Origin of the sequence: Sinorhizobium sp. 8-89, from assembly GCF_030124325.1 — a bacterium.
Classification (GTDB): domain Bacteria; phylum Pseudomonadota; class Alphaproteobacteria; order Rhizobiales; family Rhizobiaceae; genus Sinorhizobium.
Genome location: NZ_JASKLR010000035.1, coordinates 1 through 42,584 on the forward strand (window position 1 = coordinate 1; position 42,584 = coordinate 42,584).

The 42,584-nt window shown below is 60.7% G+C and carries 38 protein-coding genes and 2 pseudogenes; 15 read left to right on the top strand and 25 right to left on the bottom strand.

Features of this window, described 5'->3' with window-relative positions; all coding sequences use genetic code 11:
• Positions 1-157 (top strand): annotated as a pseudogene (locus QN219_RS30770) (ABC transporter permease); the annotation flags it as partial.
• Between the two features lie 3 nt (positions 158-160).
• Here QN219_RS30770 and QN219_RS30775 read toward each other — a convergent pair.
• Positions 161-1,405, bottom strand: a complete 1,245-nt coding sequence (locus QN219_RS30775; RefSeq protein ID WP_284004231.1) for a S41 family peptidase — start codon at positions 1,403-1,405, stop codon at positions 161-163.
• Between the two features lie 218 nt (positions 1,406-1,623).
• Here QN219_RS30775 and QN219_RS30780 point away from each other — a divergent pair, with 218 nt between their 5' ends.
• The gene (locus QN219_RS30780) at positions 1,624-2,109 is read left to right on the top strand and encodes a DUF1772 domain-containing protein (protein ID WP_284004232.1); all 486 of its coding nucleotides are present in this window, start codon (positions 1,624-1,626) and stop codon (positions 2,107-2,109) included.
• 10 nt (positions 2,110-2,119) lie between these two features.
• Here the strand turns inward: QN219_RS30780 and QN219_RS30785 are convergent, their stop codons facing one another.
• The 4 genes from QN219_RS30785 to QN219_RS30800 all read right to left on the bottom strand — a co-directional run bounded on the left by QN219_RS30785 (position 2,120) and on the right by QN219_RS30800 (position 5,511).
• Positions 2,120-2,620: a DUF1772 domain-containing protein gene (locus tag QN219_RS30785; protein WP_284004233.1), complete on the bottom strand. Its 501-nt coding sequence runs from the start codon at positions 2,618-2,620 to the stop codon at positions 2,120-2,122.
• 76 nt (positions 2,621-2,696) lie between these two features.
• Entirely contained in the window at positions 2,697-3,827 is a 1,131-nt protein-coding gene (locus tag QN219_RS30790; RefSeq protein WP_284004234.1) for a site-2 protease family protein, read from the bottom strand.
• A gap of 164 nt (positions 3,828-3,991) precedes the next feature.
• Positions 3,992-4,294, bottom strand: a complete 303-nt coding sequence (locus QN219_RS30795) for a hypothetical protein (RefSeq protein WP_284004235.1) — start codon at positions 4,292-4,294, stop codon at positions 3,992-3,994.
• A gap of 179 nt (positions 4,295-4,473) precedes the next feature.
• Complete coding sequence (locus tag QN219_RS30800; RefSeq protein WP_284004236.1) at positions 4,474-5,511, bottom strand: substrate-binding domain-containing protein; 1,038 nt, start codon at positions 5,509-5,511, stop codon at positions 4,474-4,476.
• 136 nt (positions 5,512-5,647) lie between these two features.
• Here QN219_RS30800 and QN219_RS30805 point away from each other — a divergent pair, with 136 nt between their 5' ends.
• From QN219_RS30805 to QN219_RS30830, 6 genes are all read left to right on the top strand, one after another.
• Positions 5,648-6,676 (top strand): Gfo/Idh/MocA family protein, encoded by a 1,029-nt coding sequence (locus tag QN219_RS30805; protein ID WP_284004237.1) that lies wholly within the window; start codon positions 5,648-5,650, stop codon positions 6,674-6,676.
• Positions 6,677-6,688: 12 nt separating this feature from the next.
• The gene (locus QN219_RS30810; RefSeq protein WP_284004238.1) at positions 6,689-7,591 is read left to right on the top strand and encodes a sugar phosphate isomerase/epimerase; all 903 of its coding nucleotides are present in this window, start codon (positions 6,689-6,691) and stop codon (positions 7,589-7,591) included.
• Between the two features lie 59 nt (positions 7,592-7,650).
• Positions 7,651-8,880 carry a sugar ABC transporter substrate-binding protein gene (locus QN219_RS30815; protein ID WP_284004239.1) on the top strand — a complete coding sequence of 410 codons (1,230 nt, stop codon included), beginning with the start codon at positions 7,651-7,653 and terminating at the stop codon, positions 8,878-8,880.
• Positions 8,881-9,011: 131 nt separating this feature from the next.
• Entirely contained in the window at positions 9,012-9,914 is a 903-nt protein-coding gene (locus QN219_RS30820; protein WP_284004240.1) for a sugar ABC transporter permease, read from the top strand.
• The gene (locus QN219_RS30825) at positions 9,911-10,738 is read left to right on the top strand and encodes a carbohydrate ABC transporter permease (protein ID WP_173513536.1); all 828 of its coding nucleotides are present in this window, start codon (positions 9,911-9,913) and stop codon (positions 10,736-10,738) included. Before QN219_RS30820 ends, QN219_RS30825 begins: the two co-directional genes overlap by 4 nt.
• Positions 10,735-11,871, top strand: a complete 1,137-nt coding sequence (locus QN219_RS30830) for an ABC transporter ATP-binding protein (protein ID WP_284004241.1) — start codon at positions 10,735-10,737, stop codon at positions 11,869-11,871. Before QN219_RS30825 ends, QN219_RS30830 begins: the two co-directional genes overlap by 4 nt.
• An 82-nt stretch (positions 11,872-11,953) precedes the next feature.
• Here QN219_RS30830 and QN219_RS30835 read toward each other — a convergent pair whose 3' ends face one another.
• The 10 genes from QN219_RS30835 to QN219_RS30880 form a co-directional block, all read right to left on the bottom strand.
• Positions 11,954-12,709: a FadR/GntR family transcriptional regulator gene (locus QN219_RS30835; protein WP_284004273.1), complete on the bottom strand. Its 756-nt coding sequence runs from the start codon at positions 12,707-12,709 to the stop codon at positions 11,954-11,956.
• A 20-nt stretch (positions 12,710-12,729) separates the two neighbouring features.
• Positions 12,730-13,698 carry a galactofuranose ABC transporter, permease protein YjfF gene (gene yjfF / locus QN219_RS30840; RefSeq protein ID WP_284004242.1) on the bottom strand — a complete coding sequence of 323 codons (969 nt, stop codon included), beginning with the start codon at positions 13,696-13,698 and terminating at the stop codon, positions 12,730-12,732.
• A complete protein-coding gene (locus QN219_RS30845; protein ID WP_284004243.1) occupies positions 13,695-14,720 on the bottom strand; it encodes an ABC transporter permease in 1,026 nt (341 codons plus the stop codon). Before QN219_RS30845 ends, yjfF begins: the two co-directional genes overlap by 4 nt.
• Positions 14,717-16,234 (bottom strand): galactofuranose ABC transporter, ATP-binding protein YtfR, encoded by a 1,518-nt coding sequence (ytfR, locus tag QN219_RS30850; protein ID WP_284004244.1) that lies wholly within the window; start codon positions 16,232-16,234, stop codon positions 14,717-14,719. The genes QN219_RS30845 and ytfR overlap by 4 nt, the downstream gene beginning before the upstream one ends.
• Before the next feature lie 151 nt (positions 16,235-16,385).
• Entirely contained in the window at positions 16,386-17,348 is a 963-nt protein-coding gene (gene ytfQ / locus QN219_RS30855; protein WP_284004245.1) for a galactofuranose ABC transporter, galactofuranose-binding protein YtfQ, read from the bottom strand.
• Between the two features lie 135 nt (positions 17,349-17,483).
• Positions 17,484-18,530 (bottom strand): glutathione synthase, encoded by a 1,047-nt coding sequence (locus QN219_RS30860; RefSeq protein WP_284004247.1) that lies wholly within the window; start codon positions 18,528-18,530, stop codon positions 17,484-17,486.
• 9 nt (positions 18,531-18,539) lie between these two features.
• Positions 18,540-20,417 carry a flavohemoglobin expression-modulating QEGLA motif protein gene (locus QN219_RS30865; RefSeq protein WP_284004248.1) on the bottom strand — a complete coding sequence of 626 codons (1,878 nt, stop codon included), beginning with the start codon at positions 20,415-20,417 and terminating at the stop codon, positions 18,540-18,542.
• Positions 20,414-21,244 (bottom strand): N-formylglutamate amidohydrolase, encoded by an 831-nt coding sequence (locus QN219_RS30870; RefSeq protein WP_284004249.1) that lies wholly within the window; start codon positions 21,242-21,244, stop codon positions 20,414-20,416. Before QN219_RS30870 ends, QN219_RS30865 begins: the two co-directional genes overlap by 4 nt.
• Before the next feature lie 143 nt (positions 21,245-21,387).
• A complete protein-coding gene (locus QN219_RS30875; protein ID WP_173513546.1) occupies positions 21,388-21,600 on the bottom strand; it encodes a hypothetical protein in 213 nt (70 codons plus the stop codon).
• Between the two features lie 545 nt (positions 21,601-22,145).
• Positions 22,146-23,372: an MFS transporter gene (locus QN219_RS30880; RefSeq protein WP_284004251.1), complete on the bottom strand. Its 1,227-nt coding sequence runs from the start codon at positions 23,370-23,372 to the stop codon at positions 22,146-22,148.
• A 139-nt stretch (positions 23,373-23,511) separates the two neighbouring features.
• On the opposite strand from QN219_RS30880, the gene QN219_RS30885 reads away from it, so the two are divergent.
• The 4 genes from QN219_RS30885 (at position 23,512) to QN219_RS30900 (ending at position 27,747) form a co-directional block, all read left to right on the top strand.
• Positions 23,512-24,102: a TetR/AcrR family transcriptional regulator gene (locus QN219_RS30885; RefSeq protein WP_284004252.1), complete on the top strand. Its 591-nt coding sequence runs from the start codon at positions 23,512-23,514 to the stop codon at positions 24,100-24,102.
• 702 nt (positions 24,103-24,804) lie between these two features.
• Entirely contained in the window at positions 24,805-26,247 is a 1,443-nt protein-coding gene (locus tag QN219_RS30890; protein WP_284004253.1) for a GMC family oxidoreductase, read from the top strand.
• An 11-nt stretch (positions 26,248-26,258) separates the two neighbouring features.
• Positions 26,259-26,702, top strand: coding sequence for a hypothetical protein (locus tag QN219_RS30895; RefSeq protein WP_284004256.1), 444 nt, complete (start codon positions 26,259-26,261; stop codon positions 26,700-26,702).
• Between the two features lie 37 nt (positions 26,703-26,739).
• A complete protein-coding gene (locus QN219_RS30900) occupies positions 26,740-27,747 on the top strand; it encodes a phosphoribosyltransferase family protein (RefSeq protein WP_284004257.1) in 1,008 nt (335 codons plus the stop codon).
• Between the two features lie 136 nt (positions 27,748-27,883).
• Here QN219_RS30900 and QN219_RS30905 read toward each other — a convergent pair whose 3' ends face one another.
• The gene (locus QN219_RS30905; protein ID WP_284004258.1) at positions 27,884-29,386 is read right to left on the bottom strand and encodes a lipopolysaccharide biosynthesis protein; all 1,503 of its coding nucleotides are present in this window, start codon (positions 29,384-29,386) and stop codon (positions 27,884-27,886) included.
• A gap of 558 nt (positions 29,387-29,944) precedes the next feature.
• On the opposite strand from QN219_RS30905, the gene QN219_RS30910 reads away from it, so the two are divergent.
• Positions 29,945-31,423, top strand: a complete 1,479-nt coding sequence (locus tag QN219_RS30910) for a thiol-disulfide oxidoreductase (RefSeq protein ID WP_284004259.1) — start codon at positions 29,945-29,947, stop codon at positions 31,421-31,423.
• A gap of 111 nt (positions 31,424-31,534) precedes the next feature.
• On the opposite strand, the gene QN219_RS30915 is transcribed toward QN219_RS30910, so the two are convergent.
• The 3 genes from QN219_RS30915 to QN219_RS30925 form a co-directional block, all read right to left on the bottom strand.
• Positions 31,535-31,957 (bottom strand): DCC1-like thiol-disulfide oxidoreductase family protein, encoded by a 423-nt coding sequence (locus tag QN219_RS30915; RefSeq protein WP_284004260.1) that lies wholly within the window; start codon positions 31,955-31,957, stop codon positions 31,535-31,537.
• Complete coding sequence (locus QN219_RS30920; protein WP_284004261.1) at positions 31,954-32,130, bottom strand: hypothetical protein; 177 nt, start codon at positions 32,128-32,130, stop codon at positions 31,954-31,956. The genes QN219_RS30915 and QN219_RS30920 overlap by 4 nt, the downstream gene beginning before the upstream one ends.
• 235 nt (positions 32,131-32,365) lie before the next feature.
• On the bottom strand, positions 32,366-33,406 hold the full coding sequence (locus QN219_RS30925) for an acyltransferase family protein (RefSeq protein ID WP_284004263.1): 1,041 nt from the start codon (positions 33,404-33,406) through the stop codon (positions 32,366-32,368).
• 448 nt (positions 33,407-33,854) lie between these two features.
• On the opposite strand from QN219_RS30925, the gene QN219_RS30930 reads away from it, so the two are divergent.
• A complete protein-coding gene (locus tag QN219_RS30930) occupies positions 33,855-34,631 on the top strand; it encodes a sulfite exporter TauE/SafE family protein (protein WP_284004265.1) in 777 nt (258 codons plus the stop codon).
• A gap of 160 nt (positions 34,632-34,791) precedes the next feature.
• Here the strand turns inward: QN219_RS30930 and QN219_RS30935 are convergent, their stop codons facing one another.
• From QN219_RS30935 to QN219_RS30960, 6 genes are all read right to left on the bottom strand, one after another.
• Complete coding sequence (locus QN219_RS30935) at positions 34,792-35,871, bottom strand: sn-glycerol-3-phosphate ABC transporter ATP-binding protein UgpC (RefSeq protein WP_284004266.1); 1,080 nt, start codon at positions 35,869-35,871, stop codon at positions 34,792-34,794.
• A gap of 1 nt (position 35,872) precedes the next feature.
• Positions 35,873-37,069 (bottom strand): DUF2961 domain-containing protein, encoded by a 1,197-nt coding sequence (locus tag QN219_RS30940; protein WP_284004267.1) that lies wholly within the window; start codon positions 37,067-37,069, stop codon positions 35,873-35,875.
• Between the two features lie 31 nt (positions 37,070-37,100).
• Positions 37,101-37,949 (bottom strand): carbohydrate ABC transporter permease, encoded by an 849-nt coding sequence (locus QN219_RS30945; protein ID WP_284004268.1) that lies wholly within the window; start codon positions 37,947-37,949, stop codon positions 37,101-37,103.
• The gene (locus tag QN219_RS30950) at positions 37,939-38,883 is read right to left on the bottom strand and encodes a sugar ABC transporter permease (RefSeq protein WP_284004269.1); all 945 of its coding nucleotides are present in this window, start codon (positions 38,881-38,883) and stop codon (positions 37,939-37,941) included. Before QN219_RS30950 ends, QN219_RS30945 begins: the two co-directional genes overlap by 11 nt.
• Positions 38,884-38,940: 57 nt before the next feature.
• Positions 38,941-40,296 carry a sugar ABC transporter substrate-binding protein gene (locus QN219_RS30955; RefSeq protein WP_284004271.1) on the bottom strand — a complete coding sequence of 452 codons (1,356 nt, stop codon included), beginning with the start codon at positions 40,294-40,296 and terminating at the stop codon, positions 38,941-38,943.
• A gap of 61 nt (positions 40,297-40,357) precedes the next feature.
• Positions 40,358-41,362, bottom strand: a complete 1,005-nt coding sequence (locus QN219_RS30960) for a LacI family DNA-binding transcriptional regulator (protein ID WP_284004272.1) — start codon at positions 41,360-41,362, stop codon at positions 40,358-40,360.
• Positions 41,363-41,499: 137 nt separating this feature from the next.
• Between QN219_RS30960 and mscL the strand changes: the two are divergent.
• Positions 41,500-41,952: pseudogene (gene mscL, locus QN219_RS30965) on the top strand (large conductance mechanosensitive channel protein MscL).
• Positions 41,953-42,584 lie beyond the last annotated feature (632 nt).

Sequence of the window (42,584 nt, forward strand, 5' to 3'; positions counted from 1 at the left end):
GTCCGGGGCATTGATCGGTGCGGCGCTCATCGAAGTGCTCCGACACAGACACGGAAAGATAGGAAAAAATAATTTCTGGCAGGGCACCTTTATCGGCGGGGCCACGGTGCTTGCCGTCCTGTTCGATCGGATCCGCAATTTCCGGCAGAGCGAGTAAGCCTCAGCCCTTGAGCAGGATGCGCCGCATCTCCTCCATGGCAGCGTCGAACTGAGCATCCCGTCCTGCCGCATAGGGCAGGCTGAATATCACCGGAATATCAGGATCGATGCCGCGCCCTTCGAGCCGCAGACCATCGTCGATGACGGCATCCGAGACTGCCAGTTCCAACAGGCTGTCGTCGGGCAGCAGATAGGCGCGGCCGGCGAGCAAAGCGCCGGCCGTTCGCGTTCCGACCAGCGGGATCCCGTTCGCCTTCAAGGCATAGGCGAAGAGTTCCAACCCGCTTCTGGCACCCTCGTCGATAATCGCGACCACCGGCCGGCGCCAGCGCACATTGGCCGGCGTCTCCTTGCCATTCCGGTTGATCAGCCGGAACGTTGGTGTGTCGCCGACGAAAAGCTCCGCCGCGTCCGGGGGACCGCCGCCCCAACGGCCGCGCAGGTCGACGATCACGCCATCGGCATCCTTGAGGCGTCCGTTGGAAAGCTCGCGGGCGACAATGTCCAATCCGTCGGGAGCAGAGAGCGTCCATAGTCGAACGTAACCGATGCGCCTTCCATCATGCTCCGTCACCGTCACGCTGTTCTCGATCGCCTTCTCGAATGTCCGCAGCGGCCTCAGGCGTTCGACCATTACCTTGACGGTGATCGGCGCAGCGTCGGCATGCCGCCGCAGCCGCACCTCGACGTTTCGGCCGATCCTGCCTTTAAAGGATCCGATTTCATCATAGGGCGCGCCATCGACCGACAGGACCTCGTCGCCGACGAGAATTGCGGCGCGGTCGGCCGGCGAGCCATCGTAGACGTCACTGACGAACCGCTGGTCATCGCCTCGTGCGATCATGCCGATGCCCGCGTAGTTCGCGTCGCCCTCCGGGGGGAACAATCGCCGCATGTCGTTGCGGACTGCAAAGCGGAATATGTCGATGAGCTCGTAATAGTCGATGCTATCGCGTTTGAAGCGGGCCGTATGCGAGGCATCGAGGCTGGCGAGGATCGCGTCGACTGCCCTGTCGATCTGCGCCTGCGAACTCTTGGCGGTCACGGGCATCTCTTCTATCGCGCGGCGTACCGTTGCAGTGAACCGGTCAAGCGCTGTCGGGTCGTGAAAATTGTCGACCACGAGTTGGACGGCGCGGTCGAAGACCGGATGTCCTGACCGCGGCGGGTCAACGCCGAAGGCTTGCCCTGATGTAAGTAGGAGCAAAAATATGAGAGGGAGGGAGCCGACCGTCCTTGCGCGCATGGGCCGATTTCCGTTTCTGTTTCGGCCAGTATCGGCGAAACCGCGGCCGGATTGCGACGTCCGCCAACAACATTCCGTGAGCGTCGTGCCTACGCCACGACACTTTCGCTGACCGCGAAGCATTGCCCGTCCAGTGCCTTCGCGCGAAACAATCTGCGGCGGAACAACGCGCGGATCGGCGCTGTTTCGGTAGCCTGTCGCAATTGGAAGGACGAATCATGATCCTGTATCTGACAGCCCTTGCTTCGCTTTTGCTGACAGCGCTTAGTCTCGCTCCGTCCTTTGCCCATGTGTTGGAGGCGCCACCGCGGCTGACCGTCTGGTCGCCCGAACTCTGGCGTGAGGCGACGGTCTTCAACGGTCAATTCGAACTGTTTGCCAGAATTGGCGGCCCGCTCGATGTGGCGGCAATATTGATGGCGGGTTTGCTGACTTGTCTCCTTGCGAGGGAGCGGCCTGCCTTCTGGTTTGCCTTGGCGGGCACCTGCCTGCTGGCGCTCGGCCTCATGGCTTGGTTTACGGTCGTTGCGCCGGCCAATGCCGTATTGGCTTCCTGGACGCCGGGTCCTATCCCGACCGACTTCGCGTCCATCCGATTCCGATGGGAGACGGGACACATGGTGGTTGCGGCAGCAAAACTCTTGGCCTTCGCATCGATAAGCCTGGCAGTGTTGGCGCCGCGGTTGCCCGCTCGGCACACCTGATCCCGATCAGCTAGAGCGCGACCGCCATTGCAAGGAGGACCAGGCTGATCAAGCCGAACGCCGCCCGCGCGACATGAGAGAATTCCCACCGGTCACGCAGATACGTCCAATCCAGGGTTCCGGAATCAGCAACAACATGTGAAGTGCCCAGCGAGAAGAAGTCGGCGCTCATACCCCTCAATTTGACGTCCTTAAGCCAAAAATTGTTCACCGGATGCGTCAGGATCCAATAGATCGCCTGCATGGCCAACAGTCCGATGAAGGCGGCGGCAATCAGCCAGAAAGCCAGCGTGCGGGGAGGCGTCAGGAACAGGAGAACGGCACTGAGCACGAGGCCCGCAGGCTCGGCAGCGCCACCGATGGTGAACCCGGGATAGTAGATCGGCTGAACGGCGAAATACTGTTCCTTGCCCAATCTGAGCTTGCCTGGCAATTCAAGCGCGTGCGCGAGCGCGAGCGCCATGGCAATCGCCACTACGGTGATCGTCAGAACCTGTAAGATGAGGAGCATCGCCGAAACCCGATTCCATTTCGAGGTCGAACGTTTCAGCCCATGTTCGGTTCCGGCGCCAAGATACCTGAACATTTCAGAGACGGGTGTAATCAGGCTTGTCCCGGCGCAGGTGGCCAAACCGGAAGCTGCCTGAGGCCGCGGCGCGTACCATCATCATTTCGCCGATTGTCTCATGCGTCATGAGGCCGACGAGATGGTCCGAGCCGTCGACAACTGCAACGGCAGGGGAACTCGCCTGCTGCATCAGCTGCAGGCTCTCCTCGAGGCGCTTGCGATAGTGGATTCTGGGAACGTCATCGCGCATCGCGCTGACAACCGGCGTCTCGGCCCCTCTTTCCTTCAGCGTCCGGATCATGTCGTCGCGCGTCAGCAGCCCCTCGAAACGGCCGGTGGCATCGACCACCGGAAACTCGCGCTGCGTCGTTGCAAGCAGCATCTCGATCGCCTCGTCGATGGTTGCCGACCGGTCAAGCCTTGCGAATTCGGTGACCATGACGTCGGCGATGAGAACGCTGCCGGAAACCGCGCGGATGTGCGCGTTCTGTGCTTCGGCCGTCGCCGCAAGATAGACGAAGATGGCGATGAAGATCAGCAGCGGGTTGTAGAACAGCCCTATGAAACCGAAAACAAAGGCGAGACCCTGGCCGATTGCCGCGGCGATCTCGGTCGCCCGCGCCCAAGTGAGGCGCGAGGCGAGGGCAGCGCGCAGGACGCGGCCCCCGTCCATCGGAAAGGCAGGGATCATATTGAAAAGCACGAGAAAGACGTTGACGCCGGCAAGCCTAGCGAGAAAGCTCCTTCCGGGATCTTCGACACCTGCCATCTGCTCCATGCCGACCGATCCGCCGAGCGCAAGAAAGATCAGCGCCGCGATCACGACGTTGACGAGGGGGCCGGCGATGGCAATCACAAATTCTTCGCGAGGTTCCTCGGGCATGCGTTCGAGACGGGCCACGCCGCCGATCGGCAGCAGCGTGATATCCGGCGTCTTGATTCCGTAGTAACGCGCCGCGGCGATGTGCCCGAACTCGTGCAGCACGACGCAGACGAAGACGGCAATAATGAAGAAGATGCCTTCCCAGGCGGCTGGTGCGCCGCCGATCCGGTAGTGCATCAGCCATATCCAGACGAGCAGGAGCGCGAAGGTGACATGCAGCCGTATGGCGGTGCCGCCGATCGTTCCAATCCTAAGAGACCAACCCATGCGCGTTCCGCTCCTGCGAGCTGCTGCCGGTAAGCGGCCGTCCTCTTCGATGAACTCGCACGTCGGGCCGAGGTTCCGACCATCGCTATGATATTCGATCACCTCGGCATCGCCATGGTGAAAAGGCCAAATGCGGCTGACGGATGGGCGGGTTCAGAGAGTTTTCAATAGGCTCGCGGCGGCACGAACAGGCAAATTGTTTTGCTGCGCTCTTCACCCGCGGCGGAGCACCAGTGGTAATAACCGTCCGGCGAGAGGCGCACTCTTCCGTCGGTGTAGGGAAGCACTTCTCCAGTGGCATTGATGATATAGCCTTGAGGGCGTTCGCTTATCGCCGTCTGAGTGATCTGCCGGCAGTCGATATTTGAGCAGCAGGAGTTCGGATATTTCCATCCGCTGGGGGCGTCATGGGCAAAGGCGGTCGTTGACAGTCCGAGAAGGGCAGGGGCAAGGAAAATTCCGCGCATTGAAATCTCCTTTCAGGAGGGCGGCCGCCAAACCTCCGACGAGGAGACTGGCCGAAGCCGATGATTGACTTACGTCTTCAAACGCCGGAGTTGCGGAAATGATCCGTTACGGCCGTCGGCCGCTCTAAGGCCGGTGATACCACGCCAGCCGACCGCCTGCCGCAGGAGCGCCCGGACGCTCAGCGCCGAGAGACGCGGAACGTGTCGCTCTCGCCTTCGACAAGTTCCATGGGCCAGACCTTGTTTGCAGGTGCGTCCGGATAGTGGTCCTTGAAGGCGGGCATGGCGGAAAGCAGGGTTTCCGCCAGCGCGATGCCGAGGTCGCGCAGCGACAGGCGGAAGCAGGTGAGCGGCGGTGAGAGAAAATGCGCGTGCGGGCTGTAGCGCCCGATCACTGCGATGTCGCGCCCCGGCTTGACGCCCGCCTCGGAGAGCGCCTGATAGAAGCCGATCGCGATCGTCTCGTTGATCAGCACGATCGCCGTTGGCGGCTTGTCGAGGGCGAGCAGATCGCGAGCGATCTGGTAGCCACCCGCCTCGTTCGGCGTAGAGCGGAAGATCAGGTTCTCTTCGAGAGGCAGGCCGTGTGCTGCCAGCGCTTCGCGGCAGCGATCGACGAAGATATAACCGAGGTTGACGTCGTCGTGCGGTCGGGTGACGGCGATGCGGCGATGCCCGCGGGCCACCAGACGATCGATAGCCGCCTGCGCCATGCCCTCGAAATCAAGATCGAGCCAGGGCTGGCCGGCATCCGTAAGGCTTCGGCCAAGCGTGACGAAGGGAATATTGCGCTCCGCCAGGAACTCGATACGGGAATCGTTGCGCTGGGTTGCCGACAGGATCAGCCCGTCGGCGAAGCCGCGCGCCACGACGCGGCGGAGGTAGTCGCTCGGATCTTCCTGCGACGAGCAGAGCAGGGCGACGAGATCGAGTTTGTGTCTGGCGAATACGGCTTGCACGCCATCGAAAACGCTCATGAAGAATATGTCGCCCTGGCCGGTGATCTCCGTTCCGGTCTGTATCATGAAGCCGATGATATTGGTCGTGCCCTGCCGGAGGCTGCGGCCCGACTGGTTCGGGACATAACCCAGTTCGGCGGCTGCCTCGAGCACGCGCTTACGGGTCTCTTCATTGACGTCAGGCTTGCCGTTCAGCGCCCGCGAGACCGTGCCGATGGAAATATCGAGATGTTGCGCAAGACGCCGAATTCCCTTCATCCCGACCGTGATCCTCTGTCATTCGTCTGCTGGTTCTCCGAATCCCTATTGACATGTTTCGGAAACTCCGCATAGTTCCGTAAACGTTTACGGTAGCCAGAACAAGGCGATTTCGTAGACTTTCGGGAGGAGAAACGTGATTTTGCGCGCTGTTCTGTGCGGGTGCGGAGCTATGGCCAACGGTTGGCTCAAGGCGATCGCCGCAAACCGTGAACTTCAATCATCGATCCGCATCGTCGGGCTTGTCGACGTCAACGCCGATGCAGCCCGCGGGCTCGCTGCGGAGTTCGACATCGCGGATGCGGTCACCGGCTCAGATCTCGACGCGGTCTTGAGCGAAACCAAACCGGATGTACTTTTCGACGTCGTCGTACCGGCCGCCCGCCATGAGGTGGTCTCCATCGGGCTCCGGCACGGGTGCCATGTACTGAGCGAAAAGCCGATGGCCATCTCGCTCGCCGCCGGCCGGGAACTGATCCGCATTGCGGGCGAGGCTGGCAAGATCCATGCCGTCGTTCAGAACCGACGGTTCATCTCCGGCGTCCGCCGCATCCGGCGCTTCGTCGAAAGCGGCGCGATCGGCGAGCTGACCGGTCTTCACTGCGACTTCTTCATCGGTGCGCATTTCGGCGGTTTCCGCGAAGAGATGGACAACGTTCTGCTTCTGGACATGGCGATCCATACCTTCGATGCGGCGCGCTTCATCGCCAACAAGACGCCGCTTGCAGTCTATTGCCACGAAAGCAATCCCCGTGGGTCCTGGTATGCGCATGGCGCGGCCGCGAACGCCATCTTCGAACTGTCCGACGACGTGACCTTCACCTATCGGGGCTCGTGGTGCGCGGAGGGGGCGAATACGAGCTGGGAAAGCCAGTGGCGGATCATCGGCACCGAGGGCACGCTGCTCTGGGACGGCGCAGAAAGCTTCCGGGCGAACCGGGTCGCCGGCAGCGAAGGGTTCCTGCGCGAACTTGTGCCGATCGAGGTTCCCGAGCCGGTCGATCAGGCGGAAACGCATGGCCACGCCAGCGTGATCGCCGATTTCCTTGCGGCCATCCGATCCGACGGAACGCCGGAGACGGCAAGCGACGACAATATCAACAGCCTTGCCATGGTCTTCGCGGCGATCGAGAGCGCCCGCACCCGGCAGCGCGTGACAATCTGAACGAGGTATCTGATGAGCAATCCAGCCAAATCCATCCGCATCGGCACGATGGTCAGCGCCACCAAAGGCGACGCGGCCAGACGCATCGGCCAGATCGCCGACATGGGCTTCGAAAGCTTCGAGCCGTTCTTCTGGCAGACCACGAACGGCCAGGACCTCGCTGAACTCGGCAAGCATTGCAAGGATGCTATCGGCGATCGCGACATCACGATCTCGACGCTCGGCATGTTCGGCAATCCGCTCGAGGAGACCGATATCGACCTGCAGACGCTGCAAGGCTGGAAGGATTGCATCGACAATGCGCATCACTTCGGCGCGACCTGCGTTGCAGGATTTACCGGCCGCATCCGCAACCGGCCGCTTACCGACAGCCTGCCGCGCTACCGGAAGATCTGGCGGGAGCTCGCCGCTCGCGCCGCCGACAAGGGCGTAAAGATCGCCTTCGAAAATTGCGCCATGGACGGCAACTGGGCGACCGGCGACTGGAACATCGCCCACAATCCGGATGCCTGGGAACTCATCTTCAACGAGACCCCGGACGAGCATATCGGTCTCGAATGGGAACCTTGCCACCAGATGGTCTATCTGATCGACCCTCTGCCGCAGATCCGCAAATGGGCACCGAAGATCTTCCACGTTCATGGAAAGGACGCGACGATCCGTTGGGATGTAATCCGCGAGCACGGCATCTTCGGCAAGGAGAAATTCGTCTTCATGCGCACGCCCGGCTTCGGCGACAGCAACTGGACCGACATCATCTCGGAACTGCGCCTTGCCGGCTGGTCCGGTTCGATCGACATCGAAGGTTGGCACGATCCGGTCTATCGCGATGCGCTCGAAATGACCGGCCAGGTCCACGCGCTCAACCACCTGAAAACATGCCGGGGCGGCGATTTCGTCACCGATCCGGTCTGAGGCATGCCTGACCGCCGGCATGGAGGATGCCGGTCGCGGGACAAACAAAGGAGGAAATTATGGGCTTCCGCAGATATGCAATTCTGGGCACCGTCGCCCTCGGCACTTCCCTGGCGGCGTTCTCTGCCAGCGCGGAGGATGTGACGATCAGTGTTTGGTCGCTGGACCGGGATATTCAGCCGGCGCCAAATCTGATCAATGATTTCAACAAGCTCAACAGCGGAATTAAAGTCGAATATCGCCAGATCCAGTTCGACGACGTGGTCAGCGAGGCGATGCGCGCCTATTCGACGGGGCAGGCACCTGACATCATCGCGGTCGACAATCCGGAGCACGCGCTCTTTTCGTCGCGTGGCGCCTTTCTCGACCTCACTGACATGATAGCGAAATCGTCGGTCGTCAAAACCGAGAATTACTTTCCGGGGCCGCTCGCCTCGGTGACCTGGGACGGAAAATATTACGGGATTCCCAAGGCGACCAACACGATCGCGCTCTATTACAACAAGGACATGTTCAAGGCCAAAGGCCTTGACCCGAACAAGCCGCCACAGACCTGGGACGAACTGGTAGAGACGGCGCGCAAACTGACCGACCCGGCCGCGAATGTCTACGGCCTGACCTTCTCGGCCAAGGCGAATGAAGAGGGGACATTCCAGTTCCTTCCCTGGGCGCAGATGGCCGGCGGCAGCTATGATGCGATCAACTCCGACGGAGTGGTCAAGGCGCTCGACGTCTGGAAGAAGATCATCGACGAGAAGCTGGCATCGCCGGATACGCTGACACGAAGCCAATGGGATTCGACCGGTACCTTCAATTCGGGCAATGCGGCGATGGCGATCTCCGGGCCATGGGAACTCGACCGGATGATTGAGGAGGCCAAGTTCGACTGGGGCGTGGCACTCCTGCCCGTGCCCGAACCGGGTGCCGAACGCTCCTCGGCTATGGGCGACTTCAACTGGGCGATCTTCGCCAACACCGAGCATCCGGCGGAAGCCTTCAAGGTTCTCGAATATTTCGTGTCGCAGGACAACAGGATGTTCAAGGACTTCGGGCAATTGCCGGCACGCTCTGACATCACCATTCCGCCGACCGGCGTACCGTTGAAGGATACGGCGCTCAAGGTCTTCGTCGAGCAGCTGAAATACGCCAAGCCCCGCGGTCCGCATCCGGCATGGCCGAAAATCTCCAAAGCGATCCAGGACGCGATCCAGGCGGCTTTGACCGGCCAGATGACTTCCAAGGAAGCGCTTGACCAAGCGGCCGAGAAGATCAAGGCGGTTCAGGGTTGAGACGATGCCGCCGCCCTGGCGTGCGGAGCGGCGGCAGGCATTCACCGGCGGATCGTAATGTCCGCCCGAGTTTCCTCCCGAAAGGCGATCTCCGGCTTCGGCCGGGATCGCCGGCGGGAGAGGGGATCGCCATGAAGAGAATTCTATCCAGTGTCACGGACGGCAAGGGCTTCGACATCGGCCTCGTCGCGCTGCCGCTTGCTTTCCTGTTCGTCATGTCCGGGTTGCCGCTCGTCTACAACGTGGTGATGAGTTTCCAGGAAGTGGACATGTTCAGCCTCGGCAGCTTCGCGCGGCCCTTTGTCGGCTTCCGCAACTATGTCGATCTGTTTTCGCAGCCCGAAACCCGGCCGATTCTCTTCAACACGGCGCTCTTCGTGGCGGCCTCGATCGCCGGACAATTTGCGATCGGCTTCGGCCTCGCACTGTTCTTCTGGACCAATTTTCCAGGCGCCTCGTGGCTGCGCGGCCTCTTTCTCGTCTCCTGGGTAATGCCGGGGCTCGTCGTTGGCGCCATCTGGAACTGGATCCTTTCGGGCGACTTCGGTGTTCTTAATTTCCTCCTGAGGGAAACGGGTGTCATCGACGGCAATATCTTCTGGCGCTCCGATCCGAATTATTCGCTCTGGGCCGTCATCATCGCCAATATCTGGCTCGGCACGTCCTTCAACATGATCCTGCTCTCCGTCGGGCTCTCGGGCATACCGAAGGATCTCTACGAGGCCGCCGAGCTCGACGGCGCCAATGCGCTTCAGCGCTTCTGGACGATCACGCTGCCGATGATGCGTTCGACGATCGGCGCGATCATCGCGCTCGGACTGATCTTCACGCTGCAGCAGTTCGACCTCTTCGCTGCGATCACATCGGGAGGGCCGAACAACACCTCGAACGTCACCCAGTACTGGGCCTGGGATCTTTCCTTCCGCCAATACGACTTCGCCAAGGGCGCGACGATTTCGGTGATCATGATCGTCTTCGTGATGTTCGCGTCGGTCGTCTACGTGCGATCCACCCGTCATGAGGTCAGGGGATGAGCGAACAATTCCGCAATCGACTGATGCTAGCCGTGGCACTGGTGCTCGCCGCCATCTATCTCTTTCCGCTCTACTGGATGTACATCACGGCGTTGAAGTCCGGCTCGGCGATGTTTGCGACACCGCCGAAATTCTGGCCGAGCGAGCCGCAATGGGGCATCTACGGGGATGTTTGGCAAAGCCGCAACATGGGGCGCTATCTCTGGAACTCGCTGGTCATCGCCTTTGGCGCCGTGGCGCTGATTTCGGTGCTCGGCGTCGGCTGCGCCTATGTGCTCGCCCGCTACCGTAACGTCTGGGTCGATATCGGCCTGTTCCTCATCCTCATGCTGCAGGTGCTTCCGGCCTCGTTGATGATCACGCCCATCTTCGTCGGCTTCTCGCAGTTTGGCCTGCTCGACACGCCGCGCTTCGCGGTCATCCTGGCGATCGCCGCCAAAAGCATGCCGTTCTTCGTGGTCCTCGTCAGGGCGACCTTCATGAGCGTGCCGATGGAGCTCGAGGAAGCGGCCCTTGTCGACGGCAATTCGCGCATCGGCGCGTTCTTCAACATCGTCCTGCCGCTGGCGCGCAACGGTATCCTTGTCAGCGCGATCCTCATCTTCATGCAGGCCTTCGGTGAGTTCGTCTATTCGAAGTCGATGATCCAGGACATCGAACTGCAGCCTGCCAGTGTTGGCCTGAATTCCTTCATGGGGCCGAACACCAATGAATGGAACAACATCATGGCCTATGCCACGATCTATGTGACCCCGATCCTGGCAGCCTTCATCCTCTTGCAGCGCCGCATCGTTTCCGGCCTCACTTCGGGAGCCCTCAAATGACCCTCCAGATCGAACTCAACGGCGTAAACAAGTTCTACGGTGCCTTCCACGCACTGAAGGACATCAATCTCGCGATAGAGGAGGGGACCTTCGTCGCCCTAGTCGGCCCATCCGGCTGCGGCAAGTCCACCCTGCTACGTTCGCTCGCCGGCCTCGAAAAGATCTCGACCGGCGAGATGAAGATCGCCGGCGCGCTCATGAACGACGTTCCGCCGCGAAAGCGCGATGTCGCCATGGTCTTCCAGTCCTATGCGCTCTATCCGCACATGACCGTCGAGGAGAACCTGACCTACAGCCTGCGCATCCGCGGCGTGAAGAGGGCCGAAGCGCGCAAGGCCGCGGAGGAAGTGGCCGCGACGACCGGGCTCTCGCATTTGATGAAGCGCTACCCGCGCGAACTTTCCGGCGGCCAGCGCCAGCGCGTGGCGATGAGCCGGGCCATCATCCGTCACCCGAAGGCATTCCTGTTCGATGAGCCGCTTTCAAACCTTGACGCTGCCCTTCGCGTGCATATGCGCAAGGAAATCCGCGCCTTGCATGACCGGCTCAATGCAACCTCGGTTTACGTGACGCACGACCAGATCGAGGCGATGACCATGGCAGACCATGTCGTCGTCATGCGCGACGGTATCATCGAGCAGCAGGGCCGACCGCTCGATCTCTACGACCGCCCGGCCAACAAATTCGTCGCGGGCTTCATCGGTTCACCCGCTATGAACTTCATACCGGCGGTCGTCGGGGAAGATGGCGCTCACGTCGCTCTCGATTTCGGCAAGACGCAGGCGAAGCTCGCGCTCGGGCGCGGCCTGCCGCCGGGATCCTCCGTCACTGCTGGTATCCGGCCGGAGCACATCAAGGTCGTTGCCGAAGGGCAGGGCGCCTTTGACGTTCCCGTCGGTTTCGTCGAGTCGACCGGTTCGGCCACTTTCATCACCTCGGCAACGCAGCCGGAACTGACGATCGTCGAGACCGGCCGCGGCGGAGTCGGAAGCGGCGACATCATCGGCCTTGCGATAGATCCGGTGCAGCTGCACCTTTTCGATACCGCGACAGGCAAGCGGATCGAACCGGAAAATGGGCGTATCGGCATTGAACCGCCGCGGCACCTCCACGTTGCGGGCCATGTGAGCTAGCCCCCCGCAAAGAGGGCGGTCATCTCATCTGAGAAAGCCGCCCTAACACTTTGTTCTTTTGGCGATCTCGCGCCTTGCGCTTTCACGGCCCGCTCTGAAGAGAGGCCTTGCCTCCCGCAAGGTTAAGCATGAGCCGATCCTGGCCGACACGGATCACGTTCTCCATCGCACTTCGAGCACCATCCTCGTCGCGGCGCTGGATCTCCTCGACGATGCGGATATGCGCCATCGCGACGCGATCGATTTCGGCCTCCTCGGGGGGCGGGCTCGTCAGTTTGAACACGCCGATCAACGCTGCTTCGATAAGGCTCCCCACGGTCCGCATAAAGGGATTGAGCGAGGCCTCCAGCAGATGCAGGTGGAATTCAAGGTCGGCATGCACCAGCGTCTGGGCGCTGTGCCCGGCATCGCCCATGGCGACGGCAAGCCGCATCATTTGGCTGATGTCCGCGTCCGACGCCCGTCGCGCCGCGAGACCGGCAGCATAGGGTTCGAGGGCCAGTCTCACCTCGCTCAGGTGATGCAGGAAATCCCGGTCGACGCCGGCATTGAAATGCCAGGAGAGGACATCGCTGTCGAACAGGTTCCAATGCGAGCGCGGCATCACGCGAGTCCCGATGCGGGCACGCGGGAAGACAAGCCCCTTGGCCGCGAGCGTCTTCATCGCTTCGCGCAAGACGGTGCGGGATACTCTGAAGCGCGCCGCAAGCTCCGTGTCGCCCGGAAGTATGTCGCCCACGGCAAATTCGCCGCCGACGACAGCCTGGCCCAGTTCGTCGACGACGTGCTGATGGCTCGTCCGCTTGCCCGACTGTTTGACGAAGGTTCCCGGAGGCATCTCAGACAGCCCTCGGTTTCTCACGCGCGTTTCCGGTTGTCGCGCGACAGATGGATGATCCCCTTCTGCAGGAGGATGAAGGCGAAGAGCAGCGCTCCAATGAGGATCTTTGTCCACCAGCTGGAGAGCGATCCGTCGAAGGTTATGTAGGTCTGGATGAGGCCCTGAATGAAGATGCCGACAAGCGTTCCGGCAACGAAGCCCGATCCGCCTGTCAGCAGCGTGCCGCCGATGACGACGGCGGTGATGGCGTCAAGCTCGACGCCGACCGCGGCAAGGGAATAGCCGGCCGACGTATAAAGCGAGAAGACGATTCCCGAGAGGCCCGCGAGCAACCCCGAGAGCGCATAGATACTGACGGTCGTGCTTGCAACGGGCACGCCCATGAGCTTCGCCGTCGCCGTGCCGCCGCCGAGCGCATAGACGTTCGTGCCGAAACGGGTCCGGTGAGCGAGGAGGATGCCGATGGCGAAGACGAGCAGCATCAGGCCGCCGATAAGCGTGATCCGCCCCCCGCCCGGCAGCTTGTAATAGAGCCCCTTCAATGTCGCGTAGAACGGATGCTTGATCGGAATGGAATCGATCGAGAGCACGAAGGCCATGCCGCGCGCAAGGAACATTCCGGCAAGCGTCACGATGAAGGCCGGCATTTCGAGATAATGGATGATTGCGCCCATCAGCGCGCCGAAGAGCGTGGTTATCATAAGGACCAGCGCGAAGGCGACAAGCGGGTGCATGCTGGTGTGCTCCAGCACCACCGCCAGGAAAACCCCCGTGAAAGCGATCACGGAACCGATCGAGAGGTCGATGCCGCCCGAAAGAATGACGAAGGTCATGCCTACGGCCGCGATGCCGAGGAAGGCATTGTCGGTCAAAAGGTTGCCGATCACCCGGGTGGAAAGAATGTTCGGATACTGAGCGGCGCAAAGCGCATAGCTTAAGACAAAGATGAAGATCGTCGCCGTAAGCGGAAGATATTTCTGCTTCATTTCGCCTCTCGTTCGGTCGGTTTGGCTGCTCGTCCAGGGATGGTGAGGAACGCAAAGGCGGTGCGAAAGCGCGGCGACTGAAGCACCAGGATGAAGACGATGATTGCCGCCTTGATGATGAGGTTGAACTCAGGCGGAAACCCGGAAAGCAGGATGCCGGTATTGATCGCCTGGATGATGATTGCTCCGAACACCGATGCGGCGATGCTGAAGCGGCCGCCAAGAAGCGAGGTGCCGCCGACCACGACCGCCAGAATGGCATCGAGCTCCAGCCAGAGTCCTGCATTGTTGGCATCGGCCCCCCTGATATCGGCGGCAGCGATAATGCCGGCAATCGCGGCGCACAGGCCGGAAAGCACGTAGGCGGCAACCAGAAGCACCGGCGTGAAGACACCCGACAACGTGCTTGCCTGACGATTGACGCCGATCGCTTCGATCAGCATCCCGAGTGCGGTCCGCCTGACGAGCAATGCGACAAGGATTCCGAAGACCAGCCAGACGATCACCGGCATCGGTAGACCGGCGAAAGAACCGCTGCCGATGAAAATGAGGCCGGGCTCATTGAAGGTGAGGATCGCGCCCTCGGTGATGAGCTGGGCAATGCCGCGCCCGGCGACCATCAGCACCAGCGTCGCAATAATCGGCTGGATGTCCAGAATGGCGACGAGAATCCCGTTCCAGATGCCGCAAAGGATGCCGACCGCGAGCGTGACGAGGAGTGTCTCGGCGAGCGAATGGCCGGAGGTGATGAAGGACGCGGCGACCGCCCCGCAAATCGCCATGACCGCGCCAACGGAAAGATCGATGCCCTTGGTGGCAATGACGACGGTCATGCCGATCGCGAGCAGAACGACCGGTGCGCCGCGATTGAGGATGTCGATCAGGCTGCCGTAGAGTCGGCCATTCTGAATTTCCAGGTTGAGAAAACCGGAAAAGGTCATTGAAATCGCGGCGAGAACGGCGGCGAGCGCGATCAGTTGCGGTAGCAGGCGCGCAAGATAGGTCCTGACGATCGTTGTCACGATGCCCTCCGCTCGTTAGCCGCAGCAATCGCCTCGACGATCTGATCCGCGGTAATTCGATCGCCGTCGAGTTCGGCCACGTGGGCGCGGTCGCGTAGGACGATGACCCGCGTGCTATAGGCGACCAGTTCTTCTATTTCCGATGAAATGACGATGAGCGACATGCCTTTCTCACGCAGCGTTTCGATGAGCCTGACGATCTCGGCATGCGCGCCGACGTCGATGCCGCGCGTCGGTTCATCGAGGATCAGGAATTCGGGCTCGGTAGCCAGCCAGCGGGCGAGAATGGCCTTCTGCTGGTTGCCGCCGGAAAGCAGTCTGATCGGCTTTTCCCGGTCGGCGGTACGGATATCGAGTGCCCGGATATAAAGGTCGGCCAGCCGGTTCTGTTCTGCGCGGGAGATCGGCCGTGTCCAGCCGCGCCTGGCCTGCAGCGCAAGAACGATGTTTTCGCGCACGGAGAGGTCGCCGACGATGCCGGCGGTCTTGCGATCCTCCGGACAAAAGCCGAATTTCTGGCGGATCGCGGCACGGGGCGACGATAGCTCGACCGGGCGGCCGTCGATTTCCGCCGTGCCACTGTCGGCGCGATGGGCGCCGAAGAGTACTTCCGCCGTTTCCGTTCGACCCGAACCGAGCAGGCCGGCTATGCCGACGACTTCACCCACCCTGACGTTGAGATCGAACGGCTCGATACGCCCCCGCCGGCCGTAGTTTGTGAACCGGTAGCGCGGCTCGCCGCCTGCAGTGTTGGCGTGGGCCGAATGGATCTCGGCCGCGAGTTCGCGACCGATCATCATCGCGATCAGATCGCGCCGGTCGAGGTCGGCCGCGTCGCGGGTTCCGACGAGGCGGCCGTTGCGCAGCACCGTTATGCGGTCCGAAATTTCGTACACCTGCTCGAGGAAGTGGGTGATGAAGATGATGCCGAGGCCGCGTGCCTTGAGGCGCCGGACGATGCGAAAGAGCATCGCCACTTCATGCGCGTCGAGGCTCGCCGTCGGCTCGTCGAGGATCAGCACCTTGCCCGAGAGGTCGACGGCGCGGGCGATGGCGACTACCTGCTGAATGGCGACCGAATAGCTCGCCAGCGCACGGGTGACATCGAGCTCAAGCTCGTATTGCGACAGCAGTTCGCGCGCCTTGCGGTTCATCGCCCGGATATCGACCATGCCGAAGCGGCGTGGTTGCCTCCCGAGAAACAGGTTCTCGGCGACGCTGAGGTTCGGCAGCAGGTTCACTTCCTGGTAGACCGTCCCGATCCCCAGCCGCTGAGCATCGAAGGTATCGCGGGGGTCGACTTCGGTTCCGTCGAGCAGGATGCTGCCGCCGTCCCGGTGGTAGGCGCCGGTCAGGCATTTGATGAGCGTCGATTTGCCGGCGCCGTTCTCTCCGAGAAGCGCGTGAACCTCGCCCCTCCGCAGATGAAAGTCGACCTTGTCCAAGGCCTTCGTTCCGGGAAAGCCCTTGTCGATCCGGACCGCCGAAAGAATGTTCTCGCTGCTGGTTTGCATGGATTCCGTCTCTGGACTACCGCCTGCTTGGCAATTGGGCGGGGACGCCGCGTCTTGGCGGCGTCCCCTCCCGTCTTCAAGCCAAGCGGGTATTCCTCTCCGAAGGCATAGGCGGCCCGCGCGCAGCCGTGGTGGCGGGCCGCAAGCGAGATCAGTAGCCGAGGCCCTTCTTTTCCTCGTAGACCTTCATGGGATCGTCAGCCTGGGTATAAAGCTTCGATTCCGTCTGGATCCACTTCGCTGGTTCCTTGCCATCCTTCAGGTAGGCGGCCAGGGCGTCGAAGGCCGGACCGGCCATGTTGGGGGTGAGCTCGACGGTTGCGTTCGCTTCGCCAGCGGCCATCGCCTGGAAGATGTCCGGAACGGCATCGATCGAGACGACGAGAATGTCCGTTCCCGGCTTCAGGCCGGCTTCCTTGATGGCCTGGATCGCGCCGACGGCCATGTCGTCGTTATGGGCGTAGAGCGCGCAGATGTTCTTACCGCCGCCTTCCGCCTTCAGGAAGCTTTCCATCACTTCCTTGCCCTTGGTGCGGGTGAAGTCACCGGTCTGGCTGCGGATGATCTTCAGGTTGTCGTGACCAGAGAGCGCCTGTTCGAAGCCTTTCTTGCGGTCGATCGCCGGCGATGAGCCGGTCGTGCCCTGAAGCTCGACGACGTTGCAGGGCTTGCCGGCAACGGTATCGGCAAGCCATTTGCCCGCGACATTGCCTTCGTGGACGAGGTCGGAGGTTACAGCCGTCAAATAGAGATCGTCCGATGCGTCGACGGTGCGGTCGAGCAGGATGACAGGAATTTCCGCATCTTTCGCCTCCTGCAAGACTTCGTCCCAGCCGGTTGCGACCACGGGAGCGACAAGGATCGCGTTCACGCCTTGCGCGATGAAGGAACGGATAGCCTTGATCTGGTTTTCCTGCTTCTGCTGCGCATCGGCGAATTTGAGGTCGATTCCGCGCTGCTCGGCCTGCTGCTTCGTCAGCGTCGTTTCAGCCGCGCGCCAGCCGGACTCCGAGCCGATCTGGGAAAAGCCGACGACGAGTTCCGCGGCCGATGCGCTGCCAAAGGTGCAGGCAGCAAGAATCGTTGCACTCGCGAGTGCCTTCGCAAATTTCATGATTTCCTCCCAAAGAAAGCTGCTCTCCATGCAGCTGTCGAGAAAAAATCATATAATATTACTTTTGTAAACTCACGTTTGAAATCATCCAGCGTGTTTGCACCAATTTATCGATGCGTCGTGGGCTCGACGTCGTTAAAGCGTCGCCAGTGTGCGGTTCGACAATGTTCCCGAATAGAGCTGTCGGATGCTCAGCTTGTTTTCCAGCGCGATGATGATGTCCTCGCTGAAATCCACGCCGTAAAGCCCGGCGATCTCCGGCAGGGTTCCGGGACTGAAAACATTGATCTCCAGTATCTTGTCGCCAACGATATCGAGGCCCACCAGGAACATGCCGTCGTCCACCAGTTTCGGTCGAAGCTTCTCCGCAAGGGCGAGAATCTCCGGCGTGATCGTTGCCGCTTCGGGCGTACCGCTGGCGTGTATGTTCGAGCGCACATCGCCCTTGGCCGGCACCCGGCGGAGCGCTGCATGTACACCGTCGCGCTCCAGCGGCCGTCCGTTCATGAGAAAAAGGCGGATGTCGCCGGCGGTTGCATCGGGCAGGTAGGTCTGGGCGATCAGGTACCCTTCGCCGCTGGCAACCTCGAATATCTGGTTGAGGTTGGCTTCTTCCCTGGAACTGATCTTGAAGACGTTCTTGCCACCTGATCCCTGCAATGGCTTCAGGATCACGCCGTCGGGATGCGCATCGATGAAGGCCCGGATTTCCTCGATGCTCCGGGAGGTCACCGAGGTGGGGCGAACAACTCCTGGAAAACCTTGCAAATAGAGCTTGTTCTGGGCACTTGCCAAGCCGGCCGGATCGTTGACGACGATCACGCCGCGATCGACCGCGAGATGGCCGAAATTCACGCCGGCATAGGCTGCCCAAGAACGCTTTTCGGCGTCTTCCGAAGGATCGTTGCGGAGAAAAAGCACGTCGATTTCCGTGACGTCGATCGTCCGGACCTTCGCTCGCTCGTCCTTGAGCGCATTCAGCAACGTCTCCGGTTTCTTCGGTTTCGGACCATGCAAGGTCGTGGCGCGGACCAACAGGCTTTCGTCGGAGCGCAATACGAAATCCCCGGGCATGACGTAGCAAACGTCGTGCCCACGGGCGAGCGCCGCGAGCGCAAGCCAAGTTGTCGTGTAATAGGTAGCCTCGCCTTCGATGGAATTGACGAAAAAGGCGATGCGCATGTCCGGCTCCTAACGTTCGACCATGTCGAGTGGCGACATTCCCGCACGCGCTCTGGCGAGGCGTGACGGCGCTTCCGGATAGTCTAGGAATATAGGGTGAACGGCCGGCACACCAAGCAGGCCACGGGCGCTCAGTTCCTGCATCACGCCAAAATGCGACGCGGCGATCTTTCCCATCCAGAAGGGTTCCAGAGCGCCGTCAGCCGCGAGATGGGTGAGGAGTTGCAGAAGGCCGCGCAGGTAGATCGCGTCCTTGGCCAAGCCCCCACCGCGATAGACGCGCAAGACGACGTTGAAGGCATCCGTCCTCAATAAACCATGGTCCTCGACGAGCAGTCGATAGGTTTCCGGCAGCGACGCGCCATCAAGCATTGCGGCGCAGGCAACGACGCGGGCCGCAATGAGACGCAGCCGCTCAGCGCTCATGCCGCTGGTTAGGAACTCCGCAAAGACCGCCAGCCCCTCCTGCATGCCCTCGTATCCGGCGAGGCCGGACCGGAAAAGGCGCAAGCCCTGCGCCGAACCGTTGAAATAGGTCAGCAGGTGCACGCCGATTTCATGGCTCAAGATCGGCTCGACGCGCTCCGCTTCCATGGCGGTGCTGCGTGCAATGAGGAGGCGGCTGCCCGAAACCAGAAGACCGGAGGGAAGATCGTCGCGCACTTCTACGGATGCGTCGAAGCCGGCATAGCGGCGCCGGTATTCGGCAATCATCGCGCGCGCCTGTTGCTCGACGAAATAGCAATCGGCGTGTCGTTCCCCGACGCGTGCCTGGCCGCCTGCATTGGCGTTCCCATCGCCGGCCCGGGCAAGAATGTCCCGCGCTGCCCGCAGGAGCTCCGGTTCGACGGGACCATAGAGCGCGCGGCCGAATTCGACGAATTTTGCGGTTTCCCGGGCCGAAAGCAACGAAAGCTGAAGATCCAGTTCCTGCTGCTTTTCGCGGTAGAGCTGGTACAGCACCGGGTCTTCAAGATGGTCGAAACCGATGGAGAAGAGTTTCTTCTTTGCCGCCTCGACCTGCAGCGTCAGCGGCCGATACAGAAAACGCGGGGCTCGCCGGTAGTCGCTTGCGGCAAACTCGCTCCAGGCTGAGTCGGCATTGATCGGGGTCACGGCGAGCAGGAAGTCGAAAGTCGAAGAGACCTCGTCGATGCTGCGATCGGTGCGGACCACGGCGTCGATGAAGGCCTTTCTGCCGAGCGCCCGATGCGTCGAGATGTTCATGCTTTTGGTAGCCCTGACGAACGCTGCGAGGGCTTGCAGGCCGGCATCGAAGATGCTTGCGATAAGGCGTTCACGAAGCTGCGGATAGATGTTGCCGGATTCTCCCTGCCGATAGATCGGCGCGAACCGAACGCGAAGATAGGGAAACGGCATGTCCATCCCATCGGCTTCGCGAAGTTCGACACGCGGCGTGCGGAACTTTGCTTCGGTCGCTTCGGCGGCATCGGCAAATGCCTTGGCGGCAATCCGCGCGGCCCCCTCCGGGCTCGCCGTGACCTCGATCTTGAAGGGCGGAAGGTACGGTGCGTCGTCGGTCAACAGTTCATCGCGCGCAAGCTCGCTCATTTCCAGGACCATGAATGCGCCGAGACGCCGCTTGAGCAGCGTTCCGATGGCTTCTATGACCGAAATGGCGATGTCGGCCTCTGGTGTAATGAGGTAGGAGGCATTCGCTTGCGCAATCTCGCGAGCCACCGGACCTTCGTCTTCGCCGGAGATGTGCAGGCACAGGAAAGGAAGCGCGCGATCGATGTGCAGCCGACCACCATCCGGAAGATCTTTTCGTACCGCCTTGCCGGCTTTGATACTCGCCAACGCCTCGGCGAGCCAGTCGGGCGTATCTGCGGTCTCCCTGGGGGTGGGCTCGGCGGAACGTTTCATCGGTCTGCCACCAACGCGCTCACAAGCAATGGCAGCGTCGACGAGACAAGCTTCCTTATCGCGGCAAGCGCCTCCGGGTCCGGCTCGCCCGTCCATTCGTCCATGAAGAATTTCTTGAATTCGACGGCAATCGCGCAGCCCGTATCGGGGAAGCGCTCATGGATGAACCGCGTTTGTTCGCCTCTACCCTGAAACGCGATGTTTTCCCGCACATCGAGCCGGCGCCCCTGGCACTCGGTGCAACGCAACCCCTCGACAAAAGCATCCACCACACGGGCCCATTTCACGCGATCCATCGAAGAGGTGCCGATGTTGACCTCCGGCGCGACTTCCGTTTTCGCCGCATCCGCTTCGGGGCCGTCGCGCCGGTGGTTGTAACTGTGCACGTCGAGAACGACAAATCGTCCATAGCGCCGCTCGATCCCGGCGAGCAGCGCCTCGAGCATGGCATAATATTCGTCATGCATCGCCAATGACGTCTCTACCACCTCGCGCGGCGGCTCGTGGGTCCAGACCTTGAGACCCCATGCCTGCTCCGGCCGCATGTAGATGGCACCGCTGCGCGGGCGATTTATATCGACCTCGAATCGCGAACGATGAACGATGATCCGGTTCGGGAAATCGCGGATGATGAACTCGGTGAAGGGATCCTCCTCGCGCAGCCGCTCGACGTCCGAAAGAGCAAGGAGGCCTTTGGCCGCACCGCGCACGACATGACCATTGTGAATGGCGGTGGCGACGATAGGCGAGTCACCGCGATGCTGCGTCCACCATTCGTGGTAAAGAAGCTCCGTTGACACCCCATTGGGATAATCCGGCATCTTCATCTCTCATCGTTCCGCAGCTGCATTCCGCGTATTGGTGACATGCCTACAATTCAAAAACGAACTTTTCTGTTCCCATGTGCGGGCGCAAAAAAGCACCGCGCGCGGCGCAGACACCGCAAACGAAAGGCAGTGCGGCTCACGCCTCATGCACGATTGATCGTCGGTAGCAGAAGTTGCACCTCGCGCTGTCTTTCCGGCGCAAGTATTTCGACGTTCTTCTTCCAGAACGCCTCGGCCGCGGCCGGCTCTGGCTCCCAATTCCGGACCGATGTCTGGTTATCATCAATGACCACCCGGCGATGACCGCCGAGGCGCAGATATTCCTCTGCCAATCTGCGAGCGTCTGTCTGTTCCATGGCTTTCACTCCAGGTTGTTCCCGGAAGCTCGGCTCGGCGGCGCCTCGCCGGAGACTGCCTATCCGTAACGCTCCTGGCGCGCGGACGTTCCCGGAGCGCAGGTCTTCGGCATGTGAGGCGCTCGCTTACCGAAGTCTATGATATTTATACGCGCTTCCAGTCGTCGATGCGAGAACGAAGGAGTCGAGACCGATCTCGGAGAGCGCTGGAATGCCACCGCCGCCGCGTCGGTCGCAGTCACGGCCACGCTCCGAGCGTCGGCCGTGCGCGTGTCGACCGCCTGACGGCGGCCGGGCTGGACGAGCTCGAAACTGCGGATGATGGCAGGGTCTTCGGTCCGCTACGGTTTAGACCGCGGCCGCTGCTCGAAGATGACCGAGCTATTTCCTGTCTTGCGGTTGGGCAAGTGACGACTGGAAGCCTGAGTTTGTGTCTGATGCGTTTGAAAAGGCACGCCACACTGAGAGGTGCGGCATGCCATTGGCAATGGAGATTGAAAAAACAGCGCAGTTGCAAGCCGCGGTCCCTGCCGACCTCCGCGGGCTTATTCCGCTGGCTGCGGGAGCTCGTCGCTAACATGCTCCCCTCTCTCTGCAGCGAGGCTGGGCTGCCCCAAGGCCACCGTCGCCACGGTCGCCGCGCCGGCTGCCACTGATACCCAGAATCCGTTCTGCGCACCAAAATTGTCCACCACCCATCCGGACACGAATGCACCAAGCGCCATCCCGATTCCGATGCCAGTCATCACCCAAGTGACGCCCTCGGTCAGCATCGAGTCCGGCACGCGGCGCTCGATCAATCCAAAGGCGGTGATGAAGGTTGGCGAGATCGCAATGCCGCTAAGGAATACGGCCAGAGCGAGCAACGGTACGGATATGCCCGCCGCAAGAAGCGGCAAAGACGTGACGGCAAGCACACTGACTGCGATGAGCAACTGGCGGTGCAGCGGCATTTTGGGGTTGAAAGCGCCAAGAATGAGCCCGACCACGAAGGAGCCGACGGCATAGACGCCGATCACCAGACTTGCTGCACTCGGCTGCCCAAGCTCCTTGGTGATCGCCACGGCGCTTACTTCGGCCGTTGCGAAGATCGAGCCGACAAACACAAGCGCCAGCGTGATGATCTGTACGGGGCGCCGACCGATTGCCGAGCCCTTTGTAGCCTGGTCCTGCGCAATCCGTACTTTCGGTTCAGTCGAACGTTGCAGGATGAAGGCTGCAGTTCCCAATGCAAGGAAGAGCGTGCTGATCAGCATGCCGGCCTCAGGAAAAAGCGCGACCGCCAACCCTACCGAGAGCGATGCTCCCGCAATGTAGACGAGCTCGTCAGCGGCGGATTCGAATGCGAAAGCGGTGTTCAACTCTGGCCGGTTACGGAAAAGCTCCGTCCAGCGAGCACGTACCATGGCCGGTATGCTCGGCATGCTCGCGGCGAGGAACGCGGCGACGAACATGGTCCACTCAGGCCATTTCTGGTTTGCTGCCAAAATGAGTGCGAGGAATGACAGGGCGGAAATGATCGTGGTCGGCGTGACGACGGCCGCCTGGCCAAAGCGATCGACGAGCCTCGATATCTGCGGTGAAACAAGGGCGTTGGCGAGAGCGAAAGTTGCCGAGACGGCCCCTGCCAGCCAATACTCGCCATGGGTTTGAGAGAGCATTGCGACGATCCCGATCGGGGCCATCGCGATCGGCAGACGTGCGAAGAAACCCGCGGCCGAAAAGCCTTTGGCGCCGGGCGCGGCGAATATTTTTCTGTATGGATTTGACATGCGACGCTCCTCTAAAATCGCGGGCGCGCCACTTACATACGTGGCGTATGCAAATAGCTAATTGCATACGACGCGTATGTCAAATAGAATACGTCGCGTATGTGAAAAAATATACGCATCGTATGCGAAAAGGACATTGATGGTCAGGTCACGCAAGGAAATGATTGCCGAAACCCGTGCCAAGCTGATTGGAGCGGCGCGCCGGGCATTCGGAACGATCGGATACGCGGACTCTTCAATGGATGATTTCACCGCCGAGGCCGGACTGACACGCGGAGCGCTCTATCACCATTTCGGAGACAAGAAGGGCCTGCTTCAGGCGGTGATCCAGGAGATAGACGCGGAAATGACGGCGAGGTTGAACAAGGTGTCAGCCGACGCGCCGACGCGGTGGCAAGGCTTCGTGGCGGAGAACGTGGCCTATGTCGAGATGGCCCTGGAACCGGAGATCCAGCGCATCATGTTTCGGGACGGCCCTGCCGTTCTTGGCGATCCGTCGATGTGGCCCAACGCCAATGGCTGTATCGCCGCGGTGGCGCGGACCATCAGCGCCCTGAAGGCCGAAGGTTTTATTGTAGACATCGACCCCGAGGCAGGTGCCAGGCTCATTATCGCAGCGAGCAGCGGGGCAGCGCAGTGGATCGCCAATTCCGATAATCCAGCGGAAACATCCAAGAAGGCGGTGGGCGGCTTCCGCGTCCTACTCGAAGGTCTGCGCGCCCCAAAATGACAAGTCTCCGCCGCACCATCTGAGTTCGGGCCAGGACTGCGACCTACAGCGCTGCGCGTCTCGTCAGACGCGCGAAAATACAGGCTCCATCGCTTCACGGCGCCAGGCTCAGGGCTTGGGTTGCCTACGATCCGCGGCGGCCGCTTCGGGTCGACTTCAGCTGTGCCTCGCATCGAGCTGTAGGCAACTCATCGACATTCCTCCCGCCTCTCTTTCTCGAAAGGAAGTGGGACCTGGGAAACAAGAGTTCGCGGAGACCTAAGCTCGCGATTCCAGAAAACCTTCCCGTGCATGTTGCCATGCGGTCGTATTTTGTTAAGGTTTGTAGTTCGGTTCACCACCGCTGGGGTTGTGAAAATGAGAGGTTTGGTCTCGTCGAACCGCCGGACTTGTGAACGGGTTAGCGTGGTCGCTCTCGGCGGACGCGTGAATCGCGGGTTCGACATTGGGGCAGCTTCTCAGGGGCTCATCTTCATCGGCCCGTCATTCCTGGTGGTTGCCTGCCTCGTCAGATTTGCTGATGGTGGGCCGGTCTTTCAAACCCATCCGCGAATTGCCCGACGCGGTAGCATCGCCAAACGCAAGGCTTTCCGCGCGACGTCTGGGAGCGTCGGCCACGTGCCGGCGATCGACCTGACGGGCAGGGCTATGCAGCAGTCGTTGAGGCCACGTCCCGATCCATTCTGTTTAAAAGGCTAGCGAATGGTCCTGGACCTCCGCCCCGAACAGGTAGCTGGAGAGCATTTCGATGTCGTCGTGATCGGCTCAGGCTTTGGCTCAGCCTTTTTTCTTCATGGCTTTTTGAAAAGCCGCAAGGCGCGGGTCCTCCTGCTCGAATGGGGCCGCCACAACTCGCATGCGTGGCAACTTGAACATGGGGCCAATACAGACCTCAAGGATGAGCAGACCTATAGGAGCAATTCGACTAAGCCGTGGAACTACACGATCGGTCTCGGCGGCGGAACGAACTGCTGGTTCGCCCAAACGCCCCGGTTCCATCCGAATGACTTCAGGCTGAAGAGCCTCTATGGGATCGGCCAGGATTGGCCGATCAGCTACGACGATCTCGAGCCTTCCTACTGCCAGGCGGAAACAGTGATGTCCATCTCGGGAGATCCGGATATGGACGCGATCATGCCGCGTTCGATGCCTTTCCCGCAGCCGCCGCATCGCATGTCGACGCCCGACCGCATGATGAAAACGGCGCAGCCCGATCGGCATTTCGTCATGCCGACGGCACGGGCGCGGGTGGCGACGGAACAGCGTCCGGCGTGCTGCGCATCGCTTCGATGCTGGCTCTGTCCCGCGGATGCGAAATTCACCGCAGACAACGGCCTGATGCATGTGTTCGAACACCCGGACGTATCCGTTTGCCTCGGCGCGGAGGTCCGTCGGCTGGACCACGCCGCGGGCGCGATCAGCGCGCTGACATTCCGCCATGGCGGTAAGGAGCATGTCGTCACCGGCGACCTGTTCGTCCTCGGAGCCAACGGAATCCAGAGTGCGGCCATCATGCTCAGATCCGGTCTCGATGGCGAATTCGTGGGGCGTGGTCTTCATGAGTCCTACGGCTGGAACTTCGAAGCCTATCTTGACGGCGTCGACAATTTCGATGGCAGCACAATAACGACGGGACTGAACTACGGCCTTTATGACGGAGAGCACAGATCGGAGCAGGCCGCGGCGCTCGTTTATTTCGAAAATCGTTGGCAGCACGGCTTGCGGCCGGAGAAGGGGCGCCTGCGGCAGACGCTGCCGCTGGTGATCGTCGCCGAAGACCTCCTGGATTCGGAGAATTTTGTCAGCCTTGACGAGAACGACAACGCCTTTGTCAACTACAAGGGACCGGCCGATTATGCGGTGCAAGGCATGGCACGAGCTCGCGAAAAGCTACCCGAGCTGCTCGGCCCATTGCCCGTGGAAAAGATCATCGTCCACGGGTTGCGGGGGACCGAATCGCATGTCCAGGGCACGCTTCGCATGGGCAAGGACCCGAGCGATTCCGTCGTCGACCGCGACCTGGTCCATCACGACTTCCGAAACCTGCTGATTGTCGGCACGAGCACCTTTCCCAGTTGCTCCTGCGCCAATCCCAGCCTGACCGCCGCAGCGCTCTCGCTGCGAGCCGCCAGTCGAATTGGGTGAAGGAGGGGAGAATGAAGGGTATTTCGAGGCGCACGGTGCTGACCTTGGCAGCCGGTGCGCTTGCGTCGACAGGTCTCGGCTACGCCGCCGCGCGCTCGTTGTCCGACGCGGACCTCGTGCGGGCAACGCTCGCAAGATACCTCGGCGATCTGAACGTGACGGACGATCACCTGCGCGCATTCATCCTGGAATTCCAGAAGCGCAATCCATGGGATTTCCCGACCGGGAAACTGGCGGACGCAGCGACGCTTCTTGAACGGCTGCATTTGGGAGACATGGCGCGCCCGCTCTTGCCCGGCGACGCCTTGATGCGGCTGGAGCGCTTCGAACGGCTGTTGCTGGCCGATTTTCATCTGCTCACGAATTACGCCTGGCGGAGCGGGAGCGACGATCCCATTACCTATTCCGGAAGCCAACACTGCGTGAACCCGTTTGCCAACTTCGAGTCGGTTTAGCCTCGGCGCAGCAGCGCCACTACTGAGGGCAAATCATATGCAGTATCGATCGATCGCCGATATGAATGCCACAATAGCCAAGAACCTTCACCGTTTGCCGGGTGACATTGATCTGGTCGTCGGCATCCCGCGCAGCGGGATACTGGCCGCCAATCTCGTGAGCCTGACGGCAAATATTCAAATGACCGATCTCGACAGCTTCATGGCCGGAAAGGTTTTCTCCTGCGGGATCACGAAACGGTCAACCCTCTTGGAACGCCCATTCGATGAGATGCGCCGTGTCCTGGTCCTTGACGACAGCATCAATGGTGGCAGCGCGATGAGGGAAGCCAGGATCAAGGTGGCAACGGCGGGTATAGCCCGCGACAAGGTGATATTTGCTGCCGTATACGGCACCTACGAGCGTTACGAGGAGGCCGATCTCGTCTTCGAGGTGGTGCCACAGCCGCGCCTGTTCCAGTGGAACCTCATGCATCACAAGTTTCTGGAGCAGAGCTGCGTCGACATCGACGGTGTCTTATGTCTCGACCCGACGAACGAAGAAAACGACGATGGCCCTGCCTATCTGCGTTTCCTCGCGGAAGCGTGCCCCCTTCATGTGCCTACGCGCAAGATCGCCTCTCTGGTGACCAGCCGGCTGGAAAAGTACCGGCCCCAGACGGAGGCTTGGCTCGCGAGGCGGGGCATTCAATATAGCGAACTCATCATGCTCGACCTGCCGAGCAAGGAAGAGCGGCAGCGCCTGGCCGCCCATGGCCGCTTCAAGGCGGACATCTACCGGCGTTCGGAGGCCATTCTGTTTATCGAAAGCGAACACGAGCAAGCCGTGAATATTGCAAAGCTCTCGGGAAAGCCGGTGCTCTGCCTGGAGACGCAAGAGATGATCACACCAGCTTCAGCGCTGGTGCGCGAGCGGCTGCAGAACGCCAAGACCGCCGAGGGAAGGCATGCGATGTTGAAGGCAGCGGCGCGGGTGATGTTGGGCGAAAGAGGTTACGAGGCGTTGAAAAGCCAAGTGAAAAAGGCCGGCCTGATCTGGCAATGAGTGGCTTCCTTGGTCGAAGCACGGCAAGTCATCGCATCGCATTTGAACGGAATCGCGAGGCGCTTTTACGATCTTTGTTTTCGAGCGGGTCGTCGTCCCAAGACCGCTGCGCATACTTGGGCGCCATGCACCGGGTTCAGGACCTAGTTTGTCCCCCTCCAGTCGGCTTGGCGACTCTCGCAGGCAGGAGATTGACAGCCTCCTGCAGCGAGGTGCGGCCGAAAGGAAAGAGAAGTGCGATCGCGACAGTGATCGTGTAGGAGAGAAATGCGGCACCCAGGATCGCGAGGACCGCGTGGTCCGGCAGAAGTGGTCTCATGAGCCATACGACCGCCAATGCTATGTGTGATCCTAGGACGAAGGGGCTTGCGGCGCGGATCATGTCCCCGACTCTCAAGGGTCCTTTCTTGCCGACATAGATCCAGAGGAAGGGTGTCCGCAAATATTCGCTTGCCGCGTAAACGATCGCGACCCCCAACGCGCCATGCGGCAGCCCGATGATGAACGCCAAAGCCGATGTCGTCGCCGTGACGATGCCCCAGCGCATGAAATCCCCCGATCGGCCCTGGCTGATGAAGAGCCAGCCCGCCGGATTGTTGAGAGGCTGGAGCAGGCCGGCAAATCCGAGCGCCCGGAAAATATCGGCGCTCTTCCGCCACTGTTCCCCGAGCGCGAACGGAATGAGCACATCGGCTATCGCCACGGCGGCCGCAACGCCCGGAAGCGTAACGATTAGCATCAGTGGCATCACCCGAAGATAGGCGCTGCGGTATCGGTCAGGCTCGCCGGCCAGCCGTGAGAGCGCCGGCACCATGACTTTCGCAAGCGGATTGGCGATTTGACTTAAGGGAAACAGCAGAAGCTTGTAGGCCCGATCGTAGAGCCCCAGCTGCGCGTCGCCCAAGTACTTGCCGATCAGGATATTGTCGAGATTGCGGGCGAAGAAATTGGCGAAGTTGAAGCCGGTGATCCCGGCGCCGAAGTTGAGCAAGTCGCCGACGCCTTCCACCTTGCGCGGGATGCCTGGACGCCATCGCGAATTCGCCCAATAGCAAAGCGTCGGGAGAACCGCACTCGTCAGCGTGCCGGCGTAAAGAGCCCAGTAGGATCGATCGATGATCGTCCAGGCGACGGCAGCGCAGAAGCCGGCAATCGCGCTGGCGATTTCGATGAGCGCGAGCCGGCGGAAGGCCATGCGGCGATTGATAAGGGCGAGGTGCTGGGCTCCGAGACCGTAAGCCGCGATCTGCAAGGCCATCGCGGCGATAAGCGGGCCGACCCGAGGCTCGCGGTAAAAGGCGGCGATCAGCGGCGCCGCCCCGAGCATCAGGCAGGCGAGCGTAACACTGACGACGACATTGACCCAGAAGAGGTAATTTACCTCATCATGCGTAATGGCGCTCTTTTGCACGGTCGCCTGGGTAAGGCCGAAATCCTGGAAAAGCGCGATAAAGGCCAAGACCGGTGCGCACATCGCCACGATGCCGAAATCCTGTGGCGAGAGGAGGCGGGAAAGGACAATGACCGAAAGGATCTGGGTCGAAATCTTGACCGCCTGAGCCAGTCCCGTCGCAACGGCGCCTCGCCCCACGCACTTGCGGAGCGTACCTTCGGGTGGATCGAACGCACTGGCTTTCAAATCCTTACCCTCATACCGGTTTCGGTCTACGAGCACCCTGGAATATCGAGATATCTTTCGCCGCGCAACGGGAAGAGGCGATTTCCGCCTCAGGTCGTACTGAGACGGCGGGCACTTTGCGTTACACGCTCAGGTGGCCGCCGCGACCCTGACGCGGCGCAAGGAATTGGCCACTCTCAAAAGCCGCGCAGGCGATATTTCGACCCCTCGGGATGCGGGCCGATGATTCTCTACGAGCAGAATCCCCATTTAAAACAAGTTGCTGATATTAAACTTCAGGGCGTGGCCGAAATTGGTCGGCCGTGACATGCCCGCGACTGAACTCAGGCGGCAATGCACTCCTGGGTCGCACAAACGTCGCGAAGAGTTAAGGTCGGGGACGACGCGAAGGAGTGTTTATTAAATACTACAGCGCCGCGCATTCATTCAGATTTTGAAAATGTCGCTGTAACACCTCGAAACTGCGCATGGTTCTGTCCTTGGTCGCTTTCGATTGAAGGCATTACGCCGAAGCTTGTTGCCCAGGACGATTAACAGTCATTTGAAGTGGAATTCATGATGACGGTAAGCGCGATACCTTTCTGGAATTTCGGCCAGAGCAATCCCCCCCGTGTCAAAGAATTGGCTTACACCTATGACGGCCTGACCGCATTCACACCCTTCTGGGCGCTGGCCGCGATTTTCAGCATCGCCGGCGATACCCACGGCCTCATCGGGTACAAAGGATCTACCTATATGGCCCTGAGCTGGGCCGTTGTGCTGTTCAGTCTGTTGCTTCTCCTCTACCCACGGCGCACTGGGTTTCTGTTGGCGCTGGTCGCGCTCTCGCTGGCGCTATACGCCCTTCGCCTGCCTGTCGCCTCAAACAACAAGACGATCGCTACCGTCATGAACGGCGCCATCCTGCTCAGTGCCGCCGTGCTCTACGTGAAGGCGGGCCGTCGCGGATCCATAGACCGCGTGGCCCTTTACGACCAGATCCGGGTCGTCGCGCGTGCTCTGCTCGCGATCATGTACTTCTACGGCATCTTTCATAAGATCAACACCGATTTTCTCGATCCTGCCGTCAGTTGCGCTGTGGGACTCTATGTGCCGCTCGCGCGCCCATTCGGACTCGAGGATAACTTGTTCGGCCGATATCTGGCGATTTACTCCACCTTTGTTATCGAAGCGATCGCCATCGTGTCGCTTTATTGGAAACGCTATTTCGCCGTCGGCTTCATCCTGGCGCTGATCTTCCACTACATCATCCCGATCTCCGCCTATTCATGGTACATGGACTTCTCCAGCCTGGTTTTTGCGCTCTACGTGCTGAGCATCCCGACGCCCGCCAGCAAGATGCTCTATGGTATCTCGCTCGGCGTGGCCAATGCGCTGCGTGAAAACTTCGGACGGGTCGGGACGCTCGTCCCCGGCGTCTCATTGCTGCTGACGGCCGGCGCGGTCGTCATGATTTTGACCCTTGCCTTCCCGGTGCGCTCCTTCGACATGATCGTCCATTCCGTATGGGTCCTGGTCTGGGCGGTCGCTGGCGGTGCCGCGATGGTGGTGCTCACCTATGTGGCGCTTTGGAATCTGCCTTGCGAGAACGTTTCCCCGCCTCGCCAGCCGGCGTGGATCTACGCCGTGCCAGGCTTGTTCTTCATTTCCTGTCTGTCGCCCTATGTCGGGCTGAAGACCGAGAGTTCGATCAACATGTTCAGCAACCTGCATACCGAGGCTGGGCAGACCAACCATCTGCTCTTTTCCAAGCCGCCATATCTTTTCAACTACCAGAACGAAGTCGTGAAGGTCGTCGACGCTTCCGATCCGCACTGGGTGCGCCAATCGCAGGCCGGCAATTTTCACATCCTGCACGACCTGAAGCGGCAGTTGCGATGGAATCCGCAAGCCTGGGTGACCTATGTGCAGGAGGGTGCCACGGTGACACGGGCAACAGCAGCAAGTCTTGCTGCTGAAATGCCGAACATTCTTGAACGCAAACTGCTGATCTTCAAGCTGGTGGATTTCTCGCGGCCGAAGGTTTGCACGCATTGAAAGCGCACCACATTCGACGCGCTCATCAAGCGCGATTTACGTCATTTTCTGTCCATGCCGTCTGCCCTTGGCGACATGGGCAGAAGTGCGCTGGTTCAACAGAGAACGCGATCACCAACCGTTGCTGGCATCCGGCGAGCGGTCAAGATCCGTTGGAAGCAGCGGCCGGCCGCGGATACGCAGCGTAACGCGGCGCCCGAATTTGAGCATGGGATAGATGAGCCGCGCGGCCGTCCTGTTGGAAAGAACTGCGCGGTTGAACCAGCCGAATAGCGACGAGGAGGAACTGAGTATCGCCAAAAGGTTGACGGCTTCGTCGCCATGGTAGACGCGATCGTCGAAGACGAAGAGCATTCCTTCATTCAGGTCGTAGCCCTGACGCTGGAAGGTCGCCACGCGCGGATCGCCGGAACGGGCGTCAACCAACTCGACCGCGCCCACAGTCTCGCGCAAGCGCATGAACCGAACATAGCTCTGGCAGAAGACGCAATCGCCGTCGTAGACGATGAGCGCCGGTTTCGCAGCTCCCTTCATTGCTCCACCGGATCGCTGCCAAGCTCTGTGGGCGGCTCGGCGACATCGCCCAAGGAGCATTCGCCGTAGAATGTGCAGCCCGAAACAACGGGCAGGTTGGCGAGCGCGTCGAAGACCCCGACAAATGCCAGTACGACGATACCGATCGCGATCAGCTTTTTGTAAACAGGCATGTCTTGAAGCATTCTGTTTCGTTCCCTGACCGGGTTCACGTCATCTGACTTGCTTCGTTGACGACCAATGGATACCGCTCGACAGGCGCGACCATGATCTCATCACCGGTCCCAGCGGACCGTCGCCAATTCTGTGCAATGCACAATCTCTCCCACGATGGGTGAAAAATCAAGAAAATTCTACCTCTGAGTTGCGCCTCTGGCGAGTTTGTGCAACTGAAGATTGCTTATGGGCTTATCTCGCGCGGCCGGCGAGGCTCCGCCTCATACGATCGACGCTGATCGACAGCGAGCCATGGCCCAGGAACCATGGCGAAAGAATCGTCGACGATTTGAGGAGGCGATAGGCGAGGTAAGGCAGCCCGACGGACAGGGCGATGAGCGCCACCTCTGAGGTCACGCCTGAATCGCGCAGGGTGAAATGAACGAACTGGTGACCGAACATGATGACCAGGGAGGCCCTTCCGAGCTCGGCAACCGGGGCGACCGGAATGTTTCGCGCGGTGACCAGTTGAATGAGGCTGAGCACGGTGACCGAGATTGCCAAAGCGAGCAGCAGGCCGAGGATTGGTGGGCCGAACTTGGTGTTCTTCATCGTCACCGCAAAATCGACGCCTGCCGAGGCCAGAGCGATTGAAATCCCGAACACGGCAAACGCGCCCACGGCAATCGCACTCGCGGGGAAACTGCGCTCTCGCAGGGCGTGCCCAAACCAAAAAGCGCCTATGGCGAGCGGGACGTTGGTCAGGGCGAGAGGAGAGCGAACCTCCGACCAATAGGACTGGATCACATAGGCAAGGACGACGCAGCCGGCAACGAAGATCAACATGGCAAGGTCGGTTGGTCCGGCGGTTCTGAGCGCGACTTCGTTATAGAGAACCTGCGTTGCGAAGAGACAGGTCACGAACCAGAAGACGCCGAGCTCGCCGGTCAGGTATCTTCCGCCCAGGATAGCGTTCGTCATCAGTTCCCTGATCTGCCAGGGCGCCGGTATTTCACCGCGAAGGACGTCGACGAAAAGCATACCGGTGATGACGAGGCCGAGAAAGGCAACATAAGGGATCAGCAGTCCGCGCCCCCGCTTCGAAAGCAGAACCTTCCGGCCGGACACCGTGAAGAGATAGCCGGAGATGACGAAGAAGAACGGCATGAAGAAGAGGGAGATCGCGAAATAAATCGCAGGCGCCCATTGCCATTCGCTGTGGAAGAGGACGTGGGCGAGAACGACGAAAACGATGCCCGCCCCCTTGGCGACGTCGAGCCAAATCTGGCGCATTGCGAGCCTCCAATGCCGTGATCGACCGAGATCGGCCTGTCGGCGTTTTCGGATCCCGGCATTGTGCAGCGTAAGGCGGAGTTGACCAACCCCCAAATTGCTCCGGACAGGCAATGCCGACACGAACAGGAAGTCCTTCGCGCGGGAAGGGGCCGAGGCAAAACGCCCTTGAGCGCCAGCATGTCACGTCAGAGGACAACAAAAGTGTCGCTGCCGTTACCCTTCCGAGGTTGCGAGCCTTCGTTGATCATATGCGATGGGCGCTCACATTATGAGTAGACCTAGCCAGCGGATATTCCCCTCCGGGAACAAGCGGGACGCGCGGCCGTTTCCATGGTGGCCGAGAGCATCACGACTGAAACTTGGCCGAACATAGAGCCTTCCGTGTCTTATACGCTCGTCAGGCTTTGAATGCGCCACGGTCCAGTGTTTCAGTGCGGAGGCTTGAGTGGAAGACTTCCTACTGTTCGCAGTCGTCGGGTTCCTGGCCCAGGCAGTCGATGGCGCCCTTGGCATGGCCTATGGCGTGATCTCGTCGACGGTACTGCTGGCCTTCGGAGTACCGCCGGCGCAGGCGTCTGCTTCAGCTCATGCGGCGGAACTGTTCACCACCGCCGCTTCCGGCTCGGCCCATCTCTATCACCGCAACATCGATTGGAAACTGTTTCGGCGACTGATTCCGTTTGGAGTAGGCGGGGGCATGATCGGTGCCTTCGTGCTCACCTGGTTCGAAGGCGATCAGGTCAAGCCATTCGTTACAGCTTATCTCGCGATAATCGGGAGCTGGCTTCTCTACCGCTCCTTTCATCGCATCCCCACAAAGCCCGTGAGATTAAGAATTGTGGCGCCGCTCGGCGCTGCAGCCGGGTTCCTTGACGCTGCGGGCGGTGGGGGCTGGGGGCCGGTCGCGACCACGGGGCTTCTTGGTGCCGGTGGACAGCCGCGATTTGTTATCGGCACGGTAAATGCAAGCGAGTTCCTGATCGCGCTTTCGGTTTCGGTAAGCTTCCTTGCCGCGATCGCGATCGGCCATTGGGAGATAGGTGACGGGATCTACGCCTATCTAACGTCTGTCGCCGGGCTGATCCTTGGCGGTGTTCTGGCGGCGCCTCTGGCAGGATGGATGGTCAAGACATTGCCGGAAAAGATGCTTCTGCGGCTTGTCGGATCTCTGATCACACTCTTGGCCGGCTATCAGACTCTGGAACTTACCGGATTGCTCTGACGAGCGCCGCCCGGATGATGATGTCGTGCAAGCATGATCGGGTCATCCGCCGTCGGCCGATGGCACATCGTCAGATCGACAATTCTCGTCGAAAACAGCTCCAAATCAGGTACAGCCTACCTGCCAAAAGCAGTGCATCCGCCCAACAACGGGAAGGGACTCAAGCGTTCAGGGCGCCCGTCGTCGCGTCGCCCCTGCCAAGTCGCAGGGTGGTCTGACCGTCGAAGAAGTGGACATCGGCGGAAGCGAAGGCGAGGCCGATCTGGTCGCCGGGTGCCAGGCTGATGCGCTCGCGAAGCAACATCGCCAGTTGCGCTCCGCCGAGCTCCACCAGAAGGTGTGTTTCGTCGCCCGTCGGCTCCACGATCAACACCTTGGCGACGGGGCCGGCGGCGCCGATTTTCAGCTTGTTGGGCCTTATTCCCGCGATGGCCGGTCCTTTATGAGCCAGATTGACGGCAGGAATCACGAAGCCGCCGGGCGCTCGGAACGTGCCGTCGACGACCTCGCCTTTGATGAAGTTCATCGAAGGACTGCCGATGAAGCTCGCGACGAAGAGATTGCGAGGATTATCAAAAAGCTCCAGCGGCGTCCCGATCTGCTCGACATTGCCGTCGCGCATCACGACGATGCGGTCGGCCATCGTCATCGCTTCGATCTGGTCATGCGTCACGTAGATGCTGGTGGTGCGCAGGCGCTGGTGCAGACCTTTGATCTCGGCACGCATCTGCACTCGGAGCTTTGCGTCGAGATTTGACAGGGGTTCGTCGAACAGGAAGACTTCCGGGCGGCGGACGATGGCGCGTCCCATGGCGACGCGCTGGCGCTGGCCGCCGGAGAGCTGGCCGGGATAGCGGTCGAGCAGACCCTCCAGGCCAAGCATGGTAGCCGCTTCGCCTACCTTCTTCTTCTGCTCGTCCTTCGGGAGCCGGGCGAGGCGAAGCGCGAAGGCCATGTTCTCGGCAACAGTCATATGCGGGTAGAGCGCATAGTTCTGGAAGACCATCGATATGTTGCGGTCCTTCGGAGCGACCTCGTTGACGATATCGCCTCCGATCGCGACCGCTCCGTCGGAGATTTCCTCAAGGCCCGCGATCATGCGCAGAAGAGTTGACTTGCCGCAGCCCGAGGGGCCTACCAACGCCACGAATTCGCCGTCGGCGATCCCTGCCGAGACACCATGGACGACTTCCAGCGCACCATAGCGCTTGACCACATTCCTGATTTCGACGCTGGCCATCTCAGCCTCTCGCTTTCTTCATTGCCGCTTCCATGTTGTGGAACGGGCGGCGATAGGTCGGCACCCGGTCCGCGACATCGGGGAACTTGCCGAAAGGCTTATGCGGCTCTGCCTGGTACCAGAAGGCGACGGAGGAGATATCGTCGGCGCGGCGATTGGCGTGACCATGTTCGATCGTCACCCGAATGCTCTTTTGGAAGATAGCGGGGTCTTCGATATGCCAGCGATAGAGCGTCACCGGCTCGGTCCAGTTGGGGCCGCCGGCCGCGATGATGCCGTGGTAGGGCGCGCTGTAGTCCTGTGTCGGGCACCAGGCGGTGTTGAAATAGTCTTCCGTGCCCGTACCGTGCAGGGTCGGCGGCCAGGCATCGTTGGCACCTGGTTCAGACTCCGGCCGCGGTTCGATCAACGCCGCTTTCGGACCGATGCGCGGATCGGGCTTGCGAACCGTATCCGGCACCGACAACCCCTGCTCGCCGTCGATGAAGATCATGTCGTCGCCTTCGCCGTACCAATCCCAGACTTCGGAGCGGCGCCGCGAATAGACGCTGTAGAGTACGCCAACGTAATGGCCGCGCCCTTCGGCTTCGAGGATCGTATAATTCTGCCGACCATCGATGTTCTCGCCGCCAAAGAGGAACTGTTCGTTGGTCAGCCTGGCTTCGCTCATACCCTTTGGCTGTGCCTGGCGGTAATGTGCGTGGAAACGCCCCATGTCCTCCTCCAGGACGTCGTGAAGCTCGAGATCGATATAGTAGTAGAAGAGGAGGTCGTGTTCCGCCTCGTTGGTGACGGTGAACTTCATGTGCGAGCCGAAGGGCATGGGGAAGTAGCAGTTGAAGGCCTTGCCGTCCTCCGGGCTCGCCTGCATCGGCAGGCTGGCATAGTTGACGGTGCGAGCGTGGCCCATGCCGAAGAAGTCGCCGATAGGCGCCTCGATGCTCGGCTCCGTCTCCCCGTCCCAGTAGGCCCTGAGAACGATCTTGCGCAGGAAATCTTCGCTCTCGCATGCGAGCGTCGCCCAGATATGGGTGACGATGCCGGCGCCTTCGTGTTCGCCAATCACCACCGTCTTGCCGGGTTCGATGTGCAGCCTGTCGTCATTGCCGCCGGTCCGGTCATGGCTGGAGAAGCGGCGCGTTTTCGCGTTGCGCAGCTTCGCGAGACCGCGAAGGGGCGAGAGGCCGGCATTGGTCATTCGAATTGCTCCTGTGTAAATCGCTCGCAGCTCACTTGAGGCCGCTGGTCTTGAGGGAATCCATGATCTGTCTCTGGAAGATCACGAAGAGGATGAGGGTCGGGATGGCGACGATCGTGGAAGCAGCCATCATGTAGTTCCAGGATGCGGAATACTGACTCTTGAAATTCGCAATCCCGAGCTGGACGACCCAGAGATTGGGGTCCGAGGTGATGGTGAGCGGCCACAGGAAGGAATTCCAGTTGGCCAGGAAGAACAGGATCGCCAATGCCGACATGATGGGGCGGCTGAGCGGGAGGATGACGCTCCAGTAGATGCGCCAGTAACCCGCGCCGTCGATGCGCGCCGCCTCCTCGATCTCTTTCGGCAGCGACAGATAGTACTGCCTGAGAAGGAAGATGCCGAAGGCATTGAAAATCGCCGGGATGATCAGTCCCACGTATGAGTTGAGCATGCCCATCGCTTTTACGATTACGAAGAGCGGTACGATGATCACCGGCAGCGAGACGAGGAATGTCGAGAAGATCGACAGAAACAGTATCTCGCGGCCGGGAAATCTCAGTCGCGCCAGCGCATAGCCGGCCATGGTGTGGAAGAACAGCGCCACGATCGTGACCGTGGCCGACACGAGGAAGCTGTTGACCATGTAGCGGATGAACGGAACGCCGGTCAGCACATAGATGAAATTGTCGAGCGTCGGCGCCTGCGGGATGAGGTTCGAAGAGAACGACTCCGCCGCCGGCTTGAAGGCGATCGACACCATCCAGAGGAGCGGAAAGAGCGTCATGAAGGCGAGGATAGCCGTCACCACCATCCAGAGGCCACGGACCAGCGTGACCTGTGATCTGGAGAAATAGGGCTGGGGGCGCTTACTGCTCATGGTTGAAACGTCCTCCCCGGGTCAGAGCAAAGAAAACACCCGTCACGAGCATGAGCGCCACGACCAGGATGGAGGCCATGGCAGCTGCGTAGCCGAAGGCGCCGAAACCGAAAGCCTGCTGGTAGATGTAGACGATCAGCACCGACGTGGCGTTGGCAGGCCCGCCCTTGGTCATGACGTAGATGATGTCGAAGGCCTGCGCGCCCGCGACGGCCGCAACCATGGACACCATGACCACGAAAAAGCTCGTCGGTTTGAGAAGAGGCAGCGTAATGAACCAGAAGCGGGCGATGGGGCCGGCCCCGTCGATCATCGCCGCTTCGTAATATTGCCGGGGAATGTCCTGCAGACCGCCCAGGAAGATCAGCATGTAGAACCCCATCAGGAACCAGACGCTGACCAGGACGATGGTGATGAGCGCGAAGTTGGGATCGCCGAGGAAAGAGAAGCCGCCCATGTCGAGCGCTGCGGTCAGCCTGCTGATCACGCCGATCTTGTCGACCACCATGAATTGCCAGACGAGCGCGACGACCACGAGGCTGACCATGTGCGGTGCAAAGAACATCGAACGCATGACGGCGTTGAAGCGGTCGGTGCGCTGCACGAGAAGGGCAAGGCCCAGGCCGCATACGTAGAGCAGCGGGACCAGCATGATAGCGTAGAGCGCGGTAACCCTCGCTCCCTTCCAGAACAGCGGGTCGTTCCACATGCGGAGGTAATTTCTTCCGCCGACGAAGGAATAACCGCCGAAACCGTTTACCTCGAAGACGCTGAGCACGAGCGATAATGCCATCGGCACGCCGAGAAAGACGAGCAATCCCAATGCATCCGGCAACACGAAGAGGTAGCCCGCGATCCACTCGCGATGCTTGGCGGAAAGGCGGGCTCGGCCGGCGTGCCTGCGCCGCGCGGTCGTTTCGGCAATCGTTGTCATAACGTCATGTCCAGCTTGCTGAGGCGGCCGCATCGCGTGCGGCCGCCGGTTTGGCCGTCAAAGGATCGGTGCGCCTTGATAGCTCGAAAGGAACGCGTCGAGCTGCTGAGAGGCGGCCGTCGCCGTGGCTTGCGGATCGGCGCCGCCCAACTGCGTCTGTTGGATCGCATCGGAGATGATCTTGTAGACCTCCGGCGGAACGCGTGGCTCCGCCCGGGTCCCGGGATGGATCTCTTCGGCGAATTTACCGATCATACCTGTCGAGAAGGCCCGGCCGCCAGCCTTCAGCGCGCTGTTGCGCGGCGGCATGTCGGATTTGCCCTTGGTGCACCAGGTGGCGACCCGGTCGACAGAGCCCTGATCCATGGAAGCGAGGGCCCAGGCGCAGAATTCGCCCGCCGCGTCGGAGTTGCGGCCTTTGGCATTGGCGACGAATGCCCATCCGCCACCCACGGTCACATATTTGCCGTTTGGCGGCGTCGGCAGCCGGAAGACGCCATACTGGAAATCCTTGGCATTGCTCTGGAGCTGTGAAATGCCCCAGATGCCGACGTTCTGCATGGCGACGTAGCCGGATGCGAGGTTGGCGATCGTATCATGCCCGCCCGCACCCATGATCTGGCGGGGCGCCACGCCACTGTTGATCGCGTCCTGCCAGAACTTGAGCGCTTGCACCGTCGCCGGCGAATCGAAGCCGCTCTTGCCCTCCGGCGTCTGGAATTCGCCGCCGCCCTGCCAGAGGAAGGGATACCACGTGAAGTTCTGGTAGTAGCCCGGCTGGGTCTCGAACATCACCCCGAAGCGCTCGGGAGTCGTGAGCTTCTTGGCGACCTCCAGCAATTCATCCCATGTCTTGGGAACGTCGTTCTCGTTGAGGCCAGCCTCCTCGAAGGCCTTGACCGAATAGTACATGGCCATCGGCTCGACTTCCATCGGGATGCCGAAGATCTTGCCGTCCACCATTCGGTTGGCAATGACGCTTTCGGGAAAGTCCGCCTTGGCCGCTTCGTCGATGAAGGGGGTCAGATCCTTGAGGACGCCGCCATTATAGTAACGCAGGAAGTCGCCCGGCGAGATGATGAAAATGTCAGGTCCTTCGCCGGAGGCAAAGGCGGTCGCCAGTTTCGGACCGCTGATATACTCGGAGTTCGGAATGAACTCGAGTTCGATCTTCTGCGGATGGCTGTCGTTCCAGTCCGCGACCGTCTTCTCGAACCACGCGACCTGGCTCGCTACTGGTCCGCCGGGCGCGTAGAACTGCCAGAATTTCAGCGGTGTTTCCTGTGCCCGTACGGCCAGGCGGTTGATGTGGGGAAATCCGCCGAGGCCGACGACGCCTCCGGCTACCGCCGCACCGCCCTTAAGCAGCCCGCGCCGTGTCAGTTTCGGAAAAGCCTTCTCTTTGTCAGTCATTACTTCCTCCCGGTTTTTGCTGGTAAACGCCCCCGGCTCCTCTCCGGAGGGCGGCTTCGCCTTACGCCGTATCGAAGGCGTGAAGGATGCAGGGGATTACCTCTGAGCGAGGCGGCCCTGAATACTCGCCCGACAACCGTTCGAGCAGCATGGCGGTTGCTCGGTGGGCAAGCAGCGAAGGGGTGTTGCCGACACGCGCGATCCGCGGCCGCACATATTCGAGCTGTGGCTGGTCGCCGAAAACGGCAATCGCGACGTCGTCGGGAATGCGGACGCCGCGATCATGGAATTCGGCGATCGCTCCCGCCGCCATGAGATAATTGCCGAAAAAAATGACTGAAGGCAGGCGATCGCCATGGGTCGCCAGCAGCCATTCTACGGCTTCCTGGCCTGACGGGCTAAGATACGTGCCTTCACGCCGCAGCTCGGCGAGCGGTTCCACGCCGTGATCGCGCAGTCCCTGTTCGAAACCCGCCGCCCTTGCCATGGCCTCGGCAAAGAAAGACGGGCCTGTGACATGGGCGATGCGCTTGTGGCCTTTTCTGGCGAGGTAAGCGCCCATCTGATAGCCGCCGCCGAAATCGTCGATCTTGACGCTGTCGACGGCTGCATTTGGCAGGTCGCCGATGAAGACGGTGGGGACGTCCATGCCGATCAATGTGTCGTGCATGCCATGCAGGGCAAAATCGCCGACGATCAACCCGTCGATCCGGCGGTTGCGGATGTGTCTCAGATATTGCTGGCTATGTTCCTGCGAGTGACCGCCGGGAACGTCGGTGTTGAAGATCAGAAGATCCAGCCCCGTCGCCTCGAGATCCGATTGCGCCGCTTTTACGAGTTCCGGATAGAAGGGGTTCCGGATATCCGGGATCAGCATTGCCACCAGGTTGGTCCGCCCCGTGCGCAGGCTCTGTGCCTGGGGGTTCGGTACGTAACCTAGCTCGGCTATGGCCGCTTCCACTCTCCGGCGCATTTCGGCCGACACGCGGTCTGCATGATTCAACACATGAGAGACCGTGGTCAGAGATACGCCCGCTCGTTTCGCGACTTTGGCAATCGTTGTCATGTTTCACTGGATAGACGATTACAAATCGTTTTGCAAATCGTTTTGCAAAACGATTTGCGGCGGTGCAAGACACGAACGTGAAGGCGCGCCTGTCTTCCGGCAGAAGGTTATGGCGCGTCATAAGGTGGATCCTTCATTTGGCGCCATGCGCTGGGGTCGAGGCAGCTGACGAAGGTCACGAGGAGTTTATCGCCCGCGGCAATGTCATGGATCTCGCCGTCGGCGTGATCATCGGTGCCGCCTTTGGCAAGATCGTCGATTCGGCCGTCAGCGACCTCATCATGCCGATCGTCGGCGCCGTGACCGGCGGCGTCGACTTCTCCAACTAGTTCCTGCCGCTGTCCTCCGGGGTGACGGCATCGACGCGGGCAGCGGCACGGTCGCAGGGCGCGGTCTTCGCTTACGGAAACTTCATCACCGTGCTCATCAACTTCCTGATCCTCGCCTGGATCATCTTCATGATGGTCAAGGCCGTGAACCGCGTGCGCGCGTCGATCGAGAAGGAGAAAGCACCGGCGCCGGCAGCACCGCCGCCGCAGGACATCCTATTGCTGTCCGAAATCCGCGATCTTTTAAGGCAGCGGGCGTAAGGGTTGGGGAGGGGGGCGTCAGGGGCACCCCTCGCGCCATTCCTGGGTTCGCGCGGTGCGGCCTGGCAACGGTCGGCGTGATGCAAAGCGGATCACCTCGGCTTCGACGGCGGGCCGTCAAATCCATTTGGCGCTTGTCGACGCTGAGCACTTCAAAACCATTGGCGAGCCCGCGATCGCCGACGCCGTTCTTGATCGCATCGTTTTCAACGCCCATCGAATTACCCTCGAGGGCGAAAGCAAAAACAAGGCCGCTCTCGACCGAACGCAAAATGGCGAAGTCAATCACCGATGGCATCAAACAGGCGGGCGAAAGTCGATCCCGTGAAACTGTCCGGAAATGCATAAAACGACTATCTGCGATATCCGCAGCGATTGAACTGGAGATCGGCGACGCGCCGATCAGAATTGCGGCTGACACCGATGCAGGCCCGATCGCGGCGGTTATGCTTTGCCGTGGGCAATTTCAGGCTGCAGACTTTCGACAGTCCCGGTAGTTCCATAATAAACCTTATCTGATCTTTTTATGTAGGGGGGTACATTCTATTTCCAAGTGCGACATGGCAATAAAAACAATGACTTGGCCCTTGGAGATTTGTGCATGTCGCAGTGCTATTTGCAGCTCACCCTTC

Coding starts and splice junctions, on each gene's coding strand:
- QN219_RS30790 (WP_284004234.1), bottom strand. CDS start 3,827: ATGGGTTGGTCTCTTAGGATTGGAACGATCGGCGGCACCGCCATACGG.
- QN219_RS30835 (WP_284004273.1), bottom strand. CDS start 12,709: ATGCCTCCGGGAACCTTCGTCAAACAGTCGGGCAAGCGGACGAGCCAT.
- QN219_RS30955 (WP_284004271.1), bottom strand. CDS start 40,296: ATGACTGACAAAGAGAAGGCTTTTCCGAAACTGACACGGCGCGGGCTG.
- QN219_RS30865 (WP_284004248.1), bottom strand. CDS start 20,417: ATGAAACGTTCCGCCGAGCCCACCCCCAGGGAGACCGCAGATACGCCC.
- QN219_RS30825 (WP_173513536.1), top strand. CDS start 9,911: ATGAGCGAACAATTCCGCAATCGACTGATGCTAGCCGTGGCACTGGTG.
- QN219_RS30870 (WP_284004249.1), bottom strand. CDS start 21,244: ATGAAGATGCCGGATTATCCCAATGGGGTGTCAACGGAGCTTCTTTAC.
- QN219_RS30780 (WP_284004232.1), top strand. CDS start 1,624: ATGATCCTGTATCTGACAGCCCTTGCTTCGCTTTTGCTGACAGCGCTT.
- QN219_RS30830 (WP_284004241.1), top strand. CDS start 10,735: ATGACCCTCCAGATCGAACTCAACGGCGTAAACAAGTTCTACGGTGCC.
- QN219_RS30895 (WP_284004256.1), top strand. CDS start 26,259: ATGAAGGGTATTTCGAGGCGCACGGTGCTGACCTTGGCAGCCGGTGCG.
- yjfF (WP_284004242.1), bottom strand. CDS start 13,698: ATGAAGCAGAAATATCTTCCGCTTACGGCGACGATCTTCATCTTTGTC.
- QN219_RS30960 (WP_284004272.1), bottom strand. CDS start 41,362: ATGACAACGATTGCCAAAGTCGCGAAACGAGCGGGCGTATCTCTGACC.
- QN219_RS30860 (WP_284004247.1), bottom strand. CDS start 18,530: ATGCGCATCGCCTTTTTCGTCAATTCCATCGAAGGCGAGGCTACCTAT.
- ytfQ (WP_284004245.1), bottom strand. CDS start 17,348: ATGAAATTTGCGAAGGCACTCGCGAGTGCAACGATTCTTGCTGCCTGC.
- QN219_RS30785 (WP_284004233.1), bottom strand. CDS start 2,620: ATGCTCCTCATCTTACAGGTTCTGACGATCACCGTAGTGGCGATTGCC.
- QN219_RS30945 (WP_284004268.1), bottom strand. CDS start 37,949: ATGAGCAGTAAGCGCCCCCAGCCCTATTTCTCCAGATCACAGGTCACG.
- QN219_RS30875 (WP_173513546.1), bottom strand. CDS start 21,600: ATGGAACAGACAGACGCTCGCAGATTGGCAGAGGAATATCTGCGCCTC.
- QN219_RS30795 (WP_284004235.1), bottom strand. CDS start 4,294: ATGCGCGGAATTTTCCTTGCCCCTGCCCTTCTCGGACTGTCAACGACC.
- QN219_RS30880 (WP_284004251.1), bottom strand. CDS start 23,372: ATGTCAAATCCATACAGAAAAATATTCGCCGCGCCCGGCGCCAAAGGC.
- QN219_RS30900 (WP_284004257.1), top strand. CDS start 26,740: ATGCAGTATCGATCGATCGCCGATATGAATGCCACAATAGCCAAGAAC.
- QN219_RS30800 (WP_284004236.1), bottom strand. CDS start 5,511: ATGAAGGGAATTCGGCGTCTTGCGCAACATCTCGATATTTCCATCGGC.
- QN219_RS30885 (WP_284004252.1), top strand. CDS start 23,512: ATGGTCAGGTCACGCAAGGAAATGATTGCCGAAACCCGTGCCAAGCTG.
- QN219_RS30950 (WP_284004269.1), bottom strand. CDS start 38,883: ATGACAACGATTGCCGAAACGACCGCGCGGCGCAGGCACGCCGGCCGA.
- QN219_RS30820 (WP_284004240.1), top strand. CDS start 9,012: ATGAAGAGAATTCTATCCAGTGTCACGGACGGCAAGGGCTTCGACATC.
- QN219_RS30815 (WP_284004239.1), top strand. CDS start 7,651: ATGGGCTTCCGCAGATATGCAATTCTGGGCACCGTCGCCCTCGGCACT.
- ytfR (WP_284004244.1), bottom strand. CDS start 16,234: ATGCAAACCAGCAGCGAGAACATTCTTTCGGCGGTCCGGATCGACAAG.
- QN219_RS30775 (WP_284004231.1), bottom strand. CDS start 1,405: ATGCGCGCAAGGACGGTCGGCTCCCTCCCTCTCATATTTTTGCTCCTA.
- QN219_RS30890 (WP_284004253.1), top strand. CDS start 24,805: ATGGTCCTGGACCTCCGCCCCGAACAGGTAGCTGGAGAGCATTTCGAT.
- QN219_RS30910 (WP_284004259.1), top strand. CDS start 29,945: ATGACGGTAAGCGCGATACCTTTCTGGAATTTCGGCCAGAGCAATCCC.
- QN219_RS30920 (WP_284004261.1), bottom strand. CDS start 32,130: ATGCCTGTTTACAAAAAGCTGATCGCGATCGGTATCGTCGTACTGGCA.
- QN219_RS30925 (WP_284004263.1), bottom strand. CDS start 33,406: ATGCGCCAGATTTGGCTCGACGTCGCCAAGGGGGCGGGCATCGTTTTC.
- QN219_RS30935 (WP_284004266.1), bottom strand. CDS start 35,871: ATGGCCAGCGTCGAAATCAGGAATGTGGTCAAGCGCTATGGTGCGCTG.
- QN219_RS30915 (WP_284004260.1), bottom strand. CDS start 31,957: ATGAAGGGAGCTGCGAAACCGGCGCTCATCGTCTACGACGGCGATTGC.
- QN219_RS30940 (WP_284004267.1), bottom strand. CDS start 37,069: ATGACCAATGCCGGCCTCTCGCCCCTTCGCGGTCTCGCGAAGCTGCGC.
- QN219_RS30810 (WP_284004238.1), top strand. CDS start 6,689: ATGAGCAATCCAGCCAAATCCATCCGCATCGGCACGATGGTCAGCGCC.